General features: G+C 45.5%; 67 protein-coding genes (1 of these 67 only partly in view). 14 read left to right on the top strand and 53 right to left on the bottom strand.

From position 1 onward, the window contains the following. Together citC and MZO41_RS13965 are read right to left on the bottom strand one after the other, a co-directional pair. Window positions 1–846: the 5' portion of a [citrate (pro-3S)-lyase] ligase gene (gene citC / locus MZO41_RS13970; RefSeq protein WP_013355354.1), read on the bottom strand. 210 nt of this gene lie to the left of the window's left edge; only the first 846 of its 1,056 coding nucleotides appear in the window; it begins with the start codon at window positions 844–846; its stop codon lies off the left edge, out of view. A 17-nt stretch (window positions 847–863) separates the two neighbouring features. After that, window positions 864–2,024 carry an NAD(P)-dependent malic enzyme gene (locus MZO41_RS13965; RefSeq protein ID WP_022638286.1) on the bottom strand — a complete coding sequence of 387 codons (1,161 nt, stop codon included), beginning with the start codon at window positions 2,022–2,024 and terminating at the stop codon, window positions 864–866. A gap of 195 nt (window positions 2,025–2,219) precedes the next feature. Here MZO41_RS13965 and MZO41_RS13960 point away from each other — a divergent pair, with 195 nt between their 5' ends. Next, the gene (locus MZO41_RS13960; RefSeq protein WP_003641300.1) at window positions 2,220–3,182 is read left to right on the top strand and encodes a sugar-binding transcriptional regulator; all 963 of its coding nucleotides are present in this window, start codon (window positions 2,220–2,222) and stop codon (window positions 3,180–3,182) included. Window positions 3,183–3,258: 76 nt separating this feature from the next. Here MZO41_RS13960 and MZO41_RS13955 read toward each other — a convergent pair whose 3' ends face one another. Further along, window positions 3,259–4,677 (bottom strand): anion permease, encoded by a 1,419-nt coding sequence (locus MZO41_RS13955; RefSeq protein ID WP_013355352.1) that lies wholly within the window; start codon window positions 4,675–4,677, stop codon window positions 3,259–3,261. Between the two features lie 31 nt (window positions 4,678–4,708). Next, entirely contained in the window at window positions 4,709–5,638 is a 930-nt protein-coding gene (locus MZO41_RS13950; protein ID WP_003644108.1) for an L-lactate dehydrogenase, read from the bottom strand. A 396-nt stretch (window positions 5,639–6,034) separates the two neighbouring features. Between MZO41_RS13950 and MZO41_RS13945 the strand changes: the two genes are divergently transcribed. Then, window positions 6,035–6,346 (top strand): hypothetical protein, encoded by a 312-nt coding sequence (locus tag MZO41_RS13945; protein ID WP_003641297.1) that lies wholly within the window; start codon window positions 6,035–6,037, stop codon window positions 6,344–6,346. 111 nt (window positions 6,347–6,457) lie between these two features. Here MZO41_RS13945 and MZO41_RS13940 read toward each other — a convergent pair whose 3' ends face one another. The 4 genes from MZO41_RS13940 to MZO41_RS13925 form a co-directional block, all read right to left on the bottom strand. Continuing rightward, entirely contained in the window at window positions 6,458–7,399 is a 942-nt protein-coding gene (locus MZO41_RS13940) for a metal ABC transporter solute-binding protein, Zn/Mn family (RefSeq protein WP_022638287.1), read from the bottom strand. Then, entirely contained in the window at window positions 7,396–8,268 is an 873-nt protein-coding gene (locus tag MZO41_RS13935) for a metal ABC transporter permease (RefSeq protein WP_016511596.1), read from the bottom strand. Before MZO41_RS13935 ends, MZO41_RS13940 begins: the two co-directional genes overlap by 4 nt. Then, window positions 8,268–9,005: a metal ABC transporter ATP-binding protein gene (locus MZO41_RS13930; RefSeq protein ID WP_003645514.1), complete on the bottom strand. Its 738-nt coding sequence runs from the start codon at window positions 9,003–9,005 to the stop codon at window positions 8,268–8,270. Before MZO41_RS13930 ends, MZO41_RS13935 begins: the two co-directional genes overlap by 1 nt. A gap of 331 nt (window positions 9,006–9,336) precedes the next feature. Continuing rightward, window positions 9,337–10,179 (bottom strand): triphosphoribosyl-dephospho-CoA synthase, encoded by an 843-nt coding sequence (locus tag MZO41_RS13925; protein ID WP_013355349.1) that lies wholly within the window; start codon window positions 10,177–10,179, stop codon window positions 9,337–9,339. A gap of 236 nt (window positions 10,180–10,415) precedes the next feature. Between MZO41_RS13925 and MZO41_RS13920 the strand changes: the two genes are divergently transcribed. From MZO41_RS13920 to MZO41_RS13900, 5 genes are all read left to right on the top strand, one after another. Next, window positions 10,416–11,441 carry a helix-turn-helix transcriptional regulator gene (locus MZO41_RS13920; protein ID WP_013355348.1) on the top strand — a complete coding sequence of 342 codons (1,026 nt, stop codon included), beginning with the start codon at window positions 10,416–10,418 and terminating at the stop codon, window positions 11,439–11,441. Between the two features lie 256 nt (window positions 11,442–11,697). Further along, complete coding sequence (ttdA, locus tag MZO41_RS13915) at window positions 11,698–12,630, top strand: L(+)-tartrate dehydratase subunit alpha (protein WP_022638288.1); 933 nt, start codon at window positions 11,698–11,700, stop codon at window positions 12,628–12,630. Then, window positions 12,627–13,238, top strand: coding sequence for a L(+)-tartrate dehydratase subunit beta (gene ttdB, locus MZO41_RS13910; protein WP_003641290.1), 612 nt, complete (start codon window positions 12,627–12,629; stop codon window positions 13,236–13,238). Before ttdA ends, ttdB begins: the two co-directional genes overlap by 4 nt. Window positions 13,239–13,301: 63 nt before the next feature. After that, window positions 13,302–13,628, top strand: coding sequence for a metal-sulfur cluster assembly factor (locus MZO41_RS13905; protein WP_003596658.1), 327 nt, complete (start codon window positions 13,302–13,304; stop codon window positions 13,626–13,628). Between the two features lie 103 nt (window positions 13,629–13,731). After that, on the top strand, window positions 13,732–15,153 hold the full coding sequence (locus tag MZO41_RS13900; RefSeq protein WP_013355346.1) for a DASS family sodium-coupled anion symporter: 1,422 nt from the start codon (window positions 13,732–13,734) through the stop codon (window positions 15,151–15,153). Window positions 15,154–15,584: 431 nt separating this feature from the next. On the opposite strand, the gene aroB is transcribed toward MZO41_RS13900, so the two are convergent. From aroB to MZO41_RS13875, 5 genes are all read right to left on the bottom strand, one after another. Next, entirely contained in the window at window positions 15,585–16,664 is a 1,080-nt protein-coding gene (gene aroB / locus MZO41_RS13895) for a 3-dehydroquinate synthase (RefSeq protein WP_015380007.1), read from the bottom strand. Window positions 16,665–16,673: 9 nt separating this feature from the next. Beyond that, on the bottom strand, window positions 16,674–17,669 hold the full coding sequence (gene aroF, locus MZO41_RS13890; protein ID WP_003644102.1) for a 3-deoxy-7-phosphoheptulonate synthase: 996 nt from the start codon (window positions 17,667–17,669) through the stop codon (window positions 16,674–16,676). Window positions 17,670–17,709: 40 nt separating this feature from the next. Then, window positions 17,710–18,603 (bottom strand): shikimate dehydrogenase, encoded by an 894-nt coding sequence (gene aroE, locus MZO41_RS13885; protein ID WP_013355343.1) that lies wholly within the window; start codon window positions 18,601–18,603, stop codon window positions 17,710–17,712. Window positions 18,604–18,622: 19 nt separating this feature from the next. Continuing rightward, window positions 18,623–20,635, bottom strand: a complete 2,013-nt coding sequence (gene tkt, locus MZO41_RS13880; RefSeq protein WP_013355342.1) for a transketolase — start codon at window positions 20,633–20,635, stop codon at window positions 18,623–18,625. 877 nt (window positions 20,636–21,512) lie between these two features. Next, on the bottom strand, window positions 21,513–22,601 hold the full coding sequence (locus MZO41_RS13875; RefSeq protein ID WP_013355341.1) for an Ldh family oxidoreductase: 1,089 nt from the start codon (window positions 22,599–22,601) through the stop codon (window positions 21,513–21,515). A gap of 288 nt (window positions 22,602–22,889) precedes the next feature. Between MZO41_RS13875 and MZO41_RS13870 the strand changes: the two genes are divergently transcribed. Further along, window positions 22,890–23,978 (top strand): hypothetical protein, encoded by a 1,089-nt coding sequence (locus MZO41_RS13870; protein ID WP_013355340.1) that lies wholly within the window; start codon window positions 22,890–22,892, stop codon window positions 23,976–23,978. Window positions 23,979–24,275: 297 nt separating this feature from the next. Then, window positions 24,276–25,145, top strand: coding sequence for a DegV family protein (locus tag MZO41_RS13865; protein ID WP_013355339.1), 870 nt, complete (start codon window positions 24,276–24,278; stop codon window positions 25,143–25,145). Between the two features lie 297 nt (window positions 25,146–25,442). On the opposite strand, the gene rpsI is transcribed toward MZO41_RS13865, so the two are convergent. The 8 genes from rpsI to pplA all read right to left on the bottom strand — a co-directional run bounded on the left by rpsI (window position 25,443) and on the right by pplA (window position 32,213). After that, window positions 25,443–25,835: a 30S ribosomal protein S9 gene (gene rpsI / locus MZO41_RS13860; RefSeq protein WP_003638099.1), complete on the bottom strand. Its 393-nt coding sequence runs from the start codon at window positions 25,833–25,835 to the stop codon at window positions 25,443–25,445. 13 nt (window positions 25,836–25,848) lie between these two features. Next, entirely contained in the window at window positions 25,849–26,292 is a 444-nt protein-coding gene (gene rplM / locus MZO41_RS13855; protein WP_003638098.1) for a 50S ribosomal protein L13, read from the bottom strand. A 108-nt stretch (window positions 26,293–26,400) separates the two neighbouring features. Further along, on the bottom strand, window positions 26,401–27,189 hold the full coding sequence (gene truA, locus MZO41_RS13850) for a tRNA pseudouridine(38-40) synthase TruA (protein WP_003644097.1): 789 nt from the start codon (window positions 27,187–27,189) through the stop codon (window positions 26,401–26,403). Between the two features lie 64 nt (window positions 27,190–27,253). Next, a complete protein-coding gene (locus MZO41_RS13845) occupies window positions 27,254–28,054 on the bottom strand; it encodes an energy-coupling factor transporter transmembrane component T family protein (RefSeq protein ID WP_013355338.1) in 801 nt (266 codons plus the stop codon). Beyond that, entirely contained in the window at window positions 28,044–28,931 is an 888-nt protein-coding gene (locus MZO41_RS13840) for an energy-coupling factor ABC transporter ATP-binding protein (RefSeq protein ID WP_013355337.1), read from the bottom strand. The genes MZO41_RS13845 and MZO41_RS13840 overlap by 11 nt, the downstream gene beginning before the upstream one ends. Next, on the bottom strand, window positions 28,907–29,749 hold the full coding sequence (locus MZO41_RS13835; protein WP_027821308.1) for an energy-coupling factor ABC transporter ATP-binding protein: 843 nt from the start codon (window positions 29,747–29,749) through the stop codon (window positions 28,907–28,909). Before MZO41_RS13835 ends, MZO41_RS13840 begins: the two co-directional genes overlap by 25 nt. 85 nt (window positions 29,750–29,834) lie before the next feature. After that, window positions 29,835–30,947: an FAD:protein FMN transferase gene (locus MZO41_RS13830; protein ID WP_003644095.1), complete on the bottom strand. Its 1,113-nt coding sequence runs from the start codon at window positions 30,945–30,947 to the stop codon at window positions 29,835–29,837. Between the two features lie 339 nt (window positions 30,948–31,286). Beyond that, window positions 31,287–32,213, bottom strand: coding sequence for an extracellular electron transfer flavoprotein PplA (gene pplA / locus MZO41_RS13825; RefSeq protein WP_003641273.1), 927 nt, complete (start codon window positions 32,211–32,213; stop codon window positions 31,287–31,289). A 282-nt stretch (window positions 32,214–32,495) separates the two neighbouring features. On the opposite strand from pplA, the gene MZO41_RS13820 reads away from it, so the two are divergent. The 4 genes from MZO41_RS13820 to MZO41_RS13805 all read left to right on the top strand — a co-directional run bounded on the left by MZO41_RS13820 (window position 32,496) and on the right by MZO41_RS13805 (window position 36,563). Further along, complete coding sequence (locus tag MZO41_RS13820; protein ID WP_003644094.1) at window positions 32,496–34,406, top strand: NAD(P)/FAD-dependent oxidoreductase; 1,911 nt, start codon at window positions 32,496–32,498, stop codon at window positions 34,404–34,406. Between the two features lie 94 nt (window positions 34,407–34,500). Next, on the top strand, window positions 34,501–34,992 hold the full coding sequence (locus MZO41_RS13815) for a NusG domain II-containing protein (RefSeq protein ID WP_003641271.1): 492 nt from the start codon (window positions 34,501–34,503) through the stop codon (window positions 34,990–34,992). Window positions 34,993–34,995: 3 nt separating this feature from the next. Next, the gene (locus tag MZO41_RS13810; protein ID WP_003641270.1) at window positions 34,996–35,565 is read left to right on the top strand and encodes a Gx transporter family protein; all 570 of its coding nucleotides are present in this window, start codon (window positions 34,996–34,998) and stop codon (window positions 35,563–35,565) included. Between the two features lie 5 nt (window positions 35,566–35,570). Then, window positions 35,571–36,563 carry a polyprenyl synthetase family protein gene (locus MZO41_RS13805; RefSeq protein WP_003641269.1) on the top strand — a complete coding sequence of 331 codons (993 nt, stop codon included), beginning with the start codon at window positions 35,571–35,573 and terminating at the stop codon, window positions 36,561–36,563. A 403-nt stretch (window positions 36,564–36,966) separates the two neighbouring features. On the opposite strand, the gene rplQ is transcribed toward MZO41_RS13805, so the two are convergent. From rplQ to rpsL, 32 genes are all read right to left on the bottom strand, one after another. After that, window positions 36,967–37,350, bottom strand: a complete 384-nt coding sequence (gene rplQ, locus MZO41_RS13800; protein ID WP_003641268.1) for a 50S ribosomal protein L17 — start codon at window positions 37,348–37,350, stop codon at window positions 36,967–36,969. Between the two features lie 21 nt (window positions 37,351–37,371). Next, complete coding sequence (locus tag MZO41_RS13795) at window positions 37,372–38,316, bottom strand: DNA-directed RNA polymerase subunit alpha (protein WP_003641267.1); 945 nt, start codon at window positions 38,314–38,316, stop codon at window positions 37,372–37,374. A gap of 86 nt (window positions 38,317–38,402) precedes the next feature. Next, complete coding sequence (rpsK, locus tag MZO41_RS13790) at window positions 38,403–38,792, bottom strand: 30S ribosomal protein S11 (protein ID WP_003641266.1); 390 nt, start codon at window positions 38,790–38,792, stop codon at window positions 38,403–38,405. A gap of 24 nt (window positions 38,793–38,816) precedes the next feature. Next, window positions 38,817–39,182 (bottom strand): 30S ribosomal protein S13, encoded by a 366-nt coding sequence (gene rpsM / locus MZO41_RS13785; RefSeq protein ID WP_003641265.1) that lies wholly within the window; start codon window positions 39,180–39,182, stop codon window positions 38,817–38,819. Window positions 39,183–39,209: 27 nt separating this feature from the next. Continuing rightward, the gene (gene rpmJ, locus MZO41_RS13780; protein WP_003638083.1) at window positions 39,210–39,329 is read right to left on the bottom strand and encodes a 50S ribosomal protein L36; all 120 of its coding nucleotides are present in this window, start codon (window positions 39,327–39,329) and stop codon (window positions 39,210–39,212) included. Window positions 39,330–39,365: 36 nt separating this feature from the next. Continuing rightward, entirely contained in the window at window positions 39,366–39,584 is a 219-nt protein-coding gene (gene infA, locus MZO41_RS13775; protein ID WP_003638082.1) for a translation initiation factor IF-1, read from the bottom strand. A 174-nt stretch (window positions 39,585–39,758) separates the two neighbouring features. Beyond that, complete coding sequence (locus tag MZO41_RS13770) at window positions 39,759–40,409, bottom strand: adenylate kinase (protein WP_003644093.1); 651 nt, start codon at window positions 40,407–40,409, stop codon at window positions 39,759–39,761. A 63-nt stretch (window positions 40,410–40,472) separates the two neighbouring features. Further along, on the bottom strand, window positions 40,473–41,768 hold the full coding sequence (secY, locus tag MZO41_RS13765) for a preprotein translocase subunit SecY (RefSeq protein ID WP_003644092.1): 1,296 nt from the start codon (window positions 41,766–41,768) through the stop codon (window positions 40,473–40,475). Window position 41,769: 1 nt separating this feature from the next. After that, complete coding sequence (rplO, locus tag MZO41_RS13760) at window positions 41,770–42,201, bottom strand: 50S ribosomal protein L15 (protein ID WP_003638079.1); 432 nt, start codon at window positions 42,199–42,201, stop codon at window positions 41,770–41,772. 31 nt (window positions 42,202–42,232) lie between these two features. Next, window positions 42,233–42,415: a 50S ribosomal protein L30 gene (gene rpmD / locus MZO41_RS13755; RefSeq protein ID WP_003641261.1), complete on the bottom strand. Its 183-nt coding sequence runs from the start codon at window positions 42,413–42,415 to the stop codon at window positions 42,233–42,235. Between the two features lie 14 nt (window positions 42,416–42,429). Further along, window positions 42,430–42,930 (bottom strand): 30S ribosomal protein S5, encoded by a 501-nt coding sequence (rpsE, locus tag MZO41_RS13750; protein ID WP_003638077.1) that lies wholly within the window; start codon window positions 42,928–42,930, stop codon window positions 42,430–42,432. 20 nt (window positions 42,931–42,950) lie between these two features. After that, window positions 42,951–43,316: a 50S ribosomal protein L18 gene (rplR, locus tag MZO41_RS13745; protein ID WP_003641260.1), complete on the bottom strand. Its 366-nt coding sequence runs from the start codon at window positions 43,314–43,316 to the stop codon at window positions 42,951–42,953. 34 nt (window positions 43,317–43,350) lie between these two features. Beyond that, complete coding sequence (rplF, locus tag MZO41_RS13740) at window positions 43,351–43,887, bottom strand: 50S ribosomal protein L6 (protein WP_003641259.1); 537 nt, start codon at window positions 43,885–43,887, stop codon at window positions 43,351–43,353. Between the two features lie 29 nt (window positions 43,888–43,916). Then, the gene (rpsH, locus tag MZO41_RS13735; protein WP_003638074.1) at window positions 43,917–44,312 is read right to left on the bottom strand and encodes a 30S ribosomal protein S8; all 396 of its coding nucleotides are present in this window, start codon (window positions 44,310–44,312) and stop codon (window positions 43,917–43,919) included. Window positions 44,313–44,345: 33 nt separating this feature from the next. Continuing rightward, on the bottom strand, window positions 44,346–44,531 hold the full coding sequence (locus MZO41_RS13730) for a type Z 30S ribosomal protein S14 (protein WP_003638073.1): 186 nt from the start codon (window positions 44,529–44,531) through the stop codon (window positions 44,346–44,348). 20 nt (window positions 44,532–44,551) lie between these two features. After that, window positions 44,552–45,094, bottom strand: a complete 543-nt coding sequence (gene rplE, locus MZO41_RS13725) for a 50S ribosomal protein L5 (protein WP_003638072.1) — start codon at window positions 45,092–45,094, stop codon at window positions 44,552–44,554. A 28-nt stretch (window positions 45,095–45,122) separates the two neighbouring features. Next, a complete protein-coding gene (gene rplX / locus MZO41_RS13720) occupies window positions 45,123–45,434 on the bottom strand; it encodes a 50S ribosomal protein L24 (RefSeq protein WP_003641258.1) in 312 nt (103 codons plus the stop codon). Between the two features lie 33 nt (window positions 45,435–45,467). Next, window positions 45,468–45,836 carry a 50S ribosomal protein L14 gene (gene rplN, locus MZO41_RS13715; protein WP_003641257.1) on the bottom strand — a complete coding sequence of 123 codons (369 nt, stop codon included), beginning with the start codon at window positions 45,834–45,836 and terminating at the stop codon, window positions 45,468–45,470. Between the two features lie 42 nt (window positions 45,837–45,878). Next, window positions 45,879–46,148 (bottom strand): 30S ribosomal protein S17, encoded by a 270-nt coding sequence (gene rpsQ, locus MZO41_RS13710; protein WP_003638069.1) that lies wholly within the window; start codon window positions 46,146–46,148, stop codon window positions 45,879–45,881. Between the two features lie 22 nt (window positions 46,149–46,170). Further along, window positions 46,171–46,365, bottom strand: a complete 195-nt coding sequence (gene rpmC / locus MZO41_RS13705; RefSeq protein ID WP_003638068.1) for a 50S ribosomal protein L29 — start codon at window positions 46,363–46,365, stop codon at window positions 46,171–46,173. After that, window positions 46,355–46,789 carry a 50S ribosomal protein L16 gene (rplP, locus tag MZO41_RS13700; RefSeq protein ID WP_003641256.1) on the bottom strand — a complete coding sequence of 145 codons (435 nt, stop codon included), beginning with the start codon at window positions 46,787–46,789 and terminating at the stop codon, window positions 46,355–46,357. The genes rpmC and rplP overlap by 11 nt, the downstream gene beginning before the upstream one ends. A 2-nt stretch (window positions 46,790–46,791) precedes the next feature. Further along, window positions 46,792–47,445 (bottom strand): 30S ribosomal protein S3, encoded by a 654-nt coding sequence (gene rpsC, locus MZO41_RS13695; protein WP_003638066.1) that lies wholly within the window; start codon window positions 47,443–47,445, stop codon window positions 46,792–46,794. Between the two features lie 12 nt (window positions 47,446–47,457). Continuing rightward, window positions 47,458–47,805, bottom strand: coding sequence for a 50S ribosomal protein L22 (gene rplV, locus MZO41_RS13690; protein ID WP_003638065.1), 348 nt, complete (start codon window positions 47,803–47,805; stop codon window positions 47,458–47,460). Window positions 47,806–47,825: 20 nt separating this feature from the next. Next, the gene (rpsS, locus tag MZO41_RS13685) at window positions 47,826–48,101 is read right to left on the bottom strand and encodes a 30S ribosomal protein S19 (protein WP_003638064.1); all 276 of its coding nucleotides are present in this window, start codon (window positions 48,099–48,101) and stop codon (window positions 47,826–47,828) included. 42 nt (window positions 48,102–48,143) lie between these two features. Beyond that, complete coding sequence (gene rplB, locus MZO41_RS13680; RefSeq protein ID WP_003641255.1) at window positions 48,144–48,983, bottom strand: 50S ribosomal protein L2; 840 nt, start codon at window positions 48,981–48,983, stop codon at window positions 48,144–48,146. 23 nt (window positions 48,984–49,006) lie between these two features. After that, window positions 49,007–49,300: a 50S ribosomal protein L23 gene (gene rplW / locus MZO41_RS13675; protein WP_003641254.1), complete on the bottom strand. Its 294-nt coding sequence runs from the start codon at window positions 49,298–49,300 to the stop codon at window positions 49,007–49,009. Beyond that, window positions 49,300–49,923 carry a 50S ribosomal protein L4 gene (gene rplD / locus MZO41_RS13670; protein WP_003641253.1) on the bottom strand — a complete coding sequence of 208 codons (624 nt, stop codon included), beginning with the start codon at window positions 49,921–49,923 and terminating at the stop codon, window positions 49,300–49,302. Before rplD ends, rplW begins: the two co-directional genes overlap by 1 nt. Window positions 49,924–49,941: 18 nt before the next feature. After that, entirely contained in the window at window positions 49,942–50,571 is a 630-nt protein-coding gene (gene rplC, locus MZO41_RS13665) for a 50S ribosomal protein L3 (protein WP_003641252.1), read from the bottom strand. Between the two features lie 37 nt (window positions 50,572–50,608). Further along, a complete protein-coding gene (rpsJ, locus tag MZO41_RS13660) occupies window positions 50,609–50,917 on the bottom strand; it encodes a 30S ribosomal protein S10 (RefSeq protein WP_003638059.1) in 309 nt (102 codons plus the stop codon). 951 nt (window positions 50,918–51,868) lie between these two features. Beyond that, on the bottom strand, window positions 51,869–53,965 hold the full coding sequence (gene fusA / locus MZO41_RS13655) for an elongation factor G (RefSeq protein ID WP_003641250.1): 2,097 nt from the start codon (window positions 53,963–53,965) through the stop codon (window positions 51,869–51,871). 141 nt (window positions 53,966–54,106) lie between these two features. Continuing rightward, window positions 54,107–54,577, bottom strand: a complete 471-nt coding sequence (rpsG, locus tag MZO41_RS13650) for a 30S ribosomal protein S7 (RefSeq protein WP_003638057.1) — start codon at window positions 54,575–54,577, stop codon at window positions 54,107–54,109. 16 nt (window positions 54,578–54,593) lie between these two features. Then, entirely contained in the window at window positions 54,594–55,007 is a 414-nt protein-coding gene (gene rpsL / locus MZO41_RS13645) for a 30S ribosomal protein S12 (protein ID WP_003641249.1), read from the bottom strand. A gap of 262 nt (window positions 55,008–55,269) precedes the next feature. On the opposite strand from rpsL, the gene MZO41_RS13640 reads away from it, so the two are divergent. Next, window positions 55,270–55,950 carry a prepilin peptidase gene (locus MZO41_RS13640; RefSeq protein ID WP_013355335.1) on the top strand — a complete coding sequence of 227 codons (681 nt, stop codon included), beginning with the start codon at window positions 55,270–55,272 and terminating at the stop codon, window positions 55,948–55,950. The last annotated feature ends 609 nt before the right edge of the window (window positions 55,951–56,559 follow it).

The raw sequence follows: 56,559 nt of genomic DNA, 5'->3' as shown, positions 1-56,559 counted from the left end.
TTCACGCTGCAAAACTCGGTTATAAATCGCAGTCGTCCGCGACGTCGGTTCACTACCAACGAACCGGGTCGTAATGTGCAGTGCTGGTGCAAGTTGCTGCTTAAAGATCCGGGCGTCCAACGTCGTCTGCGCCTCAATTGCGCCCGCCGCTGAATCCAAGAAGTAGGCTGGAAAGGTCGCTGCACTCACGAGATAGTCCTGCCCGCTGACGACCCGAACGTTGGCCAAGTCGGCTGTTCCTTGTTGAACCAGCTTAACGCGCTCGGCCGTACGGAATAGACTCGCATCTGTCGCAACGACGAAGACGTAAACTAAATCACTGACCGCCGCGGCTTGTTCCACTAAATAGCGGTGTCCCCGCGTAAACGGGTTCGCATTCATGACAATCGCGCTGACACGCTGTTGTGCTTGGTTGGGAATCATCGGCAACTGTTTGACAAAATCCGTCATATCCGGTGCGCCGTTTTCTAATACGGCCGCTTCATCCGAATGAGCTAATTCTTTAAAGCCTACGTGTTGAAAACTCGCTGAATACTTGGCCTTGGTAAATACCATCATATGAAAGATCTGTGCTTGAAACAGCCGATTGACCAGTGCACTCACGATTTGATTAAACCGGGCCCCCGGCTGACTATTCTTATTACAGACACCCACATATTTAAGCACGTTGCCAGCTAACGATCCGGTCCCAACAAGTTGGCCATCCTCGATCAATCCTAAGGTCACATCAATATGTTCAACCTCTTGCGGGCTAAAATTAGTAATCCCTAATGACATTAAGAATTGTTGCCACTGGGCATGCTCGTGCGGATTATTTAATTGCATTTCAACAACTTGCGCTGCCATCAGACAACCTCCTATGATTAATGCTGTGCTTGCGCGTACGTTGCAACGGCCGCCGTCACGTTCGGTACCACTTGTGAATCAAAGACGCTCGGCACAATCGTCGTCGCAGTTGGGTTCGACACGGTCTTAGCCAAAGCCTGAGCCACTTGGATCTGCAACGCATTATCAACTTGCTTGACCCCATTTGTGAGTAAGCCCTTGAAGAGCCCCGGGAAAGCCAGAATATTATTGACCTGGTTTGGATACTGGCTAGAACCCGTTGCAATGACTGTGGCCCCAGCCTTCTCAGCTACTGCTGGATTGATTTCTGGCACTGGATTAGCGAGTGCAAAGACGATTGGATCATGATTCATCAAGTGGACGGCCCCTGCTGATAAGACGTTGGCGTCTGACAAGCCAATGAAGACGTCCTGGTCGGCCATGACCTTCGCCAGTGGTTGCCCCTTTAGTTGTGCAGGTGTTCCCAACTGTTTGGCAAGATTCCGTTGATACTGGTTGTACCGCTGATCATCCGCTGTAACGACCCCGTAAACATCGACCAAGGTCAGTTGTTTGACACCGACCGCTGCTAATAACCGAGCTGTAGCTAACCCGGATGCGCCGACGCCGTTGACAACGATGCGCATCTGCCGTAAGGACTTACCGACTACGTGAGCGGCATTGATCAGTCCCGCCAACACGACAATTGCGGTGCCTTCCTGATCGTCATGATAAACCGGAATATCAAGCTCATCTTTCAAGGCCGCTTCTAGTTCAAAACACTTAGGCGCCGTAATATCTTCCAGATGAATGCCCGCAAATGAGAGCGACATGTTTTTGATTGTCGCCACCATTGCTGGCACGCTGACCTGATTTAACGCCAGCGGAATCGCATTAATCCCAGCGAGGTTCTTGTATAGGAGTGCCTTACCTTCTACGACCGGCAAACCACCCGCGGGACCAATATTGCCGAGGCCCAGTACTGCTGACCCATCCGTGATCAACGCTACTAATTTACCACTCATCGTGTATTTTGCCTTTAATTCCGGATGCGCCGCAATCAGCTTGGAAATCACCGCAACACCAGGTGTATATGCTTTACCTAAATCAGCCTTATCGGTCACTGCAAGGTCTGAATGAATGTCCAAAACCCCCGTATGGGCGGCGTGCAACTTTAAAATCTCATCTTGTTCTACCATCAATATCTGCCTTCTCTTCTCAAAATAATACCGTTCACTTTGTTATCCCCAGTGTACGACCATTTTTTAAAAATATCAAATTTAGATTGGATTTTTATAATTTTTAAAAAGTCAGCTTTTCTGGTATAATAAACTTAAAATATTATAAACGAGTTTTAAAATTTTAAATCTTAGGTTGATAAAGAGGTCATCGATATGGACGATATGAATCATCGCCGCCTGTTGATTGGAATTGCACATGATTATTACTTATCCAAAATCAACATCGCTGAAATTTCAAAGAAATACCAAGTCAGTCGTTATCTAATTTCAAAATACTTAGACGAAGCCATGGCAACCGGCCTAGTCAAAATTAACATTAACACCCCCATCGAACGAAATAGTGAGCTGGAGGCTAAATTTAAACATCGTTTTCCAATTGAACATATTTATATTATCAAAGACGCGGATACCACGAGTGACGATGAACGCCACGTAATCGAGTTTGCCGCCGAAACAATCCAGCGCCAGATCATTCAAAGTAATGTAATTGGGGTGGCATGGGGTGGCACTGTCCTTAGCGTCATCGATAATTTTCAAACGAGCACTCGTGATGACTTACTGTTCACCCAGTTTATGGGTGATAACCTGAAAACGAACGCAGCGAACGGCTCAACACCGTTGGTTCAAAAAGCCGCCGCTAAGTTCGGCGCACAGTACGTCACCATCCCGGCACCACTCTACTTGTTTAATGATCAAGCACACCAAGCATTGGCTCAAGAACCAGCCATTACACCGGCCATCAGTAACTTTGACCGAATGGACATGCTATTTGCCGGAATTGGCACCTTAGCATCCATTGACTCGATTCCCGTCTGGCATCAACATCGCCAAGCCATTCTGGGTGGCGCTGATCCGCAGGCGGTGGTCGGCCTGTTATACGGTCGGCCATACGACATCAATGGTCACATTCTGAACGCCGACCACGACAAACTCTTTGGCGCTAAAATGCCCGCCATTCTCAAAGTGCCGCGTCGTTTCGGCATCATCAAAAGTAAGTTCAAGAGCGAAGCCTTACTTGGCGCCCTCCGCGGACAATTACTCACTGACATCATCATTGATGAAGCCGTCGCGAATCGGGTTCTCCAAGAAGATCAAGCCACACCACTATCCAAATAATCCGCTTCTTCGAAAACAGGTACCAACGCTGACCGTTGCCGGCAGCTTGGTACCTGTTTTTATGCTTAAAATCAGACTACCAAATACCAATCACTTTCATCCAGAGGGCGCCAACGCCACCCCAAACGACTAGGTAGAAGAGACCTAAAATAAAGTTTAACTGCCACCATTTTCCCTGAGTAACATACCCAGAACCGAAGAGAACACTCGCCGGGCCGTTCGCATAATGCGTCGTCGAAGCGAAGATCGAACCAGTAAAGCCAAGTATCAGTGCAGCAAAGGTTGCTGGCGCTCCCGCGGAAACCGCGACCCCAAGTAAGGCACCGTACATTGCGGAAACGTGGGCAGTCCCACTAGCAAACAAGTAGTGACTGTAGAAGTAGAACAAGACGAGTGCCGCTAAAACAATGCCCCAACTGAAGCCTTTCAAGGCACCACCAATCGCGCCAGACAACCATGGAATAAAGCCGAGTTTGTTCAACTCATTAGCCATGAAGATCAAAATTGAGAACCACACCAAGGTATTCCAAGCACCAGTTTCGTGTAGCACGTCATCTACCGATAGAACTCCAGCAACGAGTAGCAAGGAGACGGCCATAAAGGCAACTAATGAAGCTTCGAGACCGATAAAGCTGGATAACATCCATAAGACTAAGGCTAGCAAGAAGACGCCGCCCATGATTTTTTCTGGAAGACTCATCTTACCCATCTTTGCCAGCTCATCATCCGCCCATTGCTTGGCATTGGGCGTATCTTTAATTTCTGGTGGATACATTTTATAAATTAAATATGGCACAACCAATAAACAAATAAGTCCTGGGACAATCCCGGCTAAGAACCATTGCATCCACGATAACGTGATGTGTAAACTCTTGGCTAACGTGACAGCAACTAAGTTAGGCGCCATCGCCGTCATGAACATCGTACTGGTGATTAAATCACCATGAAATTCTGCGAACACTAAGAATGAACCGATTTTACTTTGTGTGCCATCCTTGGGATCAGAACCAAACGTTTCAGCTAACGACTGAATGATTGGATAAACAATCCCACCAGCACGGGCCGTATTGCTTGGCGTTGCGGGTGCTGTTACTAAATCGACGCCAATCAGTGCGTATGCCAAACCCAACGTTCGTTTCCCAAACAGCCGCACAAACACCAACGCGACACGTCGACCTAAACCAGTATTGATGAAACCACGTGACATAAAATACGCCATCGCAATCATCCATACCGTACTGCTCCCAAATCCGGCAACCGCTGTATCCATAGGCACGATGCCCAATAACACGGTTAGTGTCAACCCAATGATTGCGACCCCGGCGATTGGTAACGGCCGCGTAATACAACCAATAATGGTTGCCACAAAAATTGCCAGAATATGCCATGCGTTCATCGAAACACTGGCTGGTTTGATAGGACTACTTAACCAAATGATCAGGCCCACCAATAACGGTGCAATAAAATCACGATACTTGACCTTATTTAGTGTCATCTCAATTCCTCCTCATACTTACTCATCATTTTTATGATGCCACATTCATCATGGTCAGCATCTTGGCTGCGAAATGTTGCATCCGGGCACGCTCATCATCTGATAGCTCAGCTTCGATCACTTTTTGGAGCCCGTTGCGGTTAATAATGGCGGGTGACCCCAAGTACAAATCGTTAATGCCATATTGACCAGACAAAGCGGCGGAGACAATCAACTCAGCATTTTCATCGTTCAAAATTGCTCGGCAGATTTGCATCAAACTAACGGCGACCCCATAGAACGTGGCCCCCTTCTGACTAATGATTTGACCACCTTTACCACGAACAGCTTGCTCGATTTCAGCTTTGAACTGATCATCGACCGTTGTGACCGTCTTTAAGGGCTGAGCATTGATCATAATTTCATCAAAATTAACGATGGAACTATCACCATGTTCTCCAAGTACCGCAGCATCAACTGCAGTGGTGGCAACATTCAACTTCTGAGCCAAGGCGACCCGTAACCGCGCCGTATCCAAGGAAGTCCCGGTACCAATGACCCGATGCCGTGGAAAACCGGATAAACGTTGCGTCATCGAAGTCAAAATATCGACGGGATTACTTGAGATAACGAAGCAACCATTAAAACCACTCGCAACCACTGGTTTGACGATGGATTCCAGAATCTTCGTATTGCGGTTAATCAAATCTAAACGACTCTCACCAGGCTTACGAGGCACACCAGCCGTAATGACAACGATGTCAGCATCACGCGCATCCGCATATTCACCGGTATGAATGTTGGTCGCATTCGTAAAGGCGGCAACATCTTCCAAATCCTTAACGTCCCCCTCTGCGTGCGTTTTAACCAAGTCAACGATAACGAGTTCATCTAGGGCGCAATTTTGGACCAATGAAAAGGCAAATGATGAACCCACCGAGCCATCACCAACAATTACGACTTTGCGTTGCTTCTTATCCATGTCAATATCCTTCTTTCATCAAAAATGTGTGCTGCACATGTGGTTCCAACTACTTAGTTACTTAACTCACAAGTATTATAACGCAAATGCTTTCATTTTTGCTAATTTTTTAAAAATAAATTATTTTTTTGAAAAATTTAAATATAATTGTTGTTTAAAACGCCTGCGTAGCAGCATTTAAAATTATTTTGATTGTGAACTATTTCTAAAGTGTCGGCTTGTGAAATCATTTTCGTAAGCAGTTACAATCCTGCGTTTAAATTGCCTGATTGGCGTCAATTCGAAACATCTGCGCAAGTTACAAAACTTTTTACCCGCCAACCGATCTTGAAACAGTTAAAACCTGATTAGCGTGGTATATTAGAAGTACGACTCAAACTAGAGAGGACTAATACATTGGATAATGAAACTTTAAAAGACTATCTCGCAAACAACTCCCAAGTTATTACCATTTTTATGGAGAAAGCAACCGATTTTCTGAATCGAAAAAATGAGGACCGGGCGCCAGCACGCCGCTATAACGATGCTGAAATCGCCCGGCAAGCGGATAAGATGCTCGATGATGTGATTGCCAATATTCATGATAAAATCGTCCCCCATACCCGCGAACAAACACCGGCTGCCTGGGAACAATTTCTGAGTGAAAACGACGTACTTGATGATCTGGAACTATCAATGACGGAATTGTCATTCGAATCGGAAGACTAAACTAGCAGTTCAAAATAAAGAAAGGACCGTGGAAGATTTAACTTCCACGGTCCTTTTTAGAACAAACTTATATCACATGACATCAACACAACCGAATTATAGGCCCAAGTACTACGACCGAGTCAGCCCAGCATAAATCTTATCAAGATTCCACTTCAACATTGAGTAGTACGTATCACCCGGTTTGCCTTTAGCTGCCAGCGAATCGGTAAAAATCGTACTAGCAACGGGGATTCCCGTCTCCTGTGAAAGCTTATTCATCGATTTCGGTGATACGGATGATTCGACAAACAAACTTCGAACCTGGGTTCCTTCAATTTTCTTCAACGCCGTCCGCATCTGAGCTGGCGTGCCTTGCGATTCCGTATTCACTTCCCAAATATAAGCAGCGGGCACATGGTAGGCCGCCGAGAAATACTTAAAGGCGCCTTCGGATGTCACTAATAATCGTTGACTCGTCGGGATCTGCTTGAATTTGGTTTGAGCGCTCTCATGCAGTTTTGTTAGTTTTGCCACGTAGCGATCCGTATTCTTTTGATAAACAGCGGCGTGCTTAGGATCCTTGGCCTGCAACGTCCGGTTGATGTTCTTGACATATTGAATCCCGTTGGCGAGATCTAACCAAGCATGGGGGTCCGGCTCATTAACGTTCGTCGTTAAATATTTGACCTTAATTCCCTTACTGGCCGCAAAAACATCGTGGTCAAAGTCCTTTTTGGAAGCCGTCACTAACTTTTTAAACCAGCCATTACCGCCAGTTTCAAGGTCTAAGCCATTATAAAAAATCACGTCAGCTTCGGCAGTTGCCGCAATATCAGTGGGCCGTGGTTCATACTCATGCGGGTCAGTGCCGCGCTTCACAATACTGTAATTTTGGACGTACTGCCCACCCACATTTTTCACCATATCATCTAGAATCGAGTTCGTACTTACGACCCGGATTTTGGCACTAGTGGTCGTCGCTTTGGCACTTTGCTGGCGTTGATTCAGAAATACTGCCATCCCGGTAACCATCGCGATGACTCCAATCAGTGCAATTAATTTCGTTTTCATGCTGTCACCCGTCGCGCTGCTGCTTGCCCTTTCCAAAGCGTCGGCAACAAGGCCTGCTTAGGTGAGATGATGAAAGAAATACCGAAGAAAATAGCCGCTACTAGCACGATGGCCGGACCAGAAGCCCAGTTCAACGTGTAGCTGAGATATAAGCCCACCACTGAGGACAAGACCCCAATTAAGGCTGACAGTCCAAGCATGACTGCCAGTCGTTCTGTCCATAGAAAGGCCGTCGCAGCCGGTGTAATCAACATCGCGACCACTAAAATGATCCCGACGGTTTGTAGCGCTGAAACGGTCACTAGCGTTAAGACCAGCATTAACGCGTAATGTAACAGTTGGACCTTGAGACCATAAGTCTTCGCAAAGGTCGGATCAAATGACGTAATCAGTAATTCCTTGTAGAAGAAGACCACGAATAAAATCACTAGTCCTAACACGACCGTCGTCGTCATCATATCAGTATCACTCACAGCGAGAATGTTACCGAATAAGATGTGGTGCAAGTTCGTCGAACTTTCAGCTAATGAAATTAGGATAAAACCGAGTGCGTAAAACGCACTGAAGACAATCCCAATTGAGGTGTCAGTCTTAATCTTACTACGGCTCGCAACGAATCCGATCAAGCTAGCGGCTAGAATTCCAAAAACCGAAGCACCAATTAGGACGTTGATACCGAGCATATAAGCTACCGCAACACCAGGTAAAACGGCATGCGAGATGGCATCGCCCATCATCGACATGCCTCGTAAAATAATAAAGCTACCAATAATTCCTGACATGACCCCGACCATAATAGCCGTAATTAGCGCACTTTGTAAGAAATCATACTTCCCCAAAGCAGCCATAAAGGTCGTAATTGATTGCATCATCGCGTTTCCTCCTTCGTAAACAGGACGGCCGAAAGATCAGCACTAAACGTCCGTTCAATGTTTGCGGGTGTGTAGACCGCGTCCACGGGACCATAATCAACGATACCGTGATTTAAAATCACGAGATCATCAAAGTAGCGTGAAACTTTGTTCAAATCATGATGCACGACAATAATCATTTTGCCGGCATCACGCCACTGATGCAAGATCGTCATGATAGCCGTCTCACTCTGTAAATCAATGCCGACGAAAGGTTCATCAAGAATAATGATATCGGCTTCTTGGACTAAGGCTCGAGCCACAAAGACCCGTTGTAATTGTCCTCCAGAGAGCTGACTAATTTGGCGCTGTGCTAAATCGGCTAACTCAAGTTGCTCAAGTGCATCTTGGCAACGCTGACGATCCGCCTTGCTTGGTTCGCGGAAAAGTCCGAGTTTGCCATAGGTCCCAGTCAAAACGACGTCAAAAACATTGATTGGAAAGGTTAAGTCGAGATCTTTACGTTGCTCGACATATGCAATCTGTTTTTGAAATTGTTTTAGCGCACGACCTTCATATTCGACGGTTCCCGTTTGGGATTTGATCAGACCAAGCATTGCCTTGATCATCGTTGATTTTCCCGCACCGTTGGGACCAATGATTCCAGTAATTTTGCCGGCGTTAAAGTTAACGGCAACATCAGTAAAGACTGGTGTGTCACTGTATGCCACGGTGAGGTTTTGTACTTTTAACATCACATTTCCTCCGTTCATCGCGGTAGTCGGTTTTCTACATCGTCATAAGCATAACTGATAATTAACGCTAATGCAAATAATTGTTAGGTGCAGTTAACTTTTTTTATAATTGGTATTAAATTTTCGTTCATTCTAATACTATTTCTGCTTAACCAAGGCGTTACAACCAACATACTAAAAGCTTAATCCAGAACCTACTGAAACGACTTTCGATGCCATCACCACTAAAAAGCACTGACCACTCATCAACTAAGCATTGCAATCGTCATTTAATTTCCATTAATATTTGGCATTAAAAAAGTGTCGTCACCTACAATCACGACACTCATTATTAAGCTAATATATCTGTCTGCAATCCAATAAAAATCGTCAAAATCAACAAATCGGCCGAGCCACCTAAACTATAGTTATGGTCGACAAAAATCTGATTCAATTCGCATAAAAACGCCATTCCAGCTTCACTGCGGCTTCCCCCTAAATCGAAGTAGCGGTGTGCTTGGTCGTGGACCCAGTCAATGACGTGCGGGTCGTGTGCCCGTTTTACCAGATTGGTATCGACCGTCGCCTGGACAATCGCCATCAGTGTGTCTAATAACCGCTGATTAATCGTGCCACGACTACGTCTCAATGCGGGTAGTGCCACTTGCATCACGGTCGGATAACCCGCCTCGGCTTCACCACGAATTCCCTTGATGCCATATGTTAAGTATTGACGTTCTCCAGCAGTTAAGGTCGTTGGATCCTTCGTGTTTAAATCATTAAAATCATTTGCCGTTAACCCCGCCAGCATCGTGCGCACAATCGTTGCTAAGTCGACGTCGGGGTGCTGCAACTGATACGCCGCCGCTGTCACTAGCACGCCCAGTGAGAACACCGCCCCTTTATGGGTATTCACGCCCTTGGTCGCCGCAAACATGGTTTGTTCCGCTTGAACACCAATGCCCCGAATTTGCTTGAACAAACCCGTCAAATCGACAGCCGTATACGCGACGCCCGCCGCTGCACAAGCATTAAAGTAGGGGGCTAGACTCAAAGCACTATCAATAAACATAAAAGCGTTCATGTCTGGATGGGGACCCGCCGACAACGGGTCGACCAGCCCGGGCTTAGGGTTGACCGTCACTTCGTATAAAAGCGCTCGTAGCGCATGATTGACAATTATCTTCGTATCCACTATTTCTCCACCATTTCATCCTTAGTCTAACAACGATGATGTGCCTGGGTCACTTTCAGTCTTGATTAAGCGTGACCACAACCAACATTCAGTTACCATTACTTATATTTCCATCATAACTGATACTAGTCAATTTTTGTCATTTTTCTTTGTATTCTTTTGTCGACTGCTGTTCAAGCATCTTCTGAACGTGTAAGCTAGAGCTAATCAAAGTTATTCCTAAGGAGGACACTGTCATGATACCTAGTCAGCATTTTCAATCCACTCCAACCGTCCAATTTGACTTATTAACATACATGATTGGTAGTTACCACTACAACTGGCATCCGCAAATCGAACTCTTATGGTTATTGCAAGGTACGGTCGAAGTGAATGTTGACGGGACGCGCCATCAATTACACGCAAATGACCTCATCTTGATCAATGCCAATCGCGGCCATGCCACCTTTGCCTTGACCCCAGAATGTATCGCGCTCCGTTTACATATTCTGCCCGATTTCTACACTAGTCAGGGCATCGACCTCAGTTCAGGTGCTTTTCTACTCAACAGCGTGACGACGCCCCAACACCGTGACTACCAAACGATTCGCCAAATTCTGGCACAACTCTATCTAGGATTACATCAGCAGGACTGGCCAATTTTTGACTTGAACGCCCTGTACTTTCAATTGACGAACCTGCTACATCACGATTTCTTTGATACTGGAATCACGATGACTTACCCCCAACCCAAGGCGCAGAGTTCACTAAACCGGGTCATTGATTACATTAACCAGGCTTACGATCGACCAATTACCTTAAACGAAGCGGCAAAAATCAGTCACTATTCACCAGCCTATCTCTCACGCATCTTCAAAGCGGAACTCGGCCTGAATTTTTACGAATATCTAACCCGCTGCCGACTACAACACGCCATCTACGATCTGGAAAACCCAACCACAAGGGTCGCCGATCTAGCTTTAGCCAATGGGTTTCAGGAGGTCAAGTCCTTTAATCTAATGTTTAAGAAGCATTTTGGTCAGACACCTTCCAGTTACCGTCAACACTTGTCACACGGGCAGCGTCCTGAATATGACCAGTTCAAGCAACCGCTCACTCCCACACAAACTACCATTGTCCAAAAGCAACTCAATCACTGGGCCCAACTCACAAGTACTGATCAACTCAGTGCTTGTGAAAGTTGCATGTATAAACTACATTTTCAAGAATATCAGGCGCTCAAACAAAAAATCGCGCAATTAAAAACACTGCTCAATCAATAATTAATGGCATAACAATTTTTGTGATTACGAACAACTGAACTTACCGATATTTTGATCAAATATTGGGTCATACCAAGGTACGACGGCATCACTCGTCAGAAGGCCTTGGTATTTTTTTGTCATTTTTAACCGGCTACCTGTCCGCTTACCATCACTTTCACAATCTGATACCTGGCATAACTTGGCGAGTAGCGGTTAGTTTTGTATCACACAGTTACTTACAATGTAGCTGTAAATTGATAGGAGGAAACCAGCTATGGATACAATGACATACGACTATACCGAACCAACGTTATCAACTAAGGGCCAACGGATGCGCGACATTTTGGCCGATTATATTGCACTCATCAGTCATCGACTACCAGATGATGTGACTGCCAAACTCGAAGAACTCAGTAAGATCGAAGTCGATCCACTCCAAAAGCTCGTCTACGACACGATGATGGAAAACCAATTACTTGCCAATAAACTTAAACGCCCAAGTTGCCAAGATACCGGTGCATTACAATTCTTCATTAAATGCGGCGCGCAGTTCCCACTATTAGGCGAACTCAATCAAATTTTGAAAGACGCCGTTTATCGTGGGACAAAAAAAGCGCCACTCCGACATAATGCTGTTCAGACATTTGACGAATACAATACCAGTATGAACATTGGTGACGGCATCCCCTCGATTTTTCTGCAAGTTGATGGTAATGGCACTGACATCTCAATGTACGTGTACATGGCCGGCGGTGGCTGCACATTACCCGGGGCTGCCAAAGTCCTGATGCCTGGTGAAGGTTACGAAGGCGTCGTCCGTTTCGTGATGGATCGCATGACGAGCTACGGCATTAACGCTTGCCCACCTTTACTCGTCGGTGTCGGCGTCGCCACATCCGTTGAAACGGCTGCGCTTAATTCTAAATTAGCTTTAATGCGGCGCGTCGATAGTGAAAATCCAAACGCTAATGCTGCCAAACTCGAACACTTATTAGAAGACGGCATCAATCACATTGGCCTGGGACCACAGGGGTTTGGCGGTCAAAAGTCAGTAATGGGTGTCAATGTCGAGAATACCGCCCGACACCCATCAACAATTGGCGTCGCTGTTAGTACCGGCTGCTGGTCACACCGGCGCGGACTTATCAACTTTGACGCAGATCTAAACTATGACTTACCACTGAACAAAGGAGTCGAATTATCATGAAAACTTACCACTTAACCACCCCAATTTCTGATGACGATATTAAGGACATTCGTATCGGCGACATCGTCTACTTGAATGGCTCACTAACAACCTGTCGGGACGTTGCCCATCGGCGGCTCGTCGAAGAACATCGTCCCCTACCCGTTAACGTGACAGACCGAGCAATTCTCCACGCTGGCCCGATCATTAAAGATCTCGGCCATGACAAGTACGAAATGATCGCAGTCGGGCCAACGACTAGTATGCGGATGGAAAAATTTGAAGAAGAATTCGTAAAACAAACCCGTGTCAAACTAATCGTTGGTAAAGGCGGCATGGGACCGGGAACCGAACGGGCCTGCAAGAAATATCACGCCTTACACCTCGTCTACCCCGCTGGCAATGCTGTTTATGCCGCCCTGCACGTCAATAAGATTGTTGATGCCCAGTGGAAAGACCTCGGAATGCCCGAAACACTCTGGGCGTGTGAGGTCAAAGACTTCGGTCCGTTAATTGTCTCCATCGATACGAATGGCGACAACTTGTTTGAAAAGAACAAGGTCATCTTCAACGAACGTAAAGAAGCTGAGATTAAAAAAATCAACGAACAAGTTAAATTCATTAAATAACCGACCATTAACAGCCTAAGCGGATCACCCTGCTTAGGCTGTTGGTCTAAAGGAGTCTTTCTCATGATTAGTATGGATACACAATCTACTTTAAAAACCCAAGCTTTAGCCGCTCTGAGTACCGTGATCGATCCTGAACTTGGTGTGAACATTGTTGACCTCGGTTTGATCTACGATGTTGCTTACGATGCTGACCTAAAGCTCTGCACCGTTACCATGACACTGACCATCATGGGCTGTCCACTGACAGGCTATTTGAATGACCATATCAAAAGCGCATTAATGACCGTCGCGGGTATCGATCAGGTACTCATCAACCTTGTCTGGGAACCGGCCTGGTCGCTTGATAAAATGTCACGGGCAGCAAAAATGACATTAGGGTTGCATTAATTCTAATTTAGAAATCGTGTCCGGATTAGCATCATTTGCTGACTAGTTTCAGCAGTCACCGTGAGACGATTTTAACGTTTGACTAGAAAGGTGGTCGTTTTCGATGACCAAATTACAATCCGTCAACTACCAGCAACTTACATGGCCGCTGATAATTGGTTTGATTATTTGGCTGAGCGCGCCATTTCGTCCCGCGGGGCTCAGTCTATTAGCATGGCACATGCTGGCTCTCTTTGTTGGCACTATCATTGGTTGCATTACCCAGCCGTTACCTATTGCCGGTGTCGCAATTATTGGTCTCACACTTGGTGTCTTACTTGGTGTTACCTCGATGACGGATGCCATGGCCGGCTTTGGTGATAACACGGTTTGGATGATTGCAATGGCTTACTTCCTATCACGAGGCTTCGTAAAAACGGGGCTAGGGCGACGAGTCGCGCTGGTCTTCGTCAAATTATTTGGTAAAAAGACCCTTGGATTAGCCTACGCGCTGATTGGTGTCGATCTCGTCACTAGTCCGGCCACGCCTAGCAATACCGCCCGCGCCGGTGGAATCGTCTTCCCAATTATTGAATCTTTAGCTAAAGCATACGGCTCTGACCCACAAAACGGTACGCAGCGTAAGGTTGGTAGTTTTCTCATTATGTCAGCTTTCCATGGTAATATTGCCACCAGTGGCTTATTCATGACCGCGATGGCACCAAATCTCGTTGCCGTGGCCTTGGCCCAAGCAATGCAGATTCACATCACATGGATGGACTGGTTACTCGCCGCTCTATTACCTGGTCTTATTTGCTTAATTAGCGTTCCAGCTATTATTTATTGGCTCTATCCGCCAGAAATTAAGAATACACCCAACGCGCATGCGTGGGCTGCCAACGAACTTGAGCAGATGGGGGCCATGACTTTGGCCGAAAAACTCATGGGCGGTATTTTTATGTTGGCCCTCTTTCTTTGGATCTCAGCTAGTCTCACTGGGCTAGACGCGACCTTAGTGGCCTTCATAGCCGTCACTTTGCTCTTATTAACCGGTGTATTATCCGTTGACGACTTATTACATGAAACTGGGGCTTGGAACACACTCGTTTGGTTTTCAATTCTTATTTTTATGGCTGGCAAACTGAACAGTCTTGGCTTTATTCCATGGCTTTCACAAACTATGGGCCAGGCCCTGCAAGGAATCAGTTGGCTATGGGTCTTGGCAGCTTTGATGCTCGTTTACTTTTACAGCCACTACCTGTTTGCCGGCGCCACTGCTCACGTCTCCGCCATGTACGGCGCCTTCTTGGGTGTGGCAATTTCAGCCGGCGCCCCCCCAATGCTAGCAGCCCTACTATTAGGCTTTGACGGTGCCATTTTCAGTTCGACCACCCATTACGCCAACGGTCCCGCCTCGATTATGTTCGGATCAGGTTACATAACGCAGTCCGAATGGTGGCGTCTGAATCTGTGCCTTGGTGGTTTCTATCTATTAGTATGGGGCGTTGGTGGCACACTCTGGATGAAACTTTTAGGCTATTGGTAAGCTAGTTGTTTTTCAACTATACCATTTGACAGGTTCAGACACTCATTCACGTATTTCCCGACTCCGGGCTGAGTGCCCATTTCTGGGGGAAGGACGATCTAGCCGAGCAAGTTTACGCAAATCAGAACTTTTGCCGGTGACCCTAAACTGGCTTTTTAAACTCAAGACTGGCATATTTTAATGCATGCTTCATGAAAATTAACGCGCACAATGTGAACTTACTCCTGACTAACGACTTGATCATACAAACATCACGCCCTAACCAATAACAATCGGCTTTCCAACTATTACTTGGAAAGCCGATTGTTAATCTACCATGTAAGTCCATCAGAACCTGGACGTCAAAAGTTCTGATGCTCCCTCAAATTTTCAGATCCCACCCGGCTAACCGTCATGTGTCGAACTGAAGCATATTGTAAACTTACGTCTAATCACGACACCGACCACAAGTCACCCATCCAAGTCGCCAAGTCCGTGACCGCTATGGGATACAGGTGGGGTTGCCCAACCGCCGATAAGTAGACCCAGGTCAGCGCTGTACCGTGCACTTTTTTGTCGTGTTGCATCACTGCGGCCACGGCTTGCGGCGCTATCGGCGGTAATTCCGTGGGCAACCCTACCGCCATTAAGCGTGCCTTGAGCGTCGACGTTAAACTAGTCGGCGCTAACCCATGTGCTGCAAACAACCGACAAACCTGTACTAGACCAATCGCTACCGCTTCCCCATGCATTAGTTGACCGTCAGCCAATAGTTCGACTGCGTGACCAATCGTATGACCAAAATTCAATAATTGCCGCTGACCCTGTTCATGTTCATCCGCCATAACGACGCGCGCTTTGAACGCCACACTAGCTGCAATTAAATCTGGTGCTGCTGGTAAAATCGCTGCCACACTGGTAATTTGTTGCAAGGATTGCCAAAAATCACCGCCAACTAATGCTGCGCACTTAACGATTTCGCCATAACCTTCTGCGAGCATCCGCGGCGGTAACGTCACCAGAATTGCCGGATCAATGACGACTAAATCTGGTTGGTAAAAACTGCCCACTAAGTTTTTGCCAGTTGGTAAGTCAATCGCGGTCTTACCGCCCACCGAACTATCGACTTGCGCTAATAATGATGTCGGTACTTGAATCAAGGCAATACCGCGCATATAAATCGAAGCGACAAACCCTGCTAAGTCACCAACCACCCCGCCACCAAGAGCGATGACACCGTCACTGCGGCTAAAATGGGCGGCACTCAGCTGATCGATTAACGACTGGACTTGTGACCAACTTTTGCTCGCCTCACCGGCTGGAACCGTCATCACACGCACCTTGAATCCAGCCGCCGTCAGTTCATCAGTTACCAGCTTCGCATAGTACGGGCCCACATTGGTATCCGTTACCACCGCTACTTGACGGGCACACCATACCTTAGTTACCAACGTTCCTAGATGATGTAAACTGTCAATCATGATCTTGATCTGATACTGTTTAACTCGCGTCTTGACTTCAATGTTTGTCATAGGCACATCCTACGCCCACGTTTGCATCAGGTCATGTAACTGGAAAGCCTGTTGCGCCATTTTTAAGTACGTCGCGGGTTTTAACGCTTGCGGCCCATCGGATAAAGCTTGCGTTGGCTGGTCATGAATTTCAACGATCATGCCACTGGCGCCAGCTGCTACACCTGCCATCGCCATCGGGGTCACGAGTTCCCAGGTACCGACCGCGTGACTCGGATCAACGATGACTGGGTAATGTGTCAACGATTGCAAGACTGGCACTGCACCTAAGTCAAACGTGTTGCGTGTGTACTTATTATCAAACGTTCGAATTCCCCGCTCCAAAAGCATGATCTGATGATTACCACCAGCTGCAATGTATTCAGCTGCATTGAGCACATCGTCGATTGTTGCCGACATTCCTCGCTTTAATGCAACCGGAATTTGGGTCTGTCCAACGGCTTTAAGCAACGAGAAATTTTGCATATTGCGTGCACCAATTTGAAAAATATCCGTGTATTTCGCCACCATCGCCACGTGTTCATCATCCATCACTTCGGTAATCATATCAAGGCCATGTTTATCAGCCGCCGTCCGTAAGTATTGGAGTCCCGTCTCCCCGAGGCCTTGGAAGCTGTAAGGTGACGTCCGTGGCTTGAATGCTCCGCCACGAACAATCGTCGCACCACCCTGCTTGGCAACCGCGGCCATCTGGTCCACGTGTTCAGCGCTTTCGACTGAACACGGGCCAGCCATCATGACGAATTGATTACCACCAATCACACTGTGTGGCGTCTTAATAATCGTATCTTCTGGGTGAAAGAGACGGCTGCTTTGGACCGCTGCGGGAACTGCCGTCAAGATTGATTCACTGGCTGCTTGCACATCCGCGGGAAGTGCTTCTGGACGCAATCCTTGAATTGCAATTCGATTATTGTGCGTGAAGATCTCGTGATCCGCACCAAATTGACTCACTAACTTTGCCTGCATAGCCGTAGCGGTTGCTGGTTTTAATATAATAATCATAATAGTTTCCTCCTACTAATCAATTCTCAAAAGTTAAGGCCTAAGCCTGCGCCGTAATCGGCGGAGTCGCTTGAATACTGGCTAACATATCTTGGCGGACCTGTTGAACTGGCATCTGCTTACCAGTCCAAAACTCAAAAGCCAAGGCACCTTGCCAAATCAACATCCCCAAACCATTATATGTGGCGCACCCCTGCTGACGCGCTAAGCGCAAAAAGGTCGTTTCTAGCGGTTGGTAAATCACATCATAGACCGTCTGTTGTGGGACTAATTGCTGGATAATTGAGATTGGTAATGGCGTTCCAGCAGTCGTCATGCCGATATTGGTCACGTTAATGATCAAATTGCTGGTACGAGCAACTTGCTGCATCCGTACTTGGTCTTCATAGGCACAGAGCCGGAGTGGTACCGAAGTCGTGGTACTGAGTTGCTCCAACCAGTGCTGAACACCGGCGTAGCGTTCGTTGTTGCGTTTAAAGACCGTTACACTCGCGACACCATAATCTAAAGCCGCCGCAATGATTGCCTTACCTGCGCCTCCCGCGCCTAAAACCATGACGTGCTTATCAACCAAGTTCAGACCTTGATGTAAGAGATCCTGAAAAACTCCAGCGCCGTCCGTGCTGTCACCAATCAGCTTGCCAGCTTCATTCTTAATCGTATTGACCGCTTGAATCCGTTGCGCTCGCACTGTCAAACCATCTAGTAGCGGTACAACGGCTTGTTTGAATGGCATTGAAAGGTTCACCCCCGCGATACCCATGCTACGAATTCCAGCAAGCGTACCAGCCAATCCATCCGGTGCCACATCAAACGCCAAGTAGCGCGCATTTAGCCCCCAGTAGTCAAAACTCAAATTATGCATTCGCGGTGAGCGACTGTGCCGCGCGGGGTGCGCGATAAATCCAAAGAGTGCCGTTTGTCCATCAATCATGCTTTAACTAACTTCCTTTCTAAATGACTCGCAATTGTTGACCAAGATCCACGTGCGTTTGTTGATACGTCCGCACTAGGTCTGCTACCGTGAACTGGTTAGCGGCTAATACTTGGTCGGCCGCTCCACTGGCGCCAAAGTGGTCCAAGCCTAGTACCGCCCCATCTAACCCAACGTAACGTTCCCAGCCAGATGTTGCGCCCATTTCGACTGCAACTCGCCGCCGAATTTGAGGTGGCAAGACCTGGGCTTGGTAATTCGTTGATTGGCGCGCAAAGTTTTCCATCGACGGCATTGAAACGACACTGACATCTTCACCTAACGTAGCTAGTTTCGCCTGGGCCTGAAGAGCTAAAGCAACTTCTGACCCGCTTGCAATCAAGATTCCCATTGGCTGGCGGCCACGCTGCGGTGAGAGAACATAACCGCCACGAGCCACACCAGTCATGGCCTTAGTCTTAGATCCGGATAGCACTGCCAAATTCTGACGGGTCAAGACGAGCACGGTTGGATGATCCGTCGCGTTGATGGCTTGCCACCAAGCTGCGACCGTTTCATTCGGGTCAGCGGGCCGGATCACCGTTAGATTCGGAATCAATCGTAAACTCATTAGCTGTTCAATTGGCTGATGAGTCGGACCGTCCTCGCCGACTGCAATCGAGTCATGCGTGAAAACGTAAGTGACTGGTAACTTCATCATCGCCGCCAATCGAATAGCCGCACGCGTGTAATCGGAAAAGACAAGGAAGGTGCCACCAAAGACCCGCAAGCCACCGTGTAAAGTCATCCCATTCAAAATGGTGCCCATACCAAACTCCCGGACACCAAAGGCAACGTTGCGCTGATCCGGGGTCACCGGAGTCGACAATTGATCCTGCTCAATGGTCGTTTTATTCGAACTGGCTAAATCAGCCGCGCCCCCGACTAATCCTGGTAACTGAGCGGCTAGCTTCTGAATGACGGTATGACTCGTGATCCGCGAAGCTTGGGCGCCTTCATCAAAGATCGGTAAACTGGTGGCTAAGTCAACTGGCAGACGCATACTGAGCTGTTGTTCGAAACGGTGTTGTACGGCTTGTGGTAAAGCCTCTCGTTGTGACTGCCACCGGCAATGTGCACGCTGACCACGTTGCAAGATTAGTTGCTGTGCGCGTTTAGCAACGGCCGGCATTACCGTAAATGGCGCGGCTTGCCACCCTAATTGTTGCTGCAAACTAGTTAAACCGGCCGTTCCCAACGGATTGCCATGCACCGCATTCGTACCCGCTTGTGGTGCGCCAAATCCAATCGTCGTTTTAACAGCGATCAGGCTTGGACGTGAACTGTGTTTGGCACGCTCAATGGCGGCATTAATCGCCGTTAAATCATTGCCATCACCTACCGTTTGTGTATCCCAACCATAACTAGCGAAGCGCTGGTTCACATCGGTACGAAACGACCGGCTGGTGGGGCCATCAAGCGAAACAGCGTTATCGTCGTACAATACAATTAATTTTTGCAATTGTTGATTACCGGCAAAGCTGGCAGCTTCGTGGGAGACGCCTTCCATCAAATCACCATCACCGACTAACGCGTAAGTATAGTGATCCACCAACTGCGGTGCCTCGGAGAACTGAGCCGCTAGTTGCCGTTCAGCCAGGGCCATGCCCACCGCCATCCCTAATCCCTGTCCCAGTGGACCGGTCGTGGCTTCCACACCATCCACGATTCCCAGTTCAGGGTGGCCTGGCGTGTGACTGCCGAATTGACGAAAATGTTGTAACTCGCCCATTGTCACGTTGAAGCCACTCACATGTAGCAGACTGTACAACAACGCCGACCCGTGTCCGGCTGATAAGACAAAGCGATCGCGATTAGCCCATTGAGACTGCTGTGGATCGACCCGTAATTGTCGGCTCCACAGTGCCCACATCATTGGAGCCGCGCCGAGTGGCAATCCTGGATGACCAGAACCGGCCCGTTCAATCATTTCCGCACTCAGTACTCGTAGATTATTCACCGCTAATTCATCAATTTCATCAAATGCTTGCATTAACTTCGCTCCCTCTCATTTTGGCTAATAAAAAAGACTCACAGTTACACCAACTGTGAGTCCACTAATTCTTCGCAGGGTGCCCGAAAAACACCGCTACTCAGAAGCAGAAAAGTCACACAGTGGTTGTTCACAACACTGATATGACTTTTCCATAAATTTTAATCATTCCAAAATTTACTGGTCACATCCGTTGCGAGGGCGTGCCTCGCAGTGGATGCCAAGGCACTAAGTAAACCAGTAATAATAATACGAATTCAATTGTAAATTGGTATTAATCGTCATGATTAAAATCTCCTTAATTTATAATGTGTATTTGATGACTTAAAATATACGGCTAATCAATAGAATTGTCAAATGGTTTTTGCAAATTTTTTCTATTAATCAACAAAAACACGTTGGTCCACCCTCGATTTGCTAGTCGTCATCATCCTCGCTAACTGCTAATAAATACTGGTAAATCAGCAAGTTTGCGTGTCAAATCATTTTACAGATATTAAAATGGTTCCCTGCCACTTTCTGAAAATATTTTTAGCCAGTAGCTTGCACTGACTTAACTTATAATCCACCGCCAGGCAAATCATTAAAGTCTAAAAGCCGCACTCCAACGCTAAATTTCTCACAACGAACGACTGACAAACGGTCATTTTCGATTACAATTTCAACAATGTTCCGTATGCTTTAGCAACTAACCTTAGCCGCTCGTCAGTTGTCTGAACTGCCATCTATGCCCAACCAGCTAGCTGGTCTTCACCACCGCACATAATCGTGATAACCAAAAATAGTGTCGCCAGCATCCAGAGCAGATTCCAGCCACACTATCATCAGTTTATGTGATCCCCATTTTAGTCACAATAATTGCCGCAACTACACCAAACTACGCTTTCAAGGCTGCGGGGACTGCCACTCCAAATTCAGCACCAACTTGCTGCATTTCCGTCAACGTCTGTGGATCAATACTGACGCCCTGCACCAAATTTTCATCATAGTGCCGGTATTCCCGGTCACCTGGTATCATAATCTTAGTACCTGGTAGATGCTTCAAATGCCGAATACGGTCAAACATAGTCGTCACGTTGGCCTTCAACACCTCGGGATCGCCAAATAAGGCGGGATTAATCGTCATGAAGAACTGACTAAAGTCATGCTTACCGGTGTTCGTATCAGCCGACAGCGACCCTTGCGCTAAAATTCCCGTGAGTAACTCAATAATTAGTGAGTTGCCAAAGCCTTTGTAATTTGAATTGACTTCCTGCTGGCCACCTAGGGTCAGGACCCCACCACCAGGACGATTCTCAGAAAACGCAATTTTAGCCAAGTTATCCTCCACCGTCTGCGCATCATGCAAGACTTGACGATGCTCATCAACCGCCCAAACACCCGGAATCTGTGCACCTTTTTTGGCCAGCACTTGAATCTTCCCGCTTGAAACCACCGCAGTCGCGCCGTCAAAAACGAAAGGATGCGGGTCGGCTGGAAAAGTAAAAGCTAATGCGTTGGAACCCAAAAAAGCTTCTGTCGCATTCGTCGGCACCACCAACGGCCGCGTATTAGTCGTTGAAATACCGATCAAACCCGCTTTGCAAGCCATGCGCGAATAATAGCCCGCCGTTCCAAAGTGATTCGAATTGCGGATAACCGCTAATGAAACACCGAGTTGCTTAGTCTTTTCAATCAGTTTATTCATCGTAAACGCCGACGCAATCTGGCCCATGCTCTGGTTCGCATCGATCAATAGACTGGTAGGTGTTTCATTCAAAATCTTCGGTTGATGCGTCGGTTCCAAGGTATGATCCTTGATCATCCGCGTATACCAAGCCAGCCGCTGGATACCATGTGACGAGATTCCACGTAAATCTGCATCGACCAGGGTGTCTGCCAGCAGTGCCCCATCCTTGGCACTAAACCGTTGGGCCTTAAAAACTGCTTCTAAAAATTGTCGTTCCGTTTCCGCACTAATTCGCATCGTTATATTTTCCTCCGTTTTTGACAGCCAGCACTCGCCTAACTTGGCGAGCACCGGGATATCACACTTTATTCAGATTGCTAAACAGCTTGAACACGTTCATTATCCGATTCCTAATTAGAAAATTCAATGTTTTATGTAAATATAATTAAAAACAGATGTGTAAAACGTTAATTTTTCAATTATGCCCCACTCAGTTTCTTTCCTTAACTAACCTTTCACTATCCGCTAAGCGGCCTGTCTTTCCATGCTATATTGAAGACACTTAAACTAGAGGAGGGACCCGCGATGCACCGTTATACCTATCATTTTTATACAGGACTAATCACGGGCTTGTTAATTTGGGTCCATCCCCTCGGCGGTCTAGCTAGTCGCATACGACCGACACTACCGTACCCACCAACCACCCTTCAAAGAACAGCCACCCAAGCTGTTTTTTCACCAACCGAATTTTATCAAACCATCCGTCAGTATCCGGATCTGGTTAAACTAGCAAAATTCGACCCAATCGGTATGTTGCAAGGCACCACCATTCAGCCGGGACTACAAGCCACCCTGACTAGGGACCTCGTCACTAAACAACTCACGACGACGACAATGATGATTCCACAGGGCGTTGTTATTGCCAGTCGTTATCGTCTAACCACCGCTTATGATGCCACTGGTCGAACCCAATCTGTCCTATATGTACAGGATCGTTTCCGACATCAATTATGCAACACTGTCTTATTGCATGGTAAACCACATGTGGGTGGTCTAGCTTATGACCCTCACCACCAGCGGATTTGGTTGTGCAGTCATCGCCACGGTCATGGGGCTATCGTGAGCGTTAGTCTGGCCGCATTACGGCACTTCGACCCGACCACTTCCATTGCCGTTCACTATCAGCAACGCTGGTCACTGCCAACACTGAGCAATGCTTCACTACTGACCTATCACCATCAGGCCCTTTATGTCGGCCAGTTCAAACCTGGACAGACCACCTTGGTTGCCCGCTATCCACTGACGAGCGCCGGCACGCCATACAGAATGACCACGAGTCACGCCATTTTACCAAAGGCAGTTAGTGACTGGCACGGCAAGCTCCCACCCAATATTCAAGGAATGGCCTTCTATGACCACTACGTCTTGTTATCACAGTCATACGGCCCCAGCGCCTCACACTTACTGCTATTCAAGCGCAGCCAATTAATTCAACAGCATCAACTGACCACCGGTATCGCGATTCTTCGATTGCCTCCGCAACTCGAACAGATCAGCGTTCATCATCACCAGGCGCAACTCCTTTATGAAACCGGGGCCACCTCCTACCGCCAGCAGCAAAATCACGCCATTGATCGGCTGATTTCAATCAACTTACAGCGCCTCATTGAATAGGCAAATTAGTCGTCGAACCTCATCGCCATGACTGAAAAGTACGGTCCTAGTTACTCAGTAGTGTTACTACGTCATTATTGCAGTTAACCCCTAACTGACCTTCCGATGCGTCCAGTATTTACTGACATGCCCAGTTCAATTTCCTGATCAGCATTCACGCTGCTACCAGGATTGCGACAACCAACTAGTTGTTACCGTAAATTACTGCTGTACGTAAAAATACAGCATGTATTAATTTTCCATGGCCGCCCAAATAAGCGTACAATGTAACAGTAAGTACAATTAAGGGAGAAAGTTATGTATCAGCTATTAACAGATTCAACCGTTGATTTACCTTATCAACTACTTAAGGACAAGCATGTCGATTTTGTTTCAATGAACGTCACGATTGACGACCAGGAATACGCGGACGATTTGGGTCACCACTTTGACTTGACTGACTTTTATCATCGGATTGGTAACGGTGTGATGCCTTCTACCGCTCAGATTAATATCGGCCAGTTTATTGAATTTTTCAAGCCGTACGTTCAGGCACATACGCCAATCCTATACCTCGGCTTTTCATCAGGCTTAAGTGGGACCTTCAATAATGCGCAACAGGCCAAGACCATGCTTTTAGAAGACCAGCCAGATGCCGAGATCTACCTCGTGGATTCCCGAGCAGCCTGCTGCGGTGAAGGCCTGATGCTACTAGATGCCATTGACAAGCGCGATGCTGGTATGCCGATCGCCCAATTGGCGGATTGGCTGACTGAAAACCGCCTCTATTATCACCAATGGTTCACCGTTGATGACTTAAATTACCTTTATCACGGCGGCCGGGTCTCACGGACCTCCGCGACGGTTGGATCACTCTTACAGATCAAGCCAGTCATGGACGTCGACCCACTCGGCCACTTGCGTCCAGTACAAAAGGTGCGCTCACGGCGCCGGTCACTGACCACACTAGTTAACAACACACTAGCTGATTTACGTGATCAGACCAAGCCGCGCATTATCATTGCCACTAGCGACGCTCAGGAAGCCGCCCAAACCGTTCGTGAAAAGATTTTAGCCAAGGTTCCTGATGCTGAAATTTTGCTCGAACACATTGGGCCGACTATCACTAGCCATACCGGCCTCGGTTGCGTTGCCGTCTTCTCTTTTGGTAAAACTAAACGTCAGTAATTAAAATGGATTGAGCCGTCAATGGCCCAATCCATTTTTAAGTAACCGAGCGTTACTTGCTTAGCTTGTTTCAAGGCGGGCTAACTGCATAGTCGCTCACCCCGGAAGTCGTACTGACATGAACACGTGCTGCCAGCCAGGACGCTAACAAAGTGGTCTATTTTATATCATGAGCCCTACCATGTTTTAGTTTTGTATTATTTTTTCTGTTCAAACAACAAAAAAAGCACCCGTCCATAGACAGGTGCTTTCTCATATAGCCAGAAAATGTTGATAAAACAACGTTTTTGGATAATATTAACGTTTTGAGAATTGTGAAGCTTTCCGGGCTTTCTTCAAACCTGGCTTCTTACGTTCCTTCATACGAGCATCACGAGTTAAGAGACCCGCGCGCTTCAAAGGAGTACGGAAATCTGGGTCAACTTCGAGCAATGCCCGAGCGATCCCATGACGAGTTGCGCCGGCTTGACCATGGAAGCCACCACCATTAACGTTAACTAAAACATCATATTGATCAGTTGTTTCAGTTACTTCGAATGGTTGTAACAATTCCTTGCGAATATCTGCAAATGGAATGTAATCTTCAACAGATTTGTCATTCATAACAATTTTACCAGTACCTGGTACTAAGCGTACGCGGGCTACTGAATCTTTACGACGGCCTGTGCCGCGATATTGTACTTGAGCCAATGTAGTTTCCTCCTTAGATTAAGTTAGTGATGTCCAAAACTTCAGGCTTTTGTGCTTGTTGCGTATGTTCTGCACCAGCATAAACATGCAACTTCAAGCCCATCTTGTGGCCTAAAGAGTTGTGAGGAAGCATACCCTTAACTGAAGTTTCAATCAATTTAGTAGGTTCCTTTGCCAAGAAGTCACCGGCAGTCCGTTCCTTTAAACCACCAGCATAAGCAGTATGATGATAATAAATCTTCCGTTCTGCTTTCTTCCCAGTTAAAGCGACCTTGCTTGCATTAATAACGATAACGTTATCACCAGTATCCACGTTAGGGGTAAAGGTAGGTTTGTTCTTACCACGCAAGATTGATGCGACGACAGTTGAAAGACGACCCAAAGGTACATCGGTTGCATCAACTACATACCATTTACGATCAATTTCACCTGGTTTAGCCATATATGTTGTACGCACGTTGTGTTCCTCCATTTTCTGTGTTTGTTTGACACTCAATAAGATTTCCGGGGCTTATCGTGGGGCAAACAATACCAACGACTAGTCTACCTAATTTCGCCTCAGAAGTCAATACTTTATCAAATCAGCTTGTAATTCATTTTGTTCATAATACACTTTTTTCATATAAAGTCCAGCCGCGGGAGCCGTTCCCCGCGCTTGCTCACGGTCCTTAGCCGCTAGTAACGCTGGAATACAGTCAACTGCGCGCCGGCCCTGACCAATTTCCATCAAAACAGCCACCATGATTCGAACCTGGTTATATAAAAAACCACTACCGCAAAATTCAAACTGAATTTCGCGTTCATCCGGCAAGGCCCACGCTTTGGCTGAATAGATCTCACGAACATGGTCATGTGCTTGTGAACCGGACGCAACGAAGGTCGAGAAATCGTGCCGTCCTTCTAAGTCACCGATGGCTTGCTGAATTCTGTCAATATCCGCAGCGAACTTAAAATGCCCCGTATAGTGCCGTTTAAATGGATCTACAAATTCATTTTGATAGGCCCGATACCAGTACCGCTTACCGACCGTATCATAACGCGCGTGAAAATCATTCGGCACAATGGAAACGGCCTTTACGATTGTATCCATCGGTAACATGCTGTTCAGGCCGCGCCGAACCCCTTCTGGATTAATTTCGTACGGCAAGTCAAAATGCAACGTCTGTCCAAACGCATGTACACCAGCATCTGTTCGGCCCGCGCCGTAGATCACAATCGGTTCAACGGGATCTTTCGCCATCTTATTGACCGCCTTAGTGACGACCTGCTCGACAGTTCGCTGGTGTGGCTGGCGTTGAAAACCCGCAAAATTGGTGCCGTCATATGCTAAAACTACTTTATACCGCGTGGTCACAATATCCCTCCAGTTAAAAACGTGGGTCGCCATCAGTGCGACGCCCACGTTAATCAGTCTTCATTTATGCACGCAAGAAAATCAATGCAACGGTCAAGATCGCAAAGCATCCGGTAGCCCACGTATCACGTTGGTGCCACTTAAGAATCCGGTACTTACTGCGACCCTCGCCGCCTTGATAGCCACGTGCTTCCATTGCCGTTGCTAAATCCTCAGCCCGGTTGAATGAGCTGACAAACAGTGGAATCAGCAGCGGAACCACGGCACGCATTTGTTGAAAGATATTGCCCTCACCAAAGTCGACCCCCCGGGCCCGTTGTGCATTCATAATTTTTTCCGTTTCGTCCATCAACGTTGGCACAAAGCGTAAGGCAATCGACAACATCAGCGCCACTTCATAGACTGGAAAACGAACCGCCCGGAGCGGCATCAAAATATACTCGATGGCATCCGACAATTCCAGTGGCGGCGTTGTTAGAGTTAACAGCGTTGACATAAAAATAATCAACACGAACCGGCAAAAAATATAGACCCCGTTGATCAATCCAAGTTGGCTGATTGTAATGATGCCCCATTGAAAGTAAACGTGCCCGCCACTTGCACTAAACAACACTTGCAGGATGACGGTGAATAAAATCAACCAAATCAGCGGTTTGACGCCGTTGATGAAGAACGACCATTTCACACCGGATAGGTAAATAGCGGCCAATGTCAAGGCAAATAGCAAGGCATAGGTCGCCCAGTTATTGGCAATAAAAATAATCCCAATAAAATAAAAACTCAGTAACAGTTTCGCCCGGGGGTCCATATGGTGAACCACGGAGTCTCCCGGAATGTAGCGACCAAAGATCAATTTATTCATCATGAGCGGCCACCTCCCCCATCGCGTTCGGTGGCAACTGTTGGACGATGGCTGCTGCTAATTCGTCCTCGGTCAACGGCCACTCATCAAATTGCCAGCCTTGCTTTTGGAGTGTATGTGCAAAGGCCGTTGTTTTCGGTAAGCCCAATTGATGGGCAGTCAGCCACGCAGGATCTTTGAAGATCTCACGAGGCGTCCCCGTTTTGACGATTTGTCCACGATCCATCACGATTATATTATCCGCGTAATTGGCAACATCATCCATCTGATGGGTCACTAGTACCACGGTCAAATCACGTTCATGGCGCAAACGGGCAAACATCTCCATCATATCTAAACGGCCCTGAGGGTCCAATCCGGCAGTCGGTTCATCCAAGACTAGGACTTGCGGCTGCATCGCAAGGACCCCCGCAATGGCCACTCGCCGCATCTGTCCACCAGAGAGGTCAAACGGTGACCGCGTCAGTAACGACTCGTCTAACCCAACTAAAGCCAACATTTCAGCCGCAGTTTTCAAAGCATCCGCTTCGCTGGCCCCAAAATTCTGGGGCCCGAATGCAATGTCTTTGGCCACCGTTTCTTCAAACAACTGACTTTCTGGAAACTGAAAGACGATGCCCACGTGTTGCCGCAATCGTTTCAAATCCTTATTACTCGTCGTTGGCGTAATGACCCGTTCACCAATCGTGACCGTTCCACTAGTCGGTTTGAGTAAGGCGTTCAAATGCTGTAAAAGTGTAGACTTACCACTCCCCGTATGACCAATCAAAGCCGTATAAGAGCCGGTGGGAATGGTGACGTTAATATCAGTTAACGCCTTAGTTTCGAACGGCGTACCCGGTTGGTAAGTAAAATCTACTTGTTTGAACGTAATTGCCATAACCAGTCCGCCATTCCTTTCTCTGTTAAATACTGTGCGGGCACTTGAACACCCTGCCGCTTTAGCGCTGCTTTTAAGCGCTCAGCATATGGCATGTCCAATCCCATCTTAATTAAGGCTTCTCCATGCTGAAAAATTTCCGCTGGAGTCCCCTCTTCCTTAACCTCACCGTCATTGATCACTAAGACCCGATTAGCGCTGGCCGCTTCGTCAATATCATGCGTAATTGACAAGACCGTTAACGCTGAATTAGCCTTCATATCGCGAATCGTCGTCAATACTTCCTGACGACCACGGGGATCCAACATTGACGTCGCTTCGTCCAGAATCAAAATCTGAGGCCGCGCCGCTATCATACCAGCCAGCGCCACCCGTTGTTTTTGACCACCTGACAAACGTGCCGGTTCACGTGTCGCAAAATCCTGCATGTTGACTTGTTCTAGAGCCGCCTGTACCCGCGTTAGCATCTCAGGACGCGGCACGCCCTGGTTTTCAAGGCTAAACGCAACATCATCGGCAACGGTTGCCCCAACGAATTGGTTATCTGGGTTTTGGAAAACCATCCCAATTTTGCGCCGAATGTCCCAAACGGTTTCTTCAGATAATACTTGACCATCAACCGTAATCGTTCCGGCCGCTGGTGCTAACAGTCCGTTTAAATTCTTGGCCAAGGTCGACTTACCAGAACCGTTATGGCCGACAATGGCGACCCATTCACCCGGCATGACCGTAAATGAAATATCGTGTAACGTTAACTGATCCGTAGCTTGTTGCGGGTAACGATAATCTAAATGTTTAACGTCAATAATCGGACTCACCATTGTCCCTCATTTCCTTAAAATTCATGGTTATTATCATAACATATCTGACGGAACTTGTAGTAACTGAACTTCACGTCCAATCTTACTTTAAATCAGTGGCTGGCCCGTATTTGTAACCAGCATCGCCAAACAGCGTGAACTGCTTCTTCAAGTTATTGGAGACGTATACTTTTTTATCCTTGGTAATAAAAATGGCCCCAATACCTTGATCCGCTTTACCATTAATGTACTTCATCCCGCCTTTGAGGCCTTTGTCAAAGGTGGCCGTCGATAGTGCATCGCCATCCACCGACTTCTTCGAGATGATGGAAACGCCCATCAAATTGTTTTGATAAGGGGCCCCTGTTTGTGGGTCCATCAAATGACTGTAAACTTTACCATTCTTCTTCAAATAGCGTTCATAGATCCCAGAAGTAACGATTGACTTATTCTTAGCAGGTAGTGAGCCAATGGCCGTACCCCGTGACGCTTTTGGATCTTGGATACCGACTGTCCAGTTACCTGACTTCGTTCCTTTAGGGCTGTCACCCAGAACATAAATATTACCACCGAGGTCAATAATGGCCGTTGAAACCCCATGATTTAATAAGTACGTCTTCACTTGATCGGTCATGTAACCCTTGGCAATCCCACCAAGGTCTAGTTGCATTCCCTTTTCTTCTAGATAAACGGTCCGTTTCTTGTCATTTAATTTAACTTTTTTGTAGTCTACCAGCTTAACGTTCTTGTCAATTTCTTGTTGAGTGGGCACCTTGGCATCAGAAAATCCAATATGCCAGAGTGATGTGATCGGGCCAATGGCTAAATCAAAGGATTCGTCTGAATTCTTACTATAATAGTAAGCTGCTTTGATCATTGGGTAGATATCCTTGCTGACAGCCACTGGCTTTTTACCGGCAGCGGCGTTGATCTTATCAATTTCAGATCCTTTTTGATTGACCGTAATTTCCTTAGCTTCCGTTTTCAACAGCTTAAACGCCCCAGCTAACACGTTATCCTTACCCTTATTATAAATCCGCAACGTGACAACTGTGCCCATCATGAACTGGGTATCCTCGATCGGCGTCTTGACGACCTTAGTTGGTTTGGGTCGGCTACTAGCAGCATTTTTGCGACTCGTACTCGTCCCACACGCCGTCAATGGCACGATCATTGCAACAATTAATCCAATTCGAACCCATTTTTTTAGCTTCATTCCAATACTTCCCCTATTTTTAATTTCAATTGTCATTATACCAAAGTCTTGATTCATCCGGTGAGACTGTTTGCGCGTCATCCAAGCTTTTCTACGCTAGTCTGACATCAGCGCACCTACAGCAAACGGTACAACTCGACGGTCGGGTTTGTACTACCACAGCCATTTTGCACTTAACATTCACCGCCACTATTATTTTTTAAACCAATATCCATGTATGGATTTAGCTTGCTCAAAGTCGTGCCCAACTGAGTGACAAACTTTTGTGGTTGCTCAATTAAAAACAAAAGGCCCTCAGCATGCGCCTCAGGCCTCAAAAGAATCTAATAATTAAATTGCTTATTCAGAGAAAATCATGTTGTCAACAGTAATCGTGTTGGTGTCACCCTTTTGTGCCGCGTTTTGTAATTGTTCCGCGTACATAATAAAGGTGTTAGAGGATTCAGTGGCACCCGTGACAACGTCAACCTTAGTTGGATCACTACTCTTAACTAATGACTTGTTCAAAGCTGGTTGATAAGTCTTAGGGTTAGTCTTAGCAACCTTCTTCATTTGCTTGTTGTAAGCTGCATCGTCAACTTTGGACTTGCCATTCTTGTTCACTTGGTTATATTCAGACTTCGTAATCTTATTATCCTTGACCGTGATTGCGAAAGTAACTTTGTAACCGTGTGAGTAGTTCTTTTCGTTCAACTTGTAGGTACCATCTTTCATCTTGGCACCATTGTCAATCTTAATGGTCGACTTGTTACCCGCTTGGGCAGCTTGAACTAATTGTTGTGTGTAGTTTTGGAAGGTCTTTGATGATTCAGTCGCACCAGTCACAACATCAATGGAGCCCACGTTACCAGTAGCGGCAGAGCCCGTCAGCGTCTTGTTTAACTTAGGCATGTAAGTCTTGGGGTTAGTCCCAGCGATCTTCTTCATTTGTTTGTTATATGAAGTATCATCAACTTTGGACTTGCCGTTCTTGTTCACTTGGTCATAACTGGACTTAGTGATTTTACCGTTGTTATTAACTGTGATACTCATCTTGGTCCGATAACCATGTGAATAATTTTCTTCTTCAAGGTTATAAGTACCCGCTTTCATTTTGCTGCCAGCAGTTAATTTAGCAACCTTAGTTGTCTTAGCTGATGAACTTGAAGATGAACTCTTCTTGGATGAACTCGAGCTAGAACTTGAAGAACTGCTGCCACAACCTGCTAAAGCTAAAGCTGAAATTGCAACAACTGAAGCACCCGTAATAACTGATTTGAATTTCATGATATCCCACTCCTAACCTTTTTGTATGAAAATTCACATTAATCTTAACGTTTAAACTGGTAATAGTCAATCCCATTCCATTAAAAAAATGATATTTTAGCCTAATAATAGCGGTATTGACAACGTTTTCCGTTCAAACCTCGATGCCACTATTTTCGCGGCTTAGATAATGTGATAGTTTATGCATTCTTTCCCATAATCCATAGACAACCGCTTACATTATCGTTATAATTATTAGTGGAATTATCTTTTTACACTATTATTCAAGGGAGTTGTTACGCAATGGCAAAGAAAAATATTGTCGTTGTCGGTGCGGGGTTTGCTGGTGTTTACGCAACCAAGAAACTGTCTAAGCATTTCAAAAAAAATGCAGACGTCGAGATTACGTTGATTGACCGGCATTCATACTTCACGTATATGACTGAATTACATGAAGTTGCTACCGAACGGGTGGAACCTGAGCATATCCAATATGATTTGCAACGGTTGTTCGCACGGCGAAAAAACGTTCGTCTCGTGACCGATACCGTGACGGGCATCGACAAAAAGGCACAAACAGTTACTACCGAACACGGAAGTTATCAATATGATCAACTTTTAATTAGTTTGGGTGGGGAATCCAATGACTTTGGGACTCCCGGTGTTAAGGAACACGGCTTCGAATTGTGGTCCTTCGAACAAGCGATGGCATTGCGCGCTCACTTATCTGCAATTATTCGGCGGGGGGCGGCGGAGCTCGACCCTGCTAAGCGCAAAGCCATGTTGACCTTTACAGTCTGTGGTTCTGGTTTTACTGGTTCTGAACTGATTGGTGAATTAATCGAATATCGTGATGTTTTGGCTCGAGACAACAAGCTCGATCCAAGTGAAATCACGCTCCAATTGGTCGAAGCAGCGCCGACTATTATTAACATGCTCAACCGGACGCAAGCCGGTAAGGCCGCTAAGTACATGGAAAAACATGGTGTCAAAATCATGACGAACTCCATGATTACCGAAGTCTGTGAAGACCATGTTAACTTAAAAGGCAAGGATCCAATTCCAACCTACACGTTAATCTGGACAGCCGGTGTTCGTGCTAATAGTATCGTTAAAAAGTTCGGCATTGAAACTAACCCCCGCGGTGGTCGCTTGATGGCCAATGAATTCATGCAAGCTAAGGATTGTAACAATATCTTCTTAGCCGGTGATTCAACCAGCTACCAAGAACCTGACCAACCACGGCCAGTCCCACAAATCGTTCAAGGGGCTGAAGAAACCGCAGCTAAGGCCGTCGAAGGTATTATTAAGAACGTTGACCAGACTGACGTTACGATCAAGCCATTTAAGGGCGCTTATCAAGCATCCGTCGACTCAATTGGTTCAAAATATGCCGTTGCACAAGTTTTAGAGAAGTGGAACGTCTCTGGTTTTATTGCCGTGCTTTTAAAACACGCCATCAACTGGATGTACTACGTTCAGATTTTCTCAGGTTACTACCTATTCCAGTACTTCATGCACGAATTCTTCCGGACTCGTAATAACCGTAACGTCTTCCGCGGTTGGGTCTCACGGGCTGGTAACGTACTCTGGAGTGTGCCACTGCGGTTCTTCTATGGTGCCATGTGGTTATGGGACTGCTGGACTAAAGTTCAGGGATCTGAATCCTGGTTCACTGACAAGTTACGGTTACCATTCGAATGGATTACCGTGGCCGCAACCAGTGGTGCCTCTCAAGCAACTAAAGCCGCTGCAACCAGTGGTGCTTCTGAAGCTGCCACGTCAACCGTTAAAGCCGCTAAGGGTGTCTTCAGTCTTTCATACATGTACGGTAAAGAACCCCTGATGGTCTTTGACAAAATGCCACATTGGTTCGAATCAATTACCAAGGTCTTCATTCCGAACATGCAAATGGCCCTCTTCTTCCAGAAATTCATGACTTGTGTTGAAATCGTCATTGCATTATGTATTTTCTTCGGACTCTTTACTTGGTTTGCTAACGCAGTCACCATTGGCTTAGTTGTCGTCTTCTGCTTATCTGGCATGTTCTACTGGGTCAACATTTGGATGATCTTTGTTGCCCTCGCCTTAATGAACGGTTCCGGACGGACATTTGGGTTAGACTACTGGGTCGTTCCGTGGATGCAAAAACACCTTGGACACTGGTGGTACGGCAACGTTCGTTCTCATTACGACGGTGTTAAAACCCGCTAGATGCGTTATAATTAATTAAATCCTTTCCCGATGGTTCAAGGGTTGTTTTTCCCCCTTGAACCATTTTTTATTTCATTGAATTGGAGGGTTAACGATGCGTAAATTACGGACAATGATCCGGACATTCAAACGTTATGGGGATATGATCAAGCCGTTTGATATTATTATTATTGTTGCGCTAATTATTTTATCGTTCACCCCACTAGCGATTTTTTCATACCAGCAAAAACAACAAGCTGAACATGCGGCACTAGTGGCTAAGCGAAAGGCCACGAGCAGTGAAACCACGTATAACGCCGTGGTCTCACATAATGGGACCGTCTTGAAGCGTGTCAATATTACGAATCTGAAAACGACTAAGCACTTCACCTATCGCGATAACCATGGGCACTACAACACGATCACCTTTAAACCTAAGCGCGTTGCGATTACGAAAGCCAACTGTTCTGACCAAGTATGTGTCCGCCGAGGCTGGATTCATAAACCTGGTCAAACGATTGTTTGTTTGCCCCACAAACTCTTGGTTGAAATTAAGGCCAGCAACGGTCAAGTCAAATCTGGCGGTAATGGTTTAGTTACGGAGTAGAATATGAATAATTCATTTGAACGATCAAACAAAACTCATCGTAATATTTATATCGCGTTACTGGTTGCACAAGGCGTGATCATCGGCATCCTTGAACGGATGATTCCATTCCCGTTTGCCTTTGCCCCAGGTGCCAAGCTTGGTTTAGCCAATCTGATTACCATTGTTGCAATCTATACATTATCATTAACTGACGTGATAACCCTAACCTGGCTCCGTTTGATTTTAACGGCCCTCCTAGGTGGCACTTTATCAACCTTTCTGTATAGTTTTGGGGGCGCCTTTCTCAGCCTGTTTGCCATGCTGCTGGTCAAACAATTAGGGCCTAAACGCGTTAGTATTATTGGGATTTCAGCAACTGGCGGCGTCATGCATAATGTTGGTCAGCTATTGGTCGCGAGTCTTATTGCACAGACGTGGACGGTCATGCTCTACTTGCCAGTGCTTTCGATTATTGGACTAGCAGCGGGAAGTGCTCTCGGAATCGCCGCCAACTACTTGTTCACCCACGTCACGATCTTACGCTATCTCAAATTCAATCGAGAACACCATCCAGATCAAACAAAGGAGTAACCCTTATGCAATCAGCAACACAATTACACCCAATTTGGCGTGATTACCCGGCACTACAACCGGAGCTGCAACAAGTGATGCAGCTGATGACGGCGAACATCAATATTCAAGATGCCGACATCAATGACGCGATTTTAGAAATGATTCATGGTGGTGGTAAGCTCTTACGCCCGGCATACTGCCTCCTATTCTCACAATTTACAACAACTGATCGGCAACGGATGGTGGCCTTAGCGGCGTCATTAGAAACGCTCCATACCGCTACGCTGATCCATGATGACATTGTTGACGATGCTGCACTACGTCGGCACCATGTCACGATTCAAGAACGTTTTGGTAAAGATACTGCTGTGTATGCGGGCGACTACCTATTCGTTGTGGTATTCAAGATTCTAGCGCACTATTCAAGCAGTTTCAAAAGCATCCAGATGAACTCTGAGAACATGGAAAAGATTCTAGTGGGCGAGGTCCAACAAAAGGACCGCCACTACCACCTTGACATTACCATGGCAGAATACTTGCAACAAATTCAAGGTAAGACCGCCGAATTATTCGCACTGAGTTGTTTTCTAGGTGCTTATGAATCTGGTCAAAGTAGTCATTTCGCCCAGCGCGCTCGTAAAGCAGGTCTCGCAATTGGGATGGCCTTCCAAATTCTTGACGATATTTTAGACTATCAAGAAGTCAGTCAGGAAACGGGCAAACCCATCCTCGAAGACGTTGCTGAAGGTGTCTACACCTCGCCGTTGATCTTTGCCTTACAGACAGAAGCTAAGCACGATTTATTGCCGCTGATGCGATTACAGGGGGCAATTTCGGACACTCAGCGCCAGGAAGTACAACGACTTGTCATCAATGCCGGCGGTGTGGTGCAAGCCCAAGAACTCGCTACCAAGTACACTCAAGACGCGCTGGCAATCATGCGTAAACTTCCAGACCAGCCTGCGAAGACGGATCTGATTAGTCTAACCAAACGGCTGTTGGACCGGCATAATTAACTAGTAATCAATCGACTAAGGTATCAAACATCCTGTTTGATACCTTTTTTGTCGCCCAGACACAGCTAAACGCCCATGTGCTTCATCTTCACAGTCAGTACCTGAGACCACTATATCCACTTTCCCGATTCAACAGGTCATAATCTGCAAATAACAAACCGTTGTCATCACGAGTATTAAAAACACCTATCCATTCCAACAAAAAACCGCTGATTTAGGGAATCAATCCCTAAATCAGCGGTTGCTCGTAACTAGCACCAAAAAAAATCACTTAGAACTGCGATATGCCATCTATGTCTAACCATAAATAACTTCCGAACTAGACTTAGCTACTATTTTGCCAGTAGCCACCATCATAACGCCCGTCAATCATCAGTCCCAGTGATCCGTAAAACAATCTTAACTAGTCAACGAGTTCCAAGACAACCATTTGTGCACCGTCGCCACGACGAGGCATAGTCTTGTAAATTCGTGTGTAACCACCATTGCGGTCAGCATATTGAGGACCTAAGTCACTAAATAGCTTTTGCAATGCAGTTTGTACAGCCACGTTGTCGCCATCTTCCTTAACATCGGCAACGACGTCCCGCATGAATGCGGCAGCCTTCCGACGGGCGCTTAAATCACCCTTCTTGGCCAAAGAGATCATTTTGTCAGCAGTTGAACGAACTTCCTTAGCACGGGCTTCGGTCGTCTCGATCTTGCCGTTAACGATCAATGACGTTGTCAAATCGCGTAATAAGGCACGACGTTGTGAACTTGTACGTTGTAATTTACGGTAACTCATGAACGGATATCCTCCCTTGTATTAGTCTTCTTTGCGTAATGATAACCCAAGGTCAGCTAATTTTGCCTTAACTTCCTCGAGTGACTTGCGTCCAAGGTTGCGAACCTTCATCATATCAGCTTCAGTTTTGTTAGTTAATTCTTGGACCGTGTTGATGCCAGCACGCTTCAAGCAATTGTATGAACGGACGGAGAGATCTAACTCTTCAATCGTCATTTCTAACATCTTTTCCTTATGCGTTTCTTCCTTCTCGACCATCACATCAGTGTTTTTAGCTTCATCAGTGAGATTTACGAAGATTGAAAGGTGATCAGTCAGGATTTTGGCTGATAGACTAATGGCTTCACTTGGAGTGATTGAACCATTTGTCCAAACGTCTAAGGTTAACTTATCGAAATCATCACGTTGACCAACCCGCGTGTTTTCAACTTGGTAGTTGACACGTTCGATTGGAGAATACAATGAATCAACAGCTAAAACGCCAATTGGCATGTCATCTTCACGATGTTTGTTATCCTCAGCGGAAACATAACCACGACCAGTATTTGCGGTCATACGCATATGGAAGTGTGCCCCGTCTGCTACGGTACAAATTGGTAAGTCTGGATTCAAGACTTCTACGTCCGCATCGCCAATGATATCACCGGCAGTAACGTTAGCAGGACCCTTAACGTCGATTTCCAACGTCTTGGTTTCGTCTGATTCCAACTTAAGTGCAATCTTCTTAACATTCAAGATAATTGCTGTAACGTCTTCCGTTACGCCCTCAATCGTTGAAAATTCATGAAGAACACCATCAATTTGAATACTAGTAACAGCAGCGCCAGGTAAAGAAGAAAGAAGAATCCGACGAAGTGAATTCCCTAAAGTTGTACCATAACCGCGTTCAAGCGGTTCTACAACAAACTTACCATAGTTGTCGTTTTCATCAATTTTATGAATGTTAGGTTTTTCAAATTCAATCATTCTTATCTTTTACCCCTTTCAAAACGCGTGGTGTTTAGTAGTTGTGCGTACAAAATGAAGTTTGCCCTCAAAATGAACGTCACAGATTAAACACGACGACGCTTTGGAGGACGAGAACCATTGTGAGGCACTGGCGTAACATCGCGAATTGCGCTAACTTCCAAACCAGTAGCTTGTAAAGCACGGATAGCGGCTTCACGGCCTGAACCAGGACCCTTAACAGCGACTTCAACAGTCTTCATACCATGTTCCATTGATGCCTTAGCAGCAGCTTCTGCAGCCATTTGAGCAGCAAAAGGTGTTGACTTACGACTACCTTTGAAACCTAATGAACCAGCTGATGACCATGCAATGGCGTTCCCTTGCATATCAGTGATCATAACAAGTGTGTTGTTGAACGTTGAATGGATGTGAGCCACACCAGATTCAATGTTCTTCTTTACCCGACGACGACGGGTTGTCTTTCTAGTTGCCATAAAATTCGAAAACCTCCTTTATTATTATTTTTTACGTCCAGCGATGCTGACCTTTTTACCCTTACGAGTACGAGCATTGTTCTTCGTGTGTTGACCACGAACTGGTAAACCACGACGATGACGCATGCCACGGTATGAACCGATTTCTTGCAATAACTTGATGTTTAAGCTGACTTCACGACGTAAGTCACCTTCAGTTTTGTAGCCATCGACAACGGCACGGATTTTGTCTTCCTGGTCAGGAGTTAAATCACGTACACGAACGTCTTCTGAAACACCGGCTTCAGCAAGGATCTTCTGTGCAGAAGTGTTACCGATACCGTAGATATAAGTCAAACCAATGACAATACGCTTGTCACGTGGTAAGTCAATCCCTTCAATACGAGCCATTAATATTTCACCTCCAACTTAATTAAATTATTTACCTTGGCGTTGCTTATGCTTTGGATTAGCAGAGCAGATAATCATCACGCGGCCTTTACGACGAATAACTTTGCAGTGTTCGCACATTGGCTTTACAGATGGTCTTACTTTCATGAGTTTTTTACCTCCTATAAGGTACGTAGACCGAGCCTACTTGAAACGGTAGGTAATCCGGCCCTTAGTTAAATCATAAGGTGACATTTCAACTGTAACCTTGTCACCAGGCAGAATTCGAATGTAATGCATCCGGATCTTACCTGATACGTGTGCCAAGATTTCAGCGCCGTTTTCAAGTTCAACCTTAAACATTGCGTTCGGCAACGTTTCTTTAATGGTTCCTTGAATTTCGATGACGTCTTCCTTTGCCAAGTACTGTCCCTCCTTATTATCAGATTCCGTGCTACCACGTATTTGGTCCATTACTGAACCAGTCATTGTCTAATCATAACATTAAAAAAATATTAAATCAGTCAACGGCTAAACCTGAATAATTTTATCACAACGACCTTTGAAAAGCAAACGTCGCTGCTGAAGGAACCTGGTTTACAGGTTATCAAGAATTTTCTTGATATCTTTGTAGACATCATCAATGTCGCGATCACCGTCGACATTGTAGAGTAACTTTTCTTGACCGTAATAATCAATTAATGGCGTGTTCAACTTAATGTTCACGTCTAACCGATTCTTAACGGTTGCTGGCTTGTCATCATCACGTTGATAGAAATCATGACCGCCACACACATCACAGGTTCCTTCTACCTTAGGCTTGTTGTACAACTTATGGTAAGTTGCACCGCAAGTCCGGCAGATAAACCGACCGGAAAGTCGTTCAACAAGTACTGCGGGTTCAACATGAATGTTGATGACCCCATCAAGTGGCTTATTGAGTTCTTCACCGATTTGTTTCAAAGCATGAGCTTGATCGATGTTACGTGGGTAACCATCTAATAGGAAACCATTTTTAGTATCCGCTTCAGCTAACCGATCACGGACGATGCCGTTAGTGACTTCGTCTGGTACTAAGTTACCTGCATCAATATACTTCTTGGCTTCCAAGCCCATCTTCGTTTCGTTCTTAATGGCTGCACGGAAGATATCTCCGGTCGAGATATGTGGAATATCAAAATCTTCAAGAATCTTCTGTGCTTGAGTACCCTTACCGGCACCCGGTAATCCCATTAAAATCAGGTTCATTGTTGACATGTTTTTTCCTCCTGAATGCACAAATGTGTTGAGTCTCCCCAACACATTCGCTGATTAACGAATGAAACCGACATAGTCACGTTTCATCATCAATCCTTTAATTTGACGAATTGTTTCAAGGGCAACCCCAACAACGATTAGTAAACTCGTCCCACCTAAACCGATTGATTCATCGAGACCCCAAATATCAGAAGCTAATAATGGAATCAAGGAAATCAACCCAAGGTAGAGGGCACCGACCGTACTTAGTCGCATTAACAATTTTGAAACCCAATCTTGAGTATCCTTACCTGGCCAAACACCAGGAATATAGCTGCCTTGCTTTTGTAAGTTCTTAGAGAGCTTTTCAGGATTGACCTGAACAAACGCATAGAAGAACGTGAAGAGCACGATCAGAATGGTGTAAAGAATAGCACCAGTCGTCGACTGCATATTGAAGATATTACTCAAAACGGTATACCAGGTTTCGTCACCATGACTGGATTGGAACCCTAGCAAAATCGTTTGGGGCGTTGCAATGAAGGAACTCGCGAAAATAACAGGAATAACCCCGGCAACGTTCACCTTTAATGGTAGGTAACTACTGTCAGGTGCACCAGCTGCACGACGAGTGTATTGAATTGGAATTCGGTCATTAGCTTGTTCGACCCACGTTACAAACATAACGATGATCAGCACAAGCAAGGCTAACCCAACAACAAACAAGCCACTCTTCCACCAGTCGCTCTGTGAAACATTAACGAACTGTTCTTGATAAATTTGATAAATCGATGTTGGCATACGGGCAATGATCCCGGCGAAGATAATAATGGAAACCCCATTACCGATTCCTCGATCCGTAATCATGTCACCCATCCAAGTCGTCAACATTGCCCCACCAGTGAGGATCACCCCAATGGTCAGGTAAGTCGAAATACTTGGATTGTTAACGAGCTTGAGTTGACTCAAAGAGTTAAAACCAGCCGTAATCCCAATCGACTGAACAAAGGCCAAGACGATCGTTAACCAACGGGTCGCTTGATTAAGCTTGCGTCGACCAACTTCACCTTGTTTGCCCCATTCAACAAACTTAGGAACAATGTCCATTTGTAACAATTGAACGATGATTTGTGCAGTAATGTAAGGGGATACCCCCATAGCAAGGATGGAATAATTTGTTAAACCGCCACCACTGAATGTATTCAACATACTTATCAGCCCTGAAGATGCCACCGACTGAAGTGCCTGTGCATTAACTCCAGGAACTGTGATATAAGAGCCAAGACGAAATACAATCAAAACGCCCAACGTGAACAGAAGTTTATTCCGAATATCCTTAACTTTGAGAGCGTTCTTCATGGTAGTCAGCAAATTAGATCACCTCAGTTTTACCGCCAGCAGCTTCAATGGCTGCAACCGCCGTTGCAGAGAACTTGCTTGCCTTAACTGTTAACTTTTTGTTGAGTTTACCATTACCAAGAACTTTAACAGCAGAACTCTTCTTAACTAAGCCAGCTTCCTTTAATGATTCTGGTGTAACTTCGGCACCATCATCAAAACGGTTTAAGCCGTCAAGGTTAACAACCGCATATTCTTTACGGTTAATGTTAGTAAATCCACGTTTAGGAATCCGACGGTACAATGGCATTTGGCCACCTTCGAAACCGACACGAACTTTACCACGCGCCTTTTGACCTTTTTGGCCACGACCAGAAGTCTTACCTTGGCCACTTGAGTCACCACGACCAATTCGACGACGTGAAAAACGTGAACCTTCACTAGGTGTTAATTCATGTAACTTCATTTAGTAGGCACCTCCTCTTTGAAAATTTGAATTACTTGATGATTTCGACATCGACTAAGTGTGCGATGTGGAAAATTTGACCGCGAGTTGCTGCGTCATCAGGTTTAACAACGGAACTATTAATCCGACCCAAACCTAATTCCTTAACGATTTTACGTTGCTTAGGAAGACGGTGAGCAGCACTGCGTACTAAAGTGATCTTTAATTGAGCCATGTTGTTTGTCCTCCCTATTCAGCTAAATGTTCGGCTGAAACGCCACGTAAAGCAGCGACTTGTTCAGCAGTCTTTAAGCTCTTTAAGCCTTCGAACGTTGCACGAACAACGTTAACGGGGGTGTTTGAGCCTAATCGTTTACTAGTAACATCATCCACACCGGCTAATTCCATGACGGCACGAACGGCGCCACCAGCGGCAACACCAGAACCTTCAACGGCTGGCTTAAGCATGATGCGGCCACCACCGTAAACACCAAGTGCTTCATGAGGAATGGTGGTACCAACCATTGGTACAGTGATCAAGTTCTTTTTAGCAGCTTCGGAAGCTTTCCGAATTGCTTCTGGAACTTCTTGAGCCTTACCAGTACCGAAACCAACGTGTCCCTTGTGGTCCCCAACGATTACTAATGCAGCAAAACGTAGGCGACGACCACCTTTAACAACTTTGGTAATCCGGTTAATGGCAACAACATTATCGTCAAGATCTAATTTTGATGGATCAATGAAAGTCATATGGTATTATTCCTCCTTTGTTAGAATTTAAGTCCGTTTTCACGAGCGGCTTCAGCCAAAGCTTGAACCCGACCATGATATAAGTAACCGCCACGATCGAAAACGACGTCAACGATTTTCTTTTCAGCAGCGCGCTTAGCAACAACTTCACCGACAGATGCAGCCTTTTCAGTCTTGTTGTTACCTTTAACTTCGCTATCTAAAGTTGAGGCACTTGCGAGCGTTACACCCTCTACATCATCAATAACTTGAGCGTAGATGTTTTTGTTTGAACGATAAACATTTAAGCGTGGGCGCTCAGCAGTCCCAGAAATCTTACCGCGAACACGTGCGTGACGACGTTGACGTGTTTTGTTTTTATCTGGTTTGGAAATCACAATAGTCACCTCTATATATTAGTATGGACAGCTTTACGCTGCATTATTTACCAGTCTTACCTTCCTTACGACGAACATATTCATCGACGTAACGAATCCCTTTACCTTTGTAAGGTTCAGGTGAACGAACGGCCCGAACTTCGGCAGCAAAGTCACCAACAGCTTGCTTACCAATACCAGAAATATTGATATGCGTGTTATCAGGAACTTCAACAGTCAAGTTTTCAGGCGTTGCGAATTCAACAGGGTGTGAGTAACCAACGCTTAATACTAACTTCTTGCCTTGCAATTGGGCACGGTAACCAACACCGACCAATTGAAGGTTCTTAGTAAAGCCTTTAGTAACCCCTTCAACCATGTTGTTAACATTTGCACGGGTAGTACCGTGTAATGCCTTCATCTTGTAGTCATCAGATGGACGAGTGAATTTAACTTCGTTGCCTTCAACCGTCATCGTAATATCACTGGCGATGTTCCGCGTTAAAGTACCCTTAGGACCCTTAACCGTAACGACTTCACCAGCTTGTGATACTTCTACCCCAGCAGGTAGTTCAATTACTTTATAACCAATACGACTCACTTACTTGCACCTCCCGTCTTAATTAATGATTACCAAACGTAAGCTAATACTTCGCCGCCAAGCTTCTTGGCGCGAGCTTCTTTATCAGTAATGACACCTTCTGAAGTTGAGATGATAGCAATCCCTAAACCGTTTAAAACCTTAGGAACAGCATCAGCCTTGACGTATGAACGTAAACCTGGCTTTGAAATACGCTTCAAACCACTGATTACACGTTCGTTGTCCTTACCATACTTCAAGAAGACGCGGATGATGCCCTGTTTGTCATCATCGATGTATTCAACGTCGCGAACAAAACCTTCATTCTTTAAAATTTCAGCAATGTTGCGTTTGATTTTTGATGCAGGAACTTCTAGTGAATCGTGGCGTACCATGTTAGCGTTACGGATACGAGTCAAGAAATCTGCGATTGGATCAGTCATCATGAAAGTTTAACCTCCTTTAACTTGGGTTTGTTTTTACCAGCTGGCCTTTTTCATACCAGGGATTTGACCTTTGTGGGCCAGGTCGCGTAAGCAGATACGGCACAAGTGGAATTTACGGTAAACTGAATGTGGACGACCACAACGTTCACAACGGGTGTAGTTTTGTACGTTAAACTTAGCACCGCGCTTTTGTTTAGCAATTTGTGATTTTTTAGCCAACTTCGATTAACCCCCTTCGGTTATTTAGCAAATGGCATGCCAAATTGAGTTAACAACTCACGTGATTCTTCATCACTATCAGCTGTCGTAACGATTACAATGTCTAAACCGCGAACACGGTTAACATTATCATAGTTGATTTCTGGGAAGATCAATTGTTCACGGACACCCAATGTGTAGTTACCGCGACCATCAAATGAACGAGTACTTACACCATGGAAGTCACGAACACGTGGTAATGAAACATTGATCAACTTGTCCAAGAAGTCATACATACGTTCGCCACGTAAGTCAACCTTGGCACCAATTGCCATACCTTCACGAAGACGGAAACCAGCGATAGATTTCTTTGCCCGGGTAACCAATGGTTTTTGACCGGAGATCAAAGTTAATTCTTCAACTGCTTCGTCTAAGTTTTTAGCGTTGGTAACTGCATCACCAACACCCATGTTCAAAACGATCTTAGCCAGCTTAGGCACTTGCATTACTGAAGTGTAATTGAACTTGTCAACTAATGCTGGAACGATTTCTTTTTCATATTGAGCTTTTAAACGGTTTTCCATGAAACTTGCTTCCTCCTTTCAGTCAGTCTTAGTTTTCTAAGTCTTTACCAGACTTTTTAGCGTAACGGACACGCTTGCCATCTTCACGACGAACACCTAAACGTGTAGGTTCGTTGGTTGATGGGTCAAGGTACATAACGTTAGAAGCATCGATTGGTGCTTCGATGTCCACGATACCGCCTTGTGGGTTAACGTTCGTTGGTTTTTGGTGTTTCTTGATCTTGTTAACACCTTCAACAACGATCCGGTTCTTGGCAGAGATAACCTTTTTAACAGTACCTTCTTGACCACGATCCTTACCGCTGATTACTCGAACTTTATCACCAGTTTTAATCAACATTAGGTTGCGCACCTCCTTATTTACGGTGTGTGACTAGAGTACTTCTGGCGCTAATGAAACAATACGCATGAAGTCCTTATCACGTAATTCACGAGCGACAGGTCCAAAGATACGAGTACCTTGTGGAGTCTTGTCATCACGAATAATAACTGCAGCATTTTCATCAAACTTGATGTATGAACCGTCAGCACGGTGAACACCAGACTTAGTCCGGACGATCACAGCTTTAACGACATCATGAGCTTTGACAACACCACCGGGTGTTGCTTGTTTAACCGTAGCAACAATGACATCACCAATGTTAGCAGTTTTACGACCAGAGCCACCTAATACCTTAATAGTAAGGATTTCACGGGCACCGGAGTTGTCAGCAACTTTTAAACGACTTTCTTGTTGGATCACAGTAAGTGTCCTCCCTTCATGTAATTTTATTCAGCTAATAATCTAGATAATAACAGCTTTTTGAACAACTTCAATTAAGCGGAAACGCTTAGTAGCTGATAGAGGACGAGTTTCCATGATCTTGACGATATCGCCAGTTTTGGCTTCATTCTTTTCATCATGAGCCTTGAATTTCTTTGAATAACGAACACGTTTGCCGTATACCGGATGGTTCTTGTAAGTTTCGACAATAACAACAATGGTTTTGTCCATCTTGTCAGAAACAACGCGTCCTTGGATAACCTTACGGCTATTACGAGTATCTTCACTCATTCGTGATTGCCTCCTTTATACTCTACTTGTTTAACTCTTGTTCACGCAACGCAGTTTTAATACGCGCAATGTTCTTACGAACTTGTTTTAAACGAGCGGTGTTTTCAAGCTGACCAGTGGCCAATTGAAAACGCAAGTTGAAAAGTTCGTCTTTGTAAGACTTTTCTTTTTCGAGCATTTCAGTAGTGGACAATGCTTTAATTTCCTTAGCCTTCATCTGATTCGCCACCTACTTCCTCACGCTTAACAATCTTAGTTTTAACAGGTAATTTAGTTCCAGCCAAGCGTAAAGCTTCGCGTGCAACTTCTTCTGGAACACCAGCAACTTCAAACATAATCTTGTTACGTTTAACTGGTGCTACCCAACCTGCAGGAGTACCTTTCCCATTACCCATCCGGACACCGACACCTTTTTCAGTGTAGGACTTGTGAGGGAAAATCTTAATCCATACCTTACCGCCACGCTTCATGTAACGGTTCATAGCAACACGGGCAGCTTCAATCTGCCGGTTGCTGATCCAGTGTGATTCGAGGGTTTGTAAACCGTAATCACCAAAAGCAACTGTTTTACCGCCTTTAGCTTCACCGCGCATTTTACCACGATGAACACGACGATACTTAACCCGTTTAGGTACCAGCATGTTTAGTTTCCTCCTTTAGCAGATTTCTTTTCTGGCAAGATTTCGCCACGGTAGATCCAGGTCTTAACACCTAATTTACCGTAAGTCGTCCGTGCTTCGACCCATGAATAGTCGATGTCAGCACGAAGCGTATGCAATGGAACCGTACCATCTGAGTATGCTTCAACACGAGACATGTCGGCACCGTTTAAACGGCCAGCAACTTGTGTCTTAATACCCTTAGCACCGGAACGCATTGTACGTTGCATAGCACCACGCATCGCACGACGGAAAGCAACCCGGCCTTCCAATTGACGCGCAATACTTTCACCAACTAATTTAGCATCTAAATCAGGCTTCTTGATTTCGATGATGTTGATGTGTACTCGCTTACCAGTTAAATTGTTTAATTCTTTACGAAGAGCTTCAACTTCAGAACCACCCTTACCAATAACCATCCCTGGTTTTGCGGTATGGATTGAAATGTTTACGCGGTTTGCAGCGCGTTCGATTTCAACGGTGGAGACGGAAGCGTCGGCAAGTCGTTGTTCGATATACTTACGGATGCGTAAATCTTCGTTCAAGTAGGCAGCAAAATCTTTTTCAGCGTACCATTTTGCTTCCCAGTCGCGAATGATTCCTACACGTAATCCGGTTGGATTTACTTTTTGACCCACGCGTTATCCCTCCTATTTTTCAGTAACTGTGATCGTAATGTGGCTAGTCCGCTTGTTGATTGGTGAAGCAGAACCCTTTGCCCGTGGACGGAACCGTTTTAAGGTTGGTCCTTCGTTAACAAAAGCTTCGCTTACGACCAAATCTTCGCGATCTAAGTCAAAGTTATTTTCAGCGTTAGCAACAGCAGAAAGTAAAACTTTTTCTACTACTGGAGAAGCACCCCGTGGAGTGAACTTCAAGATTGCTAAGGCTTCGGCAACACTTTTACCTCTGATAAGATCGACAACTAGGCGGACCTTACGAGCGGCAATACGAACAGTTTTTGCAGTTGCACGTGCAGATGTTACTTGTTCAGCCATTCTTTATATCCTCCTAACTATTACTTCGTTTTCTTATCGTCAGTTCCATGACCATGGAACGTCCGTGTTGGTACAAATTCACCTAACTTATGACCGACCATGTCGTCTTGGATGTAAACTGGGACATGCTTGCGACCATCATAAACAGCGATTGTGTACCCGATGAAACTTGGGAAAATTGTTGAACGACGTGACCACGTCTTGATGACAGATTTCTTGTCAGAATCAGATTGTGCATCGATTTTCTTTAATAAATGCGCATCTGCGAAAGGTCCCTTCTTTAAACTACGACCCATCGTGTGACCTCCTCTCGATAACTACAGTAAATTCAAATTTTATTAGTGTTTGCCTGGACGGCGACCACGAACGATAAGCTTGTTTGAACGAGCCTTCTTGTTCCGAGTCTTCTTACCAAGCGTCTTCTTACCCCATGGAGACATTGGAGATGGATGACCGATTGGTGCTTTACCTTCACCACCACCATGAGGGTGATCGTTAGGGTTCATTACAGAACCACGAACAGTTGGGCGCTTACCTTGCCAACGTGTACGACCGGCTTTACCTGAGTTGATTAATTCGTGTTGTTCATTACCAACAGTACCAATAGTAGCACGGCTAGTTAATAATACTAAACGAACTTCACCAGAAGACAAACGAACAATTGCGTACTTGCCTTCCTTACCCAGTAATTGTGCTGAAGTACCAGCAGAGCGAGCTAATTGGCCACCCTTACCTGGCTTCAATTCAATGTTGTGAATAACAGTACCAACAGGGATGTTAGTTAATGGTAATGCGTTACCAACCTTGATGTCGGCTTCGGCACCTGATTGAACTTGCATACCAACTTCCAAACCTTTTGGTGCTAAGATATATGATTTCACACCGTCAGCGTAAACTAATAATGCAATGTTAGCTGTCCGGTTAGGATCATATTCGATTGCCTTAACGGTTGCTGGAACTTCATCCTTAATCCGCTTAAAGTCAACCAAACGGTATTGTTGCTTATGACCGCCGCCACGATGACGAACAGTAATGTGACCATAACTGTTACGACCGGCAGTGTGACTTTGTGAGTCTAATAATGACTTTTCAGGCTTCGTCTTAGTGATTTCAGAGAAATCTGAAGCAGTCATATTACGACGGCCGTTAGTGGTTGGTTTATACTTCTTAATACCCACTAGAGTTACCTCCTAAATTAGATTTATTGTTGATCGTCGTTGAACAACTTGATTTCGTTAGAATCAGAACTTAAGGTAACAATAGCCTTACGACGCTTCTTAGTGTAGCCGGCGTAACGACCTTGGCGCTTAAGTTTTCCTTTAACGTTCATAACGTTCACTTTAACGACTTTAACATCGAAGATTTCTTCGATTGCTTTTTTAACTTGGGTTTTCGTTGCCTGTACGTTGACATCAAATGTGTAGCGCTTGTCGTCCAAGTCAGCCATTGATGATTCAGTAACTACAGGACGTAAAATTACATCGCGTGCTTCCATTATGCGAGCGCCTCCTCTAATTGATCGAGGGCTTTTTGGGTAACGACTAATTTGTCACTATTAGCGACATCTAAGACGTTAACACCTTTGGCTTTAAGGATCTTAACATTTGGTAAGTTACGACCTGCCAAAGCAGCCTTTTCATTGTCCTCTTCAACCAAAACAAGAGTCTTGGTATCGACGTTGAGGTTGTTTAATACATTTACAAAATCCTTAGTCTTTGGTGCGTCGAAAGCTAAGCTATCAACTGCAACTAAGCTGTTGTCTAAGACCTTTTGTGAAAGGACAGACTTCAAAGCTAAGCGCATAACCTTCTTAGGTAATTTGTAACTGTATGAACGAGGGGTTGGTCCGAAGACAATCCCACCTTTACGCCATTGTGGTGAACGGATAGAACCTTGACGCGCACGACCAGTACCCTTTTGACGCCATGGTTTACGACCACCACCGCGACGAGCACTACGGTTCTTAACTGCGTGAGTTCCTTGACGCATTGATGCACGTTGCATCAAGATGGCATCAAAAACCACGTTTTCGTTTGGTTCAACACCAAACACAGCGTCGTTCAAAGTAACGTCACCATTTTGCGTACCGTCTTGTTTAAATAATGCTACGCTAGTCATGTATTATGTCCTCCTTCCTTATTTACTCTTAACAGATGTTTTAACTGTTACAAATGACTTGTTGGCGCCAGGGACATTCCCTTTAATTAATAAAACGTTGTTTTCAACGTCGGCACGAACGATTTGTAAGTTTTGCATCGTACGTTGGTGATTACCCATCCGGCCTGGTAATTTCTTACCTTTGAATACCCGGTTGATGATGGCACCCATTGAACCAGGACGACGATGGTAACGAGAACCGTGAGCCATTGGTCCACGACTTTGGCCGTCCTTATGGATATTACCTTGGTAACCATGACCTTTAGTGATACCCGTAACGTCAACGGCGTCGCCAGCTGCGAAAATATCCGCTTTGACTTCGTCACCTACTGTGTAATCTCCAAGCTCAACATTACGAATTTCACGAATGAAGCGCTTAGGAGTCGTTTTTGCTTTTGCTGCATGACCTTGAGCAGGTTTGTTCGTCAAGACTTCGCGTTTGTCGTCAACACCTAATTGGATTGCTTCGTAACCGTCATTTTCAACGGTCTTAACTTGCAACACAACGTTAGGTTGAACTTCAACAACTGTAACGGGAACTAATTCGCCGCTTTCAGTGAAGACTTGCGTCATTCCTACCTTTTTCCCTAAGATTCCTTTAGTGGTCATGAGTACACCTCCAATTAATTGATTTTAGTTTAGTAAATTAAAGCTTGATTTCAATATCTACACCGCTAGGCAAGTCTAACTTCATTAATGAGTCGACCGTCTTAGGCGTTGGGTTAACGATATCGATTAACCGCTTGTGAGTCCGCATTTCGAATTGTTCACGTGAGTCCTTAAACTTATGTGGTGAACGTAGAACGGTATAAATAGTCCGTTCAGTAGGCAATGGAATAGGACCTGAAATAGTAGCACCAGTTCTCTTTGCCGTTTCGACAATCTTGTCAGCTGACTGATCAAGAATGCGGTGTTCGTATGCCTTTAAGCGAATACGAATTTTTTGCTTTGCCATTGTTGTGACCTCCTTCGTCTATTTTGAAAATAAGACTAGCTCCGTGAAAATTACCGCCACGTCCCATGACAATGTGGCCGGGCGTGTCGCAACCTTTCACATCAAAGCTAACTACGACTACTTGATGATGGGGATATAGTCATCCCCTTCTAAATACCAAGCACAATCTATAATAAATGAAAAGCTCTGTAATAGCAAGTGTTTTCGCACTTTTTTTATAACCATCGTTGTAAACCGTGTTACCTTTTTGAACCAGCTCAATTAATGTAACACAAATTCCATCCAATTAATAGCGTTTGCGCCTAATTTCTTTTTGGTGAGCGCTTTACATTTCTCACTGTCGACCGGCCACGATCATGTGGACACCTACTAGATTGCATTAACATTTTCTCAGGAACAAGACCCGCGTTCAGCGTCATGCATTTTTGTCTGGAGTCATTTAATCGGACTTCAACACGCTTAATTCAACTGCTCCTACATCTGACGGCGCCGTCACACTGACCCACGTTCTTGTTCGTCTACCTTCTATTATATTGTCATCTGCTTACCACCGACCGTCAGCACCTTGGCCGTGGTCACCGACAACCGTCAACTCATGTGGTTATCTCCGGTACAAAAAATGTGATGTTGTCCGCGTTCTCCTTATTATGCTATGAGTCTCGCACCCTTTAATATTATGGCTGCCAGTTTTATGGTCGCAGCGGCTAGTAACTTAACTAGTGCGACCCTTGTTGCGCGATTGTACCCTTGCGCGATGACATAGGCCTGAGCAGCACTGTGCTCGTCACAGCCGTACCCAATGCCAGTGACGGCCAAACTATCCCAAGCCGCTTCAATTGATGTGCCACGTTGTCTTACGACGAGCAGTAATCACATTTAGTTCGACCAGAAATTTATGTAAAAAAAGAACGTCCAGCCGAAGCTGAACGTCCTTCTTATTATCAATCAAGCTTATTTGGCAGGAGTGCCGCCATTCTTCTTGATGATATCTTCTTGAACTGACTTTGGTACCTTTTCGTAATGATCAAAGGTCATTGTGAAAGTCCCACGACCTTGAGTAGCTGAACGTAATGTGGTTGCATAACCAAACATTTCAGCCAAAGGAACGTATGCATGAACTTCTTGGGCATTCCCACGTTCTTCCATACCTTCGATGTTACCACGACGAGCAGTAACGTGACCCATAACATCACCTAAGTAATCTTCTGGGGCAACGATATCAACCTTCATGATAGGTTCAAGGATAACAGGGCCAGCAGTCTTAACGGCATTCCGCAATGCTAATGATGCGGCAATCTTGAAGGCTGCTTCACTAGAATCGACATCATGGTAAGAACCATCATAGAGCTTAGCCTTAACGTCAACCAAAGGATAACCAGCTAACACACCGTTAGCCATAGCTTCCTTCAAACCTTGTTCAACTGAAGGAATGTATTCACGAGGAACAACCCCACCGACGATGGCATCTTCGAATTCGAAGCCTTTACCTTCTTCGTTAGGTGTAAATTCAACCCAAACATCCCCATATTGACCTTTACCACCAGATTGGTGAACAAACTTACCTTGAACTTGAGTGCTCTTAGTAAAGGTTTCACGGTATGAAACTTGAGGCGCACCAACAGTGGCTTCAACATTAAATTCACGCCGCATCCGGTCAACGATGATATCCAAATGCAATTCACCCATCCCGGCGATCAAAGTTTCACCAGTTTCAGGGTTAGTTTCAGCCTTGAAAGTAGGATCTTCTTCAGAAAGCTTTTGTAAGGCAACGTTCATCTTATCTTGGTCAGCCTTAGTCTTAGGTTCAACGGCAACCTGGATAACTGGGTCAGGGAATTCCATTGATTCCAAGTGATATGGATGGTCAATCGAAGTCAATGAGTCACCAGTAGTCGTGTTCTTCAAACCAATTGCAGCAGCGATATCACCAGAGAAAACTTCTGGGATTTCTTTCCGTTGGTTAGAATGCATTTGAAGTAAACGACCAACCCGTTCACGTTTGTCCTTAGTGGCGTTCAAGACATATGAACCAGATTCCAAAGTACCTTGGTATACCCGGATGAAAGTCAAACGACCAACGAATGGGTCAGTAGCAACCTTAAATGCTAAGGCAGCGAATGGCTTATCATCACCGGCAATCAAGTCAACTTCTTCTTCAGTTTCAGGATCAGTAGCCTTGTATGGCTTAACATCAAGTGGTGATGGTAAGTAGTCCACAACGGCATCCATTAACATTTGAACACCCTTGTTCTTGAAGGCTGAACCAGCTAATACTGGGAAGAATTCAAGTGCTAACGTTCCTTTACGGATAGCAGCCTTAATTTCTTCTTTGCTGATTTCTTCACCGCCAAGGTACTTTTCCATGATGCCGTCATCGATGTCAGCTAAGGCTTCAATTAAGTCATCACGTGCAGCTTGGGCTTCTTCTTTGTATTCATCAGGAACGTCAACCGTATCCCATTCAGTACCAAGTTGATCTTCATCATAAAGGTCAGCCTTCATTTCGATTAAGTCAATGACCCCTTCGAAATTATCTTCGGCACCAATTGGTAATTGGATGGCGTGGGCGTTAGCTTGTAAACGATCATGGATCGTGCTTACAGAGTACTTGAAGTCCGCACCAATCTTGTCCATCTTGTTAACGAAAACGATCCGGGGAACGTTATACGTTGATGCTTGACGCCAAACTGTTTCAGTTTGAGGTTCAACACCTGATTGGGCATCCAATACGGCGATCGCACCATCTAAAACCCGAAGTGAACGTTCAACTTCAACAGTGAAGTCAACGTGCCCTGGGGTATCGATGATGTTAATCCGGTGGTTCTTCCACTGTGCAGTCGTGGCAGCAGAGGTAATGGTGATCCCACGTTCTTGTTCTTGGGCCATCCAGTCCATTTGTGAAGCACCATCATGGGTTTCACCAATTTTGTGAATTTTACCAGTGTAGTACAAGATCCGTTCAGTAGTCGTGGTCTTACCAGCATCGATATGGGCCATAATACCAATATTACGGGTCTTATCGAGTGAGAATTCTCGTGTATTAGCCATTAGAAAATGTGTTACTCCTCTCAATATAAATGGAATTAACAGTATAAAGTTTATTTCAAAAAATGACTACTATATGCGCGCATATAATAGTCACCTTTTTGTGATTAGTTAAAGGCGACCTTTAACCATCTCACGGAAATATTACCAACGATAATGGGCGAAGGCACGGTTGGCTTCAGCCATCCGGTGAGTATCTTCACGCTTCTTAACTGAAGCACCAGTATTGTTAGCAGCATCCATGATTTCACGAGCTAACCGGTCGGACATAGTGTGTTCGCCACGTGAGCGAGCATATTGAACGATCCAACGAAGGCCAAGAGTCGTCTTACGATCTGGGCGAACTTCGATTGGAACTTGGTAGTTAGAACCACCAACACGGCGGGCCTTAACTTCAAGTACTGGCATAACGTTCTTCATAGCTTCTTCGAAGACTTCCAAAGGATCGTTACCAGTTTGTTCTTTGATTTGATCAAAAGCATCATACAAAATAGTTGATGCGGTACCGCGCTTACCATCTAACATTAAGTGGTTAATTAAACGCGTTACTAATTTAGAGTTATACATTGGATCTGCTAAAACTTCGCGTTTTGCAGGTGCACCTTTTCTTGGCATTTAACTTACCTCCTTATTATTTCTTTGGCTTCTTGGTACCATACTTGGAACGGCTTTGGCGACGATCTTCGACACCAGCAGTATCCAAAGCACCACGGATAACATGGTAACGAACACCAGGTAAATCCTTAACACGACCACCACGAATTAAGACAACGCTATGTTCTTGGAGGTTATGACCAATACCAGGAATGTAAGCTGTAACTTCGATTAAGTTAGATAAACGTACACGGGCATACTTCCGTAAAGCCGAGTTAGGCTTCTTAGGAGTCATGGTACCGACACGAGTAGCAACCCCACGCTTTTGTGGCGCTGGGTTATTAGTTGCAACCTTCTTGTAACTGTTATACCCAAAGTTTAACGCTGGGGCATTTGATTTTGATACTTTAGACTTACGGCCTTTGCGAATTAATTGATTAATTGTTGGCATGTTCTAAAGTGTCCTCCTTCCAAATATCTGTTTTTTAAGTCCACACATCCAGGTGGTTCTTTTTTGAGTAAAAAAGAATGCCTGGAGCATGGTAATTGTGCGCTTAGCCGACCAGTCAGCATGTCTGTATTCCTGATACAGGAATCTGTCTGCAAAAAGCACCTTTACTAGACTATCATGACATGCCGAAGTTGTCAATAAATGTCCTGAAAAAATAGTGGTGCTTTACATTGCGTAACTAGTGATGAAAGGTGGTCCTTCCATGTTAACCAGCAGTCTTTTTATTATTGGCCTCTGTCTGGGCTCATTCGTGACCTGTATGGCGGAACGCATCAGCAACGGACACATACTCATTAGCACTCAACGATCACGGTGTCCACACTGCCGGCATCAATTACGGTTCTGGCAACTGATACCATTACTCGGCATTCTGCTTCAACGGGGGCGATGCTATGATTGTCGCACTCCTATCAGCCTCCGTTCCAGTCTGATTGAATTACTTTGTGGTAGTCTACTAGCTTCTAGCAGTACGTCATTGTCATTGACGCTGCCACTTCTGATTGGTTACTTGGTATTGATTTTCAATAGTCTTACTGATTATCTCACTTTTGAAGTCTACCCGCTGACATTACTTCTTCCAGCCGGACTGGGCTTATGGCAACAACGGCCACCCCTGACGATCAGTCTCTACCTCGTACTTGCCTTACTAGTCGGACTATACTTGCTGGCCCAGCTAACTGCCACCTTTGGTCTCGGCGATGTTGACGTTCTACTCATGCTCGTCTTCATCATTCCAGCCGACACACTGTTGACCTGTCTCGCCATTGCGGCCGTTGCCGCATTAGTTGGTTTTATCATCAGTGCCCCACGCCATCGCTTACCATTCGTGCCCTTCATCAGTTGGAGCTTCATCATGGTCACCCAACTCACGGGTCTCGCATAGCGAGCTATAATTGCAATGTTCTAGTACGTCCGATTATTGCTTGTTAGTCAGTACGCGTCCTGTTCGGATGAACGACCACTCAACTGGTACAAGTTGTCGTCGAATTGTTTACTACTTGGAACTTTAAACAAGCGTTAATATCGTATCAGTTGTTCTGACCCTCAGTAGTAATATGGTGATTTAGAAATCGGGGACAGCTCACAATTCTATTATTACCCTGAAAGTTCCCCGATAAGATTCCGGTCTCAAAAAAGTAACGACTAATCCGTCAAAAGTTGCGTACGCACGTGCCCACCATTCGAACACCATCCCGAGCGGAAGACGTTTCTTAGCACTACAAGAGTGTGCGGTTTAGACGGGCTGAGACTGAGGATTAGTGTAGCTAACCGAAAGTCTCATTCTGACCTGAACACGTTTCACCAATATAGTATTAAGGTACGGCAGTCCAGCAATTAGCAGAAATGCCTGGAGCGCGGTGCAGGACACACTAACTGGGTCTATGATATTTAGTGTTGATGGATAAAATCCATCAACACTATTTTTATGTACAACAAAAGGACATATCGTCCTGTGCTACAATCAAGTCGACCAAAACCAATTGAAAGCGAG

The organism is Lactiplantibacillus sp. C232 (assembly GCF_023806725.1).
GTDB lineage: Bacteria > Bacillota > Bacilli > Lactobacillales > Lactobacillaceae > Lactiplantibacillus > Lactiplantibacillus plantarum.
Note: the sequence above shows the minus strand (reverse complement) of the source record. Positions and strands in the feature narration are given on the sequence as shown.

What these genes read in the sequence shown, in the direction of transcription:
- tkt (WP_013355342.1), bottom strand. Translation starts at nt 20,635, where the DNA reads ATGCAAGCATTTGATGAAATTGATGAATTAGCGGTGAATAATCTACGA.
- MZO41_RS13810 (WP_003641270.1), top strand. Translation starts at nt 34,996, where the DNA reads ATGAATAATTCATTTGAACGATCAAACAAAACTCATCGTAATATTTAT.
- MZO41_RS13905 (WP_003596658.1), top strand. Translation starts at nt 13,302, where the DNA reads ATGATTAGTATGGATACACAATCTACTTTAAAAACCCAAGCTTTAGCC.
- aroF (WP_003644102.1), bottom strand. Translation starts at nt 17,669, where the DNA reads ATGATTATTATATTAAAACCAGCAACCGCTACGGCTATGCAGGCAAAG.
- rplQ (WP_003641268.1), bottom strand. Translation starts at nt 37,350, where the DNA reads ATGAGTTACCGTAAATTACAACGTACAAGTTCACAACGTCGTGCCTTA.
- aroB (WP_015380007.1), bottom strand. Translation starts at nt 16,664, where the DNA reads ATGACAAACATTGAAGTCAAGACGCGAGTTAAACAGTATCAGATCAAG.
- MZO41_RS13920 (WP_013355348.1), top strand. Translation starts at nt 10,416, where the DNA reads ATGATACCTAGTCAGCATTTTCAATCCACTCCAACCGTCCAATTTGAC.
- rpmJ (WP_003638083.1), bottom strand. Translation starts at nt 39,329, where the DNA reads ATGAAAGTAAGACCATCTGTAAAGCCAATGTGCGAACACTGCAAAGTT.
- rplP (WP_003641256.1), bottom strand. Translation starts at nt 46,789, where the DNA reads ATGCTGGTACCTAAACGGGTTAAGTATCGTCGTGTTCATCGTGGTAAA.
- MZO41_RS13950 (WP_003644108.1), bottom strand. Translation starts at nt 5,638, where the DNA reads ATGGATAAGAAGCAACGCAAAGTCGTAATTGTTGGTGATGGCTCGGTG.
- rpsK (WP_003641266.1), bottom strand. Translation starts at nt 38,792, where the DNA reads ATGGCAACTAGAAAGACAACCCGTCGTCGTCGGGTAAAGAAGAACATT.
- MZO41_RS13870 (WP_013355340.1), top strand. Translation starts at nt 22,890, where the DNA reads ATGCACCGTTATACCTATCATTTTTATACAGGACTAATCACGGGCTTG.
- rpmD (WP_003641261.1), bottom strand. Translation starts at nt 42,415, where the DNA reads ATGGCTCAATTAAAGATCACTTTAGTACGCAGTGCTGCTCACCGTCTT.
- rplD (WP_003641253.1), bottom strand. Translation starts at nt 49,923, where the DNA reads ATGACTAGCGTAGCATTATTTAAACAAGACGGTACGCAAAATGGTGAC.
- MZO41_RS13770 (WP_003644093.1), bottom strand. Translation starts at nt 40,409, where the DNA reads ATGAACCTGATTTTAATGGGATTACCGGGTGCCGGTAAGGGTACTCAA.
- pplA (WP_003641273.1), bottom strand. Translation starts at nt 32,213, where the DNA reads ATGAAATTCAAATCAGTTATTACGGGTGCTTCAGTTGTTGCAATTTCA.
- rpsJ (WP_003638059.1), bottom strand. Translation starts at nt 50,917, where the DNA reads ATGGCAAAGCAAAAAATTCGTATTCGCTTAAAGGCATACGAACACCGC.
- MZO41_RS13900 (WP_013355346.1), top strand. Translation starts at nt 13,732, where the DNA reads ATGACCAAATTACAATCCGTCAACTACCAGCAACTTACATGGCCGCTG.
- rpsG (WP_003638057.1), bottom strand. Translation starts at nt 54,577, where the DNA reads ATGCCAAGAAAAGGTGCACCTGCAAAACGCGAAGTTTTAGCAGATCCA.
- MZO41_RS13805 (WP_003641269.1), top strand. Translation starts at nt 35,571, where the DNA reads ATGCAATCAGCAACACAATTACACCCAATTTGGCGTGATTACCCGGCA.
- MZO41_RS13830 (WP_003644095.1), bottom strand. Translation starts at nt 30,947, where the DNA reads ATGAAGCTAAAAAAATGGGTTCGAATTGGATTAATTGTTGCAATGATC.
- rplC (WP_003641252.1), bottom strand. Translation starts at nt 50,571, where the DNA reads ATGACCACTAAAGGAATCTTAGGGAAAAAGGTAGGAATGACGCAAGTC.
- MZO41_RS13935 (WP_016511596.1), bottom strand. Translation starts at nt 8,268, where the DNA reads ATGCAATCAATTACGACCTTTATGGCTGCTTTGGGGAAGTATGATTTC.
- MZO41_RS13875 (WP_013355341.1), bottom strand. Translation starts at nt 22,601, where the DNA reads ATGCGAATTAGTGCGGAAACGGAACGACAATTTTTAGAAGCAGTTTTT.
- ttdA (WP_022638288.1), top strand. Translation starts at nt 11,698, where the DNA reads ATGGATACAATGACATACGACTATACCGAACCAACGTTATCAACTAAG.
- MZO41_RS13865 (WP_013355339.1), top strand. Translation starts at nt 24,276, where the DNA reads ATGTATCAGCTATTAACAGATTCAACCGTTGATTTACCTTATCAACTA.
- MZO41_RS13965 (WP_022638286.1), bottom strand. Translation starts at nt 2,024, where the DNA reads ATGGTAGAACAAGATGAGATTTTAAAGTTGCACGCCGCCCATACGGGG.
- ttdB (WP_003641290.1), top strand. Translation starts at nt 12,627, where the DNA reads ATGAAAACTTACCACTTAACCACCCCAATTTCTGATGACGATATTAAG.
- MZO41_RS13640 (WP_013355335.1), top strand. Translation starts at nt 55,270, where the DNA reads ATGTTAACCAGCAGTCTTTTTATTATTGGCCTCTGTCTGGGCTCATTC.
- rplX (WP_003641258.1), bottom strand. Translation starts at nt 45,434, where the DNA reads ATGTTGATTAAAACTGGTGATAAAGTTCGAGTAATCAGCGGTAAGGAT.
- MZO41_RS13955 (WP_013355352.1), bottom strand. Translation starts at nt 4,677, where the DNA reads ATGACACTAAATAAGGTCAAGTATCGTGATTTTATTGCACCGTTATTG.
- rplE (WP_003638072.1), bottom strand. Translation starts at nt 45,094, where the DNA reads ATGGAAAACCGTTTAAAAGCTCAATATGAAAAAGAAATCGTTCCAGCA.
- rpsQ (WP_003638069.1), bottom strand. Translation starts at nt 46,148, where the DNA reads ATGAGTGAAGATACTCGTAATAGCCGTAAGGTTATCCAAGGACGCGTT.
- MZO41_RS13845 (WP_013355338.1), bottom strand. Translation starts at nt 28,054, where the DNA reads ATGATGAATAAATTGATCTTTGGTCGCTACATTCCGGGAGACTCCGTG.
- MZO41_RS13940 (WP_022638287.1), bottom strand. Translation starts at nt 7,399, where the DNA reads ATGAAAACGAAATTAATTGCACTGATTGGAGTCATCGCGATGGTTACC.
- MZO41_RS13795 (WP_003641267.1), bottom strand. Translation starts at nt 38,316, where the DNA reads ATGATTGAATTTGAAAAACCTAACATTCATAAAATTGATGAAAACGAC.
- rpsL (WP_003641249.1), bottom strand. Translation starts at nt 55,007, where the DNA reads ATGCCAACAATTAATCAATTAATTCGCAAAGGCCGTAAGTCTAAAGTA.
- MZO41_RS13840 (WP_013355337.1), bottom strand. Translation starts at nt 28,931, where the DNA reads ATGGCAATTACGTTCAAACAAGTAGATTTTACTTACCAACCGGGTACG.
- aroE (WP_013355343.1), bottom strand. Translation starts at nt 18,603, where the DNA reads ATGATTGATGGACAAACGGCACTCTTTGGATTTATCGCGCACCCCGCG.
- rplW (WP_003641254.1), bottom strand. Translation starts at nt 49,300, where the DNA reads ATGGAAGCACGCGATGTAATTTTACGTCCTGTAGTTACTGAATCATCA.
- rplV (WP_003638065.1), bottom strand. Translation starts at nt 47,805, where the DNA reads ATGGCTGAACAAGTAACATCTGCACGTGCAACTGCAAAAACTGTTCGT.
- MZO41_RS13930 (WP_003645514.1), bottom strand. Translation starts at nt 9,005, where the DNA reads ATGTTAAAAGTACAAAACCTCACCGTGGCATACAGTGACACACCAGTC.
- rpsE (WP_003638077.1), bottom strand. Translation starts at nt 42,930, where the DNA reads ATGACTTTCATTGATCCATCAAAATTAGATCTTGACGATAATGTTGTT.
- rpsH (WP_003638074.1), bottom strand. Translation starts at nt 44,312, where the DNA reads ATGATGACTGATCCAATCGCAGATTTCTTGACTCGTATCCGTAACGCT.
- rpsM (WP_003641265.1), bottom strand. Translation starts at nt 39,182, where the DNA reads ATGGCTCGTATTGAAGGGATTGACTTACCACGTGACAAGCGTATTGTC.
- MZO41_RS13815 (WP_003641271.1), top strand. Translation starts at nt 34,501, where the DNA reads ATGCGTAAATTACGGACAATGATCCGGACATTCAAACGTTATGGGGAT.
- rplO (WP_003638079.1), bottom strand. Translation starts at nt 42,201, where the DNA reads ATGAAGTTACATGAATTAACACCTAGTGAAGGTTCACGTTTTTCACGT.
- fusA (WP_003641250.1), bottom strand. Translation starts at nt 53,965, where the DNA reads ATGGCTAATACACGAGAATTCTCACTCGATAAGACCCGTAATATTGGT.
- rpsS (WP_003638064.1), bottom strand. Translation starts at nt 48,101, where the DNA reads ATGGGTCGTAGTTTAAAGAAGGGACCTTTCGCAGATGCGCATTTATTA.
- rpmC (WP_003638068.1), bottom strand. Translation starts at nt 46,365, where the DNA reads ATGAAGGCTAAGGAAATTAAAGCATTGTCCACTACTGAAATGCTCGAA.
- MZO41_RS13820 (WP_003644094.1), top strand. Translation starts at nt 32,496, where the DNA reads ATGGCAAAGAAAAATATTGTCGTTGTCGGTGCGGGGTTTGCTGGTGTT.
- MZO41_RS13960 (WP_003641300.1), top strand. Translation starts at nt 2,220, where the DNA reads ATGGACGATATGAATCATCGCCGCCTGTTGATTGGAATTGCACATGAT.